This is a genomic window from Flavobacterium cheniae, assembly GCF_004363695.1.
Classification (GTDB): Bacteria; Bacteroidota; Bacteroidia; order Flavobacteriales; family Flavobacteriaceae; genus Flavobacterium; species Flavobacterium cheniae.
Map to the genome: position 1 here is coordinate 57672 of NZ_SNZC01000004.1, position 57671 is coordinate 115342.

The 57671-nt window shown below is 32.6% G+C and carries 47 protein-coding genes and 1 tRNA gene (2 of these 48 cut by a window edge); 26 read left to right on the forward strand and 22 right to left on the reverse strand.

Translation table 11 applies throughout. The features are described 5' to 3' along the window. The 4 genes from C8D80_RS10610 to C8D80_RS10625 form a co-directional block, all read left to right on the forward strand. Positions 1 to 13 carry the 3' end of a mevalonate kinase family protein gene (locus C8D80_RS10610; protein WP_133610185.1) on the forward strand. 926 nt of this gene lie to the left of the window's left edge, so only the last 13 of its 939 coding nucleotides appear in the window; its start codon lies off the left edge, out of view; it ends in the stop codon at positions 11 to 13. A 50-nt stretch (positions 14 to 63) separates the two neighbouring features. Further along, a complete protein-coding gene (locus tag C8D80_RS10615) occupies positions 64 to 999 on the forward strand; it encodes a geranylgeranylglycerol-phosphate geranylgeranyltransferase (RefSeq protein ID WP_133610187.1) in 936 nt (311 codons plus the stop codon). A gap of 87 nt (positions 1000 to 1086) precedes the next feature. Then, positions 1087 to 1983 carry a pseudouridine synthase gene (locus tag C8D80_RS10620; protein WP_133610190.1) on the forward strand — a complete coding sequence of 299 codons (897 nt, stop codon included), beginning with the start codon at positions 1087 to 1089 and terminating at the stop codon, positions 1981 to 1983. Positions 1984 to 2139: 156 nt separating this feature from the next. Further along, positions 2140 to 2499, forward strand: coding sequence for a nuclear transport factor 2 family protein (locus C8D80_RS10625; RefSeq protein WP_111567392.1), 360 nt, complete (start codon positions 2140 to 2142; stop codon positions 2497 to 2499). A gap of 4 nt (positions 2500 to 2503) precedes the next feature. Here the strand turns inward: C8D80_RS10625 and dusB are convergent, their stop codons facing one another. Continuing rightward, complete coding sequence (gene dusB / locus C8D80_RS10630) at positions 2504 to 3499, reverse strand: tRNA dihydrouridine synthase DusB (RefSeq protein WP_133610192.1); 996 nt, start codon at positions 3497 to 3499, stop codon at positions 2504 to 2506. A 160-nt stretch (positions 3500 to 3659) separates the two neighbouring features. Here dusB and lepA point away from each other — a divergent pair, with 160 nt between their 5' ends. From lepA to C8D80_RS10650, 4 genes are all read left to right on the forward strand, one after another. Further along, entirely contained in the window at positions 3660 to 5456 is a 1797-nt protein-coding gene (gene lepA / locus C8D80_RS10635) for a translation elongation factor 4 (protein WP_133610194.1), read from the forward strand. Positions 5457 to 5584: 128 nt separating this feature from the next. Beyond that, positions 5585 to 9847, forward strand: a complete 4263-nt coding sequence (locus C8D80_RS10640; RefSeq protein ID WP_133610196.1) for a T9SS type B sorting domain-containing protein — start codon at positions 5585 to 5587, stop codon at positions 9845 to 9847. A 60-nt stretch (positions 9848 to 9907) separates the two neighbouring features. After that, positions 9908 to 11173: a Y-family DNA polymerase gene (locus tag C8D80_RS10645; protein ID WP_133610198.1), complete on the forward strand. Its 1266-nt coding sequence runs from the start codon at positions 9908 to 9910 to the stop codon at positions 11171 to 11173. Further along, entirely contained in the window at positions 11164 to 11601 is a 438-nt protein-coding gene (locus C8D80_RS10650; RefSeq protein ID WP_133610200.1) for a LexA family protein, read from the forward strand. The genes C8D80_RS10645 and C8D80_RS10650 overlap by 10 nt, the downstream gene beginning before the upstream one ends. A 52-nt stretch (positions 11602 to 11653) precedes the next feature. Here the strand turns inward: C8D80_RS10650 and C8D80_RS10655 are convergent, their stop codons facing one another. The 7 genes from C8D80_RS10655 to C8D80_RS10685 all read right to left on the reverse strand — a co-directional run bounded on the left by C8D80_RS10655 (position 11654) and on the right by C8D80_RS10685 (position 19249). Beyond that, the gene (locus C8D80_RS10655) at positions 11654 to 13711 is read right to left on the reverse strand and encodes a peptidylprolyl isomerase (protein ID WP_133610202.1); all 2058 of its coding nucleotides are present in this window, start codon (positions 13709 to 13711) and stop codon (positions 11654 to 11656) included. Positions 13712 to 13810: 99 nt separating this feature from the next. Further along, entirely contained in the window at positions 13811 to 15076 is a 1266-nt protein-coding gene (locus C8D80_RS10660) for a hemolysin family protein (protein ID WP_133610204.1), read from the reverse strand. Positions 15077 to 15083: 7 nt separating this feature from the next. Further along, a complete protein-coding gene (locus tag C8D80_RS10665) occupies positions 15084 to 15272 on the reverse strand; it encodes a hypothetical protein (protein WP_133610206.1) in 189 nt (62 codons plus the stop codon). Between the two features lie 47 nt (positions 15273 to 15319). Beyond that, a complete protein-coding gene (lptC, locus tag C8D80_RS10670; protein WP_242004833.1) occupies positions 15320 to 15847 on the reverse strand; it encodes an LPS export ABC transporter periplasmic protein LptC in 528 nt (175 codons plus the stop codon). A 34-nt stretch (positions 15848 to 15881) separates the two neighbouring features. Next, a complete protein-coding gene (locus C8D80_RS10675; RefSeq protein ID WP_133610208.1) occupies positions 15882 to 17243 on the reverse strand; it encodes a tetratricopeptide repeat protein in 1362 nt (453 codons plus the stop codon). Between the two features lie 22 nt (positions 17244 to 17265). Beyond that, a complete protein-coding gene (locus tag C8D80_RS10680; RefSeq protein WP_133610211.1) occupies positions 17266 to 18522 on the reverse strand; it encodes a hypothetical protein in 1257 nt (418 codons plus the stop codon). Next, positions 18515 to 19249: a type III pantothenate kinase gene (locus C8D80_RS10685; RefSeq protein ID WP_133610213.1), complete on the reverse strand. Its 735-nt coding sequence runs from the start codon at positions 19247 to 19249 to the stop codon at positions 18515 to 18517. Before C8D80_RS10685 ends, C8D80_RS10680 begins: the two co-directional genes overlap by 8 nt. A gap of 122 nt (positions 19250 to 19371) precedes the next feature. On the opposite strand from C8D80_RS10685, the gene C8D80_RS10690 reads away from it, so the two are divergent. Next, positions 19372 to 19444, forward strand: a tRNA-Phe gene (locus C8D80_RS10690). Positions 19445 to 19562: 118 nt separating this feature from the next. Then, complete coding sequence (locus C8D80_RS10695; protein WP_133610215.1) at positions 19563 to 21923, forward strand: endonuclease; 2361 nt, start codon at positions 19563 to 19565, stop codon at positions 21921 to 21923. Positions 21924 to 21927: 4 nt separating this feature from the next. Here C8D80_RS10695 and C8D80_RS10700 read toward each other — a convergent pair whose 3' ends face one another. The 3 genes from C8D80_RS10700 to C8D80_RS10710 are packed head-to-tail and all read right to left on the reverse strand — an operon-like array spanning position 21928 to position 27934. Beyond that, positions 21928 to 22842 (reverse strand): GYDIA family GHMP kinase, encoded by a 915-nt coding sequence (locus tag C8D80_RS10700; RefSeq protein ID WP_133610217.1) that lies wholly within the window; start codon positions 22840 to 22842, stop codon positions 21928 to 21930. Next, positions 22842 to 24158, reverse strand: coding sequence for a hydroxymethylglutaryl-CoA reductase, degradative (locus tag C8D80_RS10705; protein ID WP_133610219.1), 1317 nt, complete (start codon positions 24156 to 24158; stop codon positions 22842 to 22844). The genes C8D80_RS10700 and C8D80_RS10705 overlap by 1 nt, the downstream gene beginning before the upstream one ends. 44 nt (positions 24159 to 24202) lie before the next feature. Next, positions 24203 to 27934, reverse strand: a complete 3732-nt coding sequence (locus C8D80_RS10710; RefSeq protein WP_158633800.1) for a PAS domain S-box protein — start codon at positions 27932 to 27934, stop codon at positions 24203 to 24205. 744 nt (positions 27935 to 28678) lie between these two features. Between C8D80_RS10710 and C8D80_RS10715 the strand changes: the two genes are divergently transcribed. The 5 genes from C8D80_RS10715 to C8D80_RS10735 all read left to right on the forward strand — a co-directional run bounded on the left by C8D80_RS10715 (position 28679) and on the right by C8D80_RS10735 (position 36126). After that, positions 28679 to 30850 (forward strand): S9 family peptidase, encoded by a 2172-nt coding sequence (locus tag C8D80_RS10715; RefSeq protein ID WP_133610224.1) that lies wholly within the window; start codon positions 28679 to 28681, stop codon positions 30848 to 30850. A 25-nt stretch (positions 30851 to 30875) separates the two neighbouring features. After that, the gene (locus C8D80_RS10720) at positions 30876 to 32384 is read left to right on the forward strand and encodes a peptide MFS transporter (RefSeq protein ID WP_133610226.1); all 1509 of its coding nucleotides are present in this window, start codon (positions 30876 to 30878) and stop codon (positions 32382 to 32384) included. A 79-nt stretch (positions 32385 to 32463) separates the two neighbouring features. Continuing rightward, positions 32464 to 34122 (forward strand): peptide MFS transporter, encoded by a 1659-nt coding sequence (locus C8D80_RS10725; RefSeq protein ID WP_133610228.1) that lies wholly within the window; start codon positions 32464 to 32466, stop codon positions 34120 to 34122. Position 34123: 1 nt separating this feature from the next. Continuing rightward, the gene (locus tag C8D80_RS10730) at positions 34124 to 35605 is read left to right on the forward strand and encodes a peptide MFS transporter (RefSeq protein ID WP_133610230.1); all 1482 of its coding nucleotides are present in this window, start codon (positions 34124 to 34126) and stop codon (positions 35603 to 35605) included. A gap of 53 nt (positions 35606 to 35658) precedes the next feature. Continuing rightward, positions 35659 to 36126 (forward strand): thioredoxin family protein, encoded by a 468-nt coding sequence (locus tag C8D80_RS10735; RefSeq protein ID WP_133610232.1) that lies wholly within the window; start codon positions 35659 to 35661, stop codon positions 36124 to 36126. A 3-nt stretch (positions 36127 to 36129) separates the two neighbouring features. On the opposite strand, the gene C8D80_RS10740 is transcribed toward C8D80_RS10735, so the two are convergent. The 3 genes from C8D80_RS10740 to surE all read right to left on the reverse strand — a co-directional run bounded on the left by C8D80_RS10740 (position 36130) and on the right by surE (position 40142). Then, complete coding sequence (locus tag C8D80_RS10740; RefSeq protein WP_133610234.1) at positions 36130 to 38142, reverse strand: ComEC/Rec2 family competence protein; 2013 nt, start codon at positions 38140 to 38142, stop codon at positions 36130 to 36132. 105 nt (positions 38143 to 38247) lie between these two features. Further along, on the reverse strand, positions 38248 to 39363 hold the full coding sequence (gene lpxB / locus C8D80_RS10745; RefSeq protein ID WP_133610236.1) for a lipid-A-disaccharide synthase: 1116 nt from the start codon (positions 39361 to 39363) through the stop codon (positions 38248 to 38250). 11 nt (positions 39364 to 39374) lie between these two features. Further along, positions 39375 to 40142 carry a 5'/3'-nucleotidase SurE gene (gene surE / locus C8D80_RS10750; RefSeq protein WP_133610238.1) on the reverse strand — a complete coding sequence of 256 codons (768 nt, stop codon included), beginning with the start codon at positions 40140 to 40142 and terminating at the stop codon, positions 39375 to 39377. Between the two features lie 143 nt (positions 40143 to 40285). Here surE and C8D80_RS10755 point away from each other — a divergent pair, with 143 nt between their 5' ends. Next, on the forward strand, positions 40286 to 42439 hold the full coding sequence (locus C8D80_RS10755) for a carboxy terminal-processing peptidase (protein WP_133610240.1): 2154 nt from the start codon (positions 40286 to 40288) through the stop codon (positions 42437 to 42439). Between the two features lie 65 nt (positions 42440 to 42504). Here the strand turns inward: C8D80_RS10755 and C8D80_RS10760 are convergent, their stop codons facing one another. Together C8D80_RS10760 and C8D80_RS10765 are read right to left on the reverse strand one after the other, a co-directional pair. Continuing rightward, entirely contained in the window at positions 42505 to 43647 is a 1143-nt protein-coding gene (locus tag C8D80_RS10760; protein ID WP_133610242.1) for a cystathionine gamma-synthase, read from the reverse strand. Between the two features lie 67 nt (positions 43648 to 43714). Continuing rightward, the gene (locus C8D80_RS10765) at positions 43715 to 44170 is read right to left on the reverse strand and encodes a DinB family protein (RefSeq protein ID WP_133610244.1); all 456 of its coding nucleotides are present in this window, start codon (positions 44168 to 44170) and stop codon (positions 43715 to 43717) included. 80 nt (positions 44171 to 44250) lie between these two features. Between C8D80_RS10765 and C8D80_RS10770 the strand changes: the two genes are divergently transcribed. The 9 genes from C8D80_RS10770 (at position 44251) to C8D80_RS10810 (ending at position 51468) form a co-directional block, all read left to right on the forward strand. Continuing rightward, complete coding sequence (locus C8D80_RS10770; protein WP_133610246.1) at positions 44251 to 44607, forward strand: arsenate reductase family protein; 357 nt, start codon at positions 44251 to 44253, stop codon at positions 44605 to 44607. Beyond that, positions 44600 to 45487 carry a DMT family transporter gene (locus C8D80_RS10775; RefSeq protein WP_133610248.1) on the forward strand — a complete coding sequence of 296 codons (888 nt, stop codon included), beginning with the start codon at positions 44600 to 44602 and terminating at the stop codon, positions 45485 to 45487. Before C8D80_RS10770 ends, C8D80_RS10775 begins: the two co-directional genes overlap by 8 nt. A gap of 77 nt (positions 45488 to 45564) precedes the next feature. After that, entirely contained in the window at positions 45565 to 46425 is an 861-nt protein-coding gene (locus C8D80_RS10780; RefSeq protein WP_133610250.1) for a YicC/YloC family endoribonuclease, read from the forward strand. Between the two features lie 84 nt (positions 46426 to 46509). Continuing rightward, positions 46510 to 46824 (forward strand): hypothetical protein, encoded by a 315-nt coding sequence (locus C8D80_RS10785; protein ID WP_133610252.1) that lies wholly within the window; start codon positions 46510 to 46512, stop codon positions 46822 to 46824. Between the two features lie 12 nt (positions 46825 to 46836). Next, complete coding sequence (gene gmk, locus C8D80_RS10790) at positions 46837 to 47409, forward strand: guanylate kinase (protein ID WP_133610254.1); 573 nt, start codon at positions 46837 to 46839, stop codon at positions 47407 to 47409. A 97-nt stretch (positions 47410 to 47506) separates the two neighbouring features. Continuing rightward, positions 47507 to 48088: a nicotinate (nicotinamide) nucleotide adenylyltransferase gene (gene nadD, locus C8D80_RS10795; RefSeq protein ID WP_133610256.1), complete on the forward strand. Its 582-nt coding sequence runs from the start codon at positions 47507 to 47509 to the stop codon at positions 48086 to 48088. Between the two features lie 83 nt (positions 48089 to 48171). Then, positions 48172 to 49338 (forward strand): iron-containing alcohol dehydrogenase, encoded by a 1167-nt coding sequence (locus C8D80_RS10800; RefSeq protein WP_133610473.1) that lies wholly within the window; start codon positions 48172 to 48174, stop codon positions 49336 to 49338. A 129-nt stretch (positions 49339 to 49467) separates the two neighbouring features. Further along, positions 49468 to 50463 (forward strand): NAD(P)H-dependent glycerol-3-phosphate dehydrogenase, encoded by a 996-nt coding sequence (locus C8D80_RS10805; RefSeq protein WP_133610258.1) that lies wholly within the window; start codon positions 49468 to 49470, stop codon positions 50461 to 50463. A gap of 27 nt (positions 50464 to 50490) precedes the next feature. Then, positions 50491 to 51468, forward strand: coding sequence for a TerC/Alx family metal homeostasis membrane protein (locus tag C8D80_RS10810; RefSeq protein WP_133610475.1), 978 nt, complete (start codon positions 50491 to 50493; stop codon positions 51466 to 51468). Positions 51469 to 51528: 60 nt separating this feature from the next. On the opposite strand, the gene C8D80_RS10815 is transcribed toward C8D80_RS10810, so the two are convergent. From C8D80_RS10815 to C8D80_RS10830, 4 genes are all read right to left on the reverse strand, one after another. Next, complete coding sequence (locus C8D80_RS10815) at positions 51529 to 54360, reverse strand: GH92 family glycosyl hydrolase (protein WP_133610260.1); 2832 nt, start codon at positions 54358 to 54360, stop codon at positions 51529 to 51531. 119 nt (positions 54361 to 54479) lie between these two features. Then, positions 54480 to 54887, reverse strand: a complete 408-nt coding sequence (locus tag C8D80_RS10820; RefSeq protein ID WP_133610262.1) for a hypothetical protein — start codon at positions 54885 to 54887, stop codon at positions 54480 to 54482. A 32-nt stretch (positions 54888 to 54919) separates the two neighbouring features. Continuing rightward, a complete protein-coding gene (gene pheS, locus C8D80_RS10825; RefSeq protein WP_133610264.1) occupies positions 54920 to 55939 on the reverse strand; it encodes a phenylalanine--tRNA ligase subunit alpha in 1020 nt (339 codons plus the stop codon). A 76-nt stretch (positions 55940 to 56015) separates the two neighbouring features. Then, positions 56016 to 56372: a hypothetical protein gene (locus C8D80_RS10830; protein WP_133610266.1), complete on the reverse strand. Its 357-nt coding sequence runs from the start codon at positions 56370 to 56372 to the stop codon at positions 56016 to 56018. 142 nt (positions 56373 to 56514) lie between these two features. Between C8D80_RS10830 and C8D80_RS10835 the strand changes: the two genes are divergently transcribed. Continuing rightward, the gene (locus C8D80_RS10835) at positions 56515 to 57030 is read left to right on the forward strand and encodes a CvpA family protein (RefSeq protein WP_133610268.1); all 516 of its coding nucleotides are present in this window, start codon (positions 56515 to 56517) and stop codon (positions 57028 to 57030) included. Here C8D80_RS10835 and C8D80_RS10840 read toward each other — a convergent pair. Continuing rightward, a complete protein-coding gene (locus C8D80_RS10840) occupies positions 57027 to 57359 on the reverse strand; it encodes a hypothetical protein (RefSeq protein ID WP_133610270.1) in 333 nt (110 codons plus the stop codon). The two genes, C8D80_RS10835 and C8D80_RS10840, sit on opposite strands and share 4 nt — an antisense overlap. 35 nt (positions 57360 to 57394) lie before the next feature. Beyond that, a protein-coding gene (locus tag C8D80_RS10845) for a tetratricopeptide repeat protein (protein ID WP_133610272.1) crosses the window boundary here: on the reverse strand, positions 57395 to 57671 show its 3' portion. Its footprint extends 485 nt past the window's final position; the window shows 277 of its 762 coding nt (coding positions 486-762); its start codon lies off the right edge, out of view; the stop codon is at positions 57395 to 57397.

The window sequence follows — 57671 nt, forward strand, 5'->3', positions numbered from 1 at the left end:
TTATAATTTTTAATGTTTTTAGTTTTAAGGTAACTTTAAACTTTAAACTTTGAACAAAAACTTATGCTCACCCGTAAAACCAAATTAGTCCTTTCTAAAATATTTAGTTTTTTCTCTGTAATTAGAGGATATAATATTTGGGTCGTTGCATTGGCGCAATATCTTTCTGCCATATTCATTTTAGCTCCCGAAAAGCGTGCTTTAGATATTATCCTCGATTGGCGTTTGTTTTTAATCGTGGTTGCTTCTACATTAACGATTGCTTCGGGTTATATCATCAATAATTTTTACGATGCGAAAAAGGATTTAATTAATCGCCCAAAAAAAGCCATGATTGACCGTTTGGTAAGTCAGGAAACTAAGTTGAAAGTCTATTTTGGAATTAATTTCATCGTCGCTTTGTTGATGTTTTTTATTTCATGGCGAGCGATGTTGTTTTTTTCGGCTTATATTTTCTTGATTTGGTTTTATTCGCACAAGTTGAAAAAAATGTTCTTAATTGGAAACGTTACGGCTGCTGTTTTAGCGGTTTTGCCTTTCTTCGGGATTTTGATGTATTATAAAAACTTTTACGAAGTCATTTTTGCACATGCTACGTTTTTGTTTTTATTGATTTTAATTCGAGAATTAATTAAAGATTTAGAAAACATCGAAGGCGATCTAATTTCGGATTATAAGACTATTCCTGTTGTTTTTGGTGAAAAAAGAGCAAAAAGTATCATTTCAATATTAACCATTTCGACTATCGTTCCCATATATTTCTTAATTGAAATTTACAATGTGGGCTACATGGATATTTACTTTTATTTGAGCTTAATTGCTTTGTTGTTTTTTTGCATGATGTTATGGAAAGCTACCACAAAAACAGAATATTTGAAACTTCATTTCTTGTTGAAGTTCATTATTGTTTCGGGTGTTTTTTGCATTGTTTTAATAGAACCTTCTGTTTTATTTCATGGAAAAAAACTAATTTTAACTCATTCTATATCTATTTATTAGATGTTTCAACTAACATTTTAGGATTTAAAAAACTAAAGTGTGTGTTTCAACATATTAGTTATATCTTTGCAGAAATTTGTTTATAATATGTCACGTCATCAAGATAATGATAAAAGTCGTCCAGGTTCTGGAAGACAAGGAGGTTACAAGAAAGATAGTAATTCAAGAGGAAATGCGCCAATTCGTAAAGCGCCTTCAAAGTTTGCAACGAAGCCAGATGCAGCTAAAGCGGATGCTCCAAAAGCTCCAAAATCACCAAAAAGACCATCTAATCCAGACGAAATCCGTCTAAATCGTTATATTTCTAATTCAGGAATGTGTAGCCGTAGAGATGCGGATATTTACATTCAAAGTGGTAATGTAAAAGTAAATGGTGTTGTTGTCACCGAAATGGGTCACCGCGTTAAATTAACCGATGTAGTTCAGTTTGATGGTGTAAACATTACGCCAGAAAAGAAAGAATATGTATTGTTGAACAAGCCTAAAAACTTTTCAACTGCTGGAGATGATTCTCCAGGCTCTGCAAATGTATTGGACTTAGTTCGTGGTGCTTCAAAATCGAATTTATTACCTGTTGGAAGAATGGACAAAACGACAACTGGTTTGTTATTGTTTACTAATGATACTGAAATGGTTCAGAAATTCACTGTTCCTAACCAACGTTCATCTAAAGTATACCAAGTTTCGTTAGATAAAAATTTGAAATTTGAAGATTTAGAAAAAATCCAAAAAGGGTTAATGATTGATGACCACAAAGTATTCGTGGAAGAAATTACCTATATTGAAGATCAACCAAAAAGTGAAATCGGTATTAAAATGAAAACATCTAACGTAAAAGTGGTTCGTAAAATTTTCGAGCACTTAAAATACGATGTTTTAAAAGTTGACCGTGTAACTTTTGCCGGTTTAACAAAGAAAAATTTACCAAGAGGTGATTGGAGATTCTTAACCGAACAAGAAATCATCAACCTGAAAAATGCTTAATACCATTTTATAAAACACATAGGCACATAGGATTTCATTCTTTGTGCCTTTTTTTATGAATTTTTCACTAAGCTATGTTTTCTGTGCAAAGTGAAACGACTTTTTAATAACTATGAAACCTATATGTCTATGTGTTTCAAATTAAAATAAAACTTTATGCCAAATCAACTACAACAAATCGCCATTAAATGGTTTGATGCTTTCAATACGAAAAACTTAGAGAAATTATTAGAATTATACGACGACGAAGCCCAACATTTCAGTCCGAAATTGAAAATTCGCCAACCTGAAACTAATGGTTTAATCATTGGAAAAGAAGCCATGCGCGTTTGGTGGCAAGATGCTTTTGATAGATTACCAACGTTACACTACAAAGTAACTTCACTAACCGCTAATACGGACAGAGTTTTCATGGAATACACACGTCAAGTTGAAGGTGAAGCAGATATGTTAGTAGCTGAAGTTTTAGAAATTAAAGAGGGGAAGATTGTGTTTTCTAGGGTTTATCATGGGTAGATAATTACCCCTCAAAAACATAATCTGCATACACTTGCTCAATTTCGGTAAATACATCCAATAACTGATTGATACCATCTGTGGTAACCAATTTTTGTTTGTATTCTTTAAAACCGTGAATACCTTTGAAATAATTGGTATAATGACGACGCATTTCGTTGATTCCTAAACGTTCGCCTTTCCATTCTATACTCCAAATTAAGTGATTTTTTGCAGCTTCAATTCGGTCATTCATGCTTGGTGGTGCTAATTTTTCTCCTGTGGCAAAATAATGTTTAATTTCATTAAAAATCCAAGGATAACCAATCGCGGCGCGACCAATCATCATGCCATCTAAACCATATTTATTTTTGTATTCCAATGCTTTTTCAGGAGAATCAATATCGCCATTTCCAAAAATTGGCATTGTAATTCTTGGATTATTTTTCACACGTTCAATATGACTCCAATCTGAATGTCCTTTGTACATTTGAGCACGTGTTCTGGCATGAACCGTTAAGGCTTGCACACCAATGTCTTGCAAACGTTCGGCAACTTCATCAATATTTATGGAACTTTCATCCCAGCCTAGACGTGTTTTAACTGTAACAGGAAGATTGGTTCCTTTGATTACTGCTTTGGTTAATCGCACCATCAAATCTACATCTTTTAAAACCCCAGCTCCAGCACCTTTACAAACTACTTTTTTTACTGGACAACCAAAATTGATGTCTACTAAATCAGGTTGTACCGCATCCACAATTCGTGATGACATTTCCATCGCTTCTTCATCACCACCAAATATTTGGATTCCAACAGGTCGTTCATAATCAAAAATATCTAGCTTTTGCTTGCTTTTCACCGCATCACGAATCAATCCTTCTGATGAAATAAATTCAGAATACATCAAATCAGCGCCATGTAATTTACATAAACGACGAAATGGTGGGTCGCTCACGTCTTCCATTGGGGCTAATAATAAAGGAAAATCGGGTAGTATGATGTTACCAATTTTAGGCATGGTGCTTCAATTTTTTGCAAAGATAGGAATTTTTTAAATCGAATGGGTTTCCAAAGTTTATCGGCTTTAAAATCCAAAACTTTAGCTTATATTTGCAGATTAAACGAACAAGAGTTTGGAAGATGAAAATGCCTCTTGTACATGAACTTTACATTGAAAGATGAAAAACATTAGAAATTTCTGCATTATTGCACACATTGACCACGGAAAAAGTACGTTGGCAGACCGTTTATTAGGTGCTACACAAACGGTTACAGCTCGTGAAGAAAAGGCTCAGTTACTAGATAACATGGACTTAGAACGCGAACGTGGGATTACTATAAAAAGTCACGCTATTCAAATGGAATATACCTACAAAGGGGAACAATATATTTTGAATTTGATTGACACGCCAGGTCACGTGGATTTCTCGTATGAGGTTTCTCGTTCGATTGCCGCTTGTGAAGGCGCTTTGTTAATTGTAGATGCAGCGCAAAGTATTCAGGCACAAACGATTTCGAATTTATATTTGGCTTTAGAAAATGACTTGGAAATTATTCCGGTTTTAAATAAAGTAGATTTGCCAAGTGCTAATCCAGAGGAAGTTAGTGATGATATTATTGATTTATTAGGATGTAAATTAGAAGATATTATTCATGCTTCTGGTAAAACCGGTTTTGGTGTTGAAAATATTTTGGCAGCCATTATTGATAAAATTCCGGCTCCAAAAGGAGATCCAGAAGAACCATTACAAGCTTTGATTTTCGACTCGCATTATAATCCTTTTAGAGGTATTGAAGTAATTTTCCGTGTTATTAATGGAGAAATTAAAAAAGGGCAGAAGATTAAATTCATGGCTACAGGCAATGAATATTTTGCCGATGAAGTTGGGACATTAAAATTAAATCAAGTACCCAAAAGTGTTATTTCAACAGGTGATGTAGGTTATTTAGTTTCTGGAATTAAAGAAGCTAAAGAGGTAAAAGTAGGAGATACTATTACCGATGCAAAAACGCCTACAACAAATATGATTAAAGGTTTTGAAGATGTAAAACCAATGGTTTTCGCTGGAATTTATCCTGTAGACACAGAAGATTATGAAGATTTGCGTGCTTCGATGGAGAAACTTCAGTTAAACGATGCTTCTTTAGTATTTGCTGCGGAAAGTTCAGCTGCATTAGGATTTGGTTTCCGATGTGGATTCTTAGGAATGCTACACATGGAAATTATCCAAGAGCGTTTAGAGCGTGAGTTTGATATGACGGTAATTACTACTGTTCCTAACGTTTCGTATCATGCGTATACTAAAAAAGAACCTGATACTATCTTAATTGTAAATAATCCATCTGATTTACCTGAGCCATCTAAATTAGATAGAGTAGAAGAACCATATATCAAAGCAACCATCATCACAAAATCGGATTTTGTTGGAAACGTAATGAGTTTGTGTATTGAAAAACGTGGTGTAATTACCAATCAAACGTATTTAACAACAGAACGTGTAGAATTGAATTTTGATATGCCGTTAGCGGAAATCGTATTCGATTTTTATGATAGATTAAAAACAGTCTCTAAAGGATATGCTTCTTTTGATTATCATCCAATTGGAATGCGTGAATCAAAATTAGTTCGTTTAGACGTCTTGTTAAATGCACAACCAGTTGATGCGCTTTCGGCTTTAATTCATGAAAGTAATGCGTATCATATTGGTAAAAAAATGTGTGAAAAACTGAAAGAGTTAATCCCAAGACAACAATTTGATATTCCAATTCAGGCTGCAATTGGAGCTAAAGTAATTGCTCGTGAAACGATTAAAGCTTTAAGAAAAGACGTAACTGCAAAATGTTATGGTGGAGATATCTCTCGTAAACGTAAACTTCTTGAAAAACAGAAAAAAGGTAAAAAACGTATGCGTCAAGTAGGAAATGTAGAAATTCCTCAAGAAGCATTTATGGCTGTTTTGAAGCTGAACGATTAACGAAAATATAAATAATTAACAAAAAGTTTGAATATTTAACAATGTTCAAACTTTTTTTTGATTTAAATAATCCTGTTTAGCCTTTTTTAGTTATATTTATATCAATGATTTTAATCCCCATATAAATCTTGAAAAACTTACTTTTTATATTCGCCTTTCTATATTCGAGTTGTTTGTTTTCACAAGCAATAACGGTAGATAACACTACAAATTCGCCAGCTCAGTTAGTTGATTTGTTATTAGGAAATTCATGTGTTGAAGTTTCTAATATTTCGGTTTCATCCACTCAAGCGGTTGCTTATTTTAATCAAAATGGTTCGTCTTTTCCAATTTCTGAAGGAATAATTATTAGAAATGGAGTAGCTACTTTTACTCAAGGACCTTATACGGGAGCTAATTTAAGCAGCGCGGTTAACGCACCTGGAGATGCTTTTTTGCAAAATTTAAGTAATGTTAACGGAGGAACCAGTCCTATTGTAAATGCAGAATATTTAGAGTTTGATTTTATTCCGCTTTCGAATAGTTTTAGTTTTAATTTCTTGTTTGCTTCTAATGAATATGGTTTTTATCAATGTGAGTTCAGTGATGTTTTTGCTTTTGTATTAACCGATTTATCTTCTGGAATTTCAAATAACTTAGCGGTAATTCCTGGGACTAGTACTCCGGTATCGGTAACTACAATTAGAAATAGTATTTACAACGATCCTTCAAGTCCAAATAACAATTGCGCATCGATTAATCCTGGTTTTTTCGGAACATATAATGTTGGAAACCCTACTTCGGCATTAAATATGAGAGGACAAACTGTGGTTATGAATGCTTCCTCGGCGGTAATTCCAAATACACCTTATAGAATACGATTGGTAATTGGTGATTATGCTAATTCTGGTTTTGATTCGGCAGTTTTTATTGCTGCTGGTAGTTTTACTACGACTTTAGATTTAGGTCCAGATCAAATTATTTGTACAGGCGATACGGTCCAATTGAATACTAATTTAGATAATACATTTACCTATACTTGGTACGAGAATGGTAATCCAATTCCTGGAGAAACTAATTCATCTTACATTGTTACTCATGCAGGTACTTATTCTGTTGAAGCAGTAAGAGGAACATGTACGATTACTGATACAATTGTATTTACAGATTTAGCAGTTGCAAACCCATCTGATTTATTAACCTGTAATACAGGTGCAGCTTCTTATAATTTTAATTTGACTACCAATAATGAAGTAGCTTTAGGAATTGACTCTACTATTTACGATGTTTTTTATTATGAAACGCCTGCTGATATTGCAGCGAATAATCCAATTCCAATTGGAAATTTAACTTCTTATCCAAGTGCTGGTGGTCAGACAATTTATATTAAAATTTTCAACACCGTAACAGGTAATTTTTGCGATGCTGAGTATCCTTTTGATTTGATTGTTACGAATGCAGTTGTTGCAACGCTACCTAATCCAGTTTCAGTTTGTGAAGGTCAAGGAAATACGACTTATGCTTTTACTAATAGTACAACTAATGAAGTTTTAAATGGTCAATCGCCAGCAAATTATACGGTTACTTATTATAATTCGGTTGGGGAGGCTTCTTCGGGAACAAATCCAGTAGCTTCTGTTACAATTCCAAACGGAACAACTACAGTTACTGTTGGAATCCGAATTCAAGATAATTCAAATCCAATTTGTTTTGATGTTACTTCTCTAACGATTACGGTTAATCCGTTACCAATTGTTGATGATATTCCAGACCCAATCGAGTGTAGTCAATTTACATTGCCAGTTATTGTAAATGGAACGTATTATCTGTTATCAGGCGGTCCAACAACACCAGGGCAAGTTCAATTTAATATTGGAGATATTTTAGTAGATGGTGGAACGTATTTTATTTTTGCGGGTCCAGATGCTAATGGTTGTACAAATGAGTCTAGTTTTAATTTAACTTTAATTGACGAATATGTCCCGCAATTAGACCATTGTGGAAGATTTCTTGTACCAACACCACCGGCAAATATTGGAAATTTTTACACTCAACCAGGAGGCCCTTTAGGAACTGGAGTTATTGTTCCAGCAGGAACCGAATATTTAAATGCAACAGCCGCAACTTTTACAGAGACTTTATATTATTATGCAGAAGTAAATGGTGTATTGTGTAGAGATGACCAATTTGTTTTCTACGTGCATCCTTTGCCATTAGCAGATGATCCTGCAGATGTTGTAAGTTGTGATAACTATATTTTACCAGCATTAGTAAATGGAAATTATTTTTCTGGACCAAATGGCTCAGGAACTCCTTTGTTTGCGGGTGATGTAATAAGTGTAGCTGGGCCTAATTTTCCAGGCACGTATTACGTTTACAATCAGTTAGCTCATACAACGAGTTCAGGTGCACCAGGAAGCTGTTCTTTAGATAATCCATTTTTGATTGACTTGGTAGATACTTCTGTTTTTACTGCTGTTTCAGGTTGTGGTGCTTACACGTTGCCAGCGGTTCCATTCGGAGGATATTTTACAGCGCCTAATGGTGGAGGAGCTCCAATTACAGATTTGAACATCACGTCTTCACAAGTCGTATATTATTTTACGAATACAACAACGTTACCTAATTGTACCTCTAATTTGAATTATAACATCACAATTCATCCGTTACCGCCTGTAGATACAATTGTAAGTGATGTTTATTGTGGTGAATTTGTTTTACCTGTTTTAACGAATGGTACGTACTATACTTTATCTGGAGGTCCAACAGTAATGGGTCAACAACAATTAAATGCTGGCGAAATAATTGATTTAACAGGATTAAACTTATCGCCTGGGACCTATTATATTTACAACGGATTAGATGCTAATAACTGTCAAAATGAATCAAGTTTTACTATTTCTTTGAATCCGTTTCCGCCTGCTGATAATGTTATTGGTAGAACAGAATGTAATCCTTACACTATTTCAGTACCAGTTAACGGAACAATTTATACTGCGCCTGGTGGACCAAGTGGAGGAGGAACTATTGTTTCTTCTACACAAGTTTTTGATACTACCCAAACTTTCTATTTGTATAATATTGAGACTACTACAGGTTGCGAAATTAATCGTCCTTTTACAATTACTTATAATGGAATTAATTTACCGGATTATCCAAACGTAAATGTGTGTGAATTTGAAAATTATCAATTACCAGCCTTAACACATGTAGCACCAACACCTTTTAATTATACCATTGGATATTTTTATGATCCTAATGGAGTAAATCCTGTACCTCCTGGAACCATTTTCAATACGCCAAATACAACAACAACTATCTATGTTTATGCGGTGAATGCCGATGTTAGAACTACTTGTACAGAAGAAGATAGTTTTGATATCATCGTTTCCGAAACGCCAAATTTAGCCACTTTAGGATTGGTTTTTGATAACGAAGAATGCGGAACTTACGTATTGCCAACATTACCAACAACAACGTATAATATTGGTTATTATTCGCAATCGGGAGGTAATTCAGCAGATCTAATTACGAATTTGAATGTTTCAACTCCAGGAACGTATACGTATTATGTGTATGCTTCGGCTATTGGTAATCCAAATTGTAATGACGAAATTTCGTTTGCATTTACAGTGCATCCTCTTTTGGATATAACCATTCAAGGTGGAATTATTTGTGTAGACTCTCAAACGGGTGATGTTTTAAGAACGTTTACCATGAATTCAGGTTTGAATCCTGCGTTTTTTACCGTGAATTGGTTTTTGAATGGAACTTTGATGGGAACGGGCCCAAGTTATACTGCTTCGCAAGCAGGTGTTTATACGGTTGAATTTATCAAGCTTACACCAGATGTTGGAGCCAATTGTAACTATAACACAACTACCGTAACTATTGTACAATCGGGTCCAGCTGTTGCTGATTTTACGGTGAGTACTCCATTTGAAAACAACACGTTTATTACTATAAATTTAACAGGAGGATTTGGAGATTATCTCTATCAATTGGTTTATCCGGATGGAAGCGTAACTGAATATCAGTCAAGTAATGTGTTTGCCAATTTGCCAACAGGGGAATACTACGTAAATATTTATGATATTTTAGGAGGATGTAATCCAACAATTGTAGGTCCAATTTACATCATCAATTATCCAAATTATTTCACGCCAAATGGAGATGGAGTTAACGACAATTGGAATATTTGGGATTTGAGTCATCAGCCAGATGCAGTGATTAATATTTTTGATCGTTACGGAAAATTCTTAAAACAAATGTCACCTGCGAGTTCAGGTTGGGACGGAACTTACAATGGTGAAGCATTGCCTTCTACTGATTATTGGTTCACAGTTGAGTATTTACCTCAGAATGGGACGACAAAGCAAATTTTCAAAGCACACTTTTCTTTGAAGCGATAATTTATTAACATTAACAATTGACTGATTTTCTTTTTGTAAAAGTTGAAGTAACTTTACAAGATGTATGCTTTAGTTGATTGTAATAATTTTTACGTTTCGTGTGAACGTGTTTTTCAGCCTCAATTAAATGGCAAACCAGTCGTGGTTTTGTCTAATAATGATGGTTGTATTATTTCGCGTAGTAATGAGGCTAAAGCAATTGGAATTCCTATGGGTGCGCCCGAATTTAAAGTTCGAGATTTGATTAAGCAGCATAACGTTCAAGTTTTTTCTTCTAATTACGCATTGTATGGTGATTTGAGTCATCGTGTTATGAAAACGTTAGAACCTTTTACTCCAAATGTTGAGGTCTATAGTATAGATGAAGCTTTTTTAAACTTTTCAGGTCAAGATATACCTGATTATCACGAGTATGGTTTGCAAATTCGTCAGCGTATTATAAAATGGTTGAGTATTCCAACAGGAATTGGTTTTGCACCTACTAAAGCATTGTCTAAAATTGCGAATAAAATTGCGAAGAAATTTCACGAACGAACACAAGGTGTTTATGTAATCGATACCGATGAGAAACGTATCAAAGCTTTAAAATGGACTAAAATTGAAGATGTTTGGGGAATTGGTTATCGTTTGACTAAGAAAATGCAAACGAAAGGAATTTTAACCGCCTACGACTTTACTTTGCCACACAACGAGTGGTTTATTCGAAAAGAAATGGGAGTGGTAGGAATGCGTTTAAAATACGAATTAGAAGGTAAATCTGTATTGGAGATGGAAGAACCAAAAGCTAAGAAAAATATTGCTGTGACTCGTAGTTTTGAAAAAGATATATCCGACTTCAATGAGCTTAAAGAACGTGTAGTAACTTTTGCCAGTGTTTGTTCCGAGAAGTTGCGAAAACAAAATTCATGCTGTTATGGTGTGATTTTATATTTGAGTAAAGATAGATTTAAAGCAGACGGAGCAAAATATAGCTTTTATCGTTTACAAACTTTGTCTTTTCCAAGTAATACCGCTTTTTCAATTAGTGGTTTGGCTGTAAAAATGTTGAAAGAATTATATGAAGAAGGCGCTATTTATAAAAAAGCAGGAGTGATTGTTACCGAAATTATTCCAGCCAACCAAAAACAGTTTCACTTGTTTGATGATGAAAATCCAAAGTTTCAAAAACTAATGGAAGTCATGGATGCTTATCATGAGAAAGTAGGGGAGTGTAAAATTCGATTGGCGACTCAAGATTTGAAACGCACTTGGAAAATGAAACAAAATCACTTGTCGAAACGATATACTACCAATTTTAATGAATTAATAGAAGTGCAATGCAAGTAAATCCTAAAATAACATTCTTTATTCCCGATTTAGATAATCCTATTCCAACTTCTTTTATTTCAGGTGGAATAAAAGCTGGTTTTCCATCGCCTGCAGCTGATTTTGAAGAATTGAAATTGAGTTTGGATCATTTGTTAGTCAAAAATAGAGAAGCCACATTTTATGCCAAAGCCAGTGGAAATTCCATGATAGGAGCAGGGATTGATGATGGTGATATTTTAGTAATCGACAGAAGTTTAGAACCTCGAAATAATGCCATAGCTGTTTGTCTTATTGATGGTGAGTTTACGGTAAAAAGAATCAAGAAAGATAATGATGAAGTTTATTTAATGCCTGAAAATTCTCAATACCAACCCATAAAAATTGAAGAAGAAAACGAGTTGATAATTTGGGGAATTGTAACCTACGCTATCAAACAAATGAAATAAAAAAGAGGCTGATGAAAATCAGCCTCTTTTTTGTTTATAATCAAAATCGATATTAGAAGTTAGCTCTATTATCTTTAATATCTGCTTTGTCTTTTAAAGCTGTATATGCTTTAGAAACGCCATATGATTGATTTTGTGTTCTGTCTTGTGTAATGTAAGTGGTGTAACTTGGAACTTCAGGAGCTTTAGTTACTGCTTTAGCTCTTACCATAAACATACCTGAATTTCCTTCAATAATTTCAGAAGTTTTACCTGCAGCTAATCCAAATGCTTTACCTACAACTTTAGGTTCGTTACCAATATTTGGAAGAACTGGCATTTTTAAAGAAACACCAGTAGCAGGTTGAACTGTAGCGCCAGATGCCTTAGCAACCGCTTCTAAAGAACTACCACTCATTTTTTTCTTGATAATTTCAGCTTTTTTCTGGTTCTTGATGATTGGTTCAACAGATTGTTTTGCAATATCAAGAGGTAATAAGCCGCTTTCGTTTCTATCTTTTAATTTTGCAATAACAAAACCTTGAGGAACTTCAAAACGTCTAACATCACCTATTTCAGTATCTTTGTTGAATGACCATCTGATGATTTCTCTTTGAGAACCTACTCCTTGAACGTATTCGTCAAATCCTTTTAAGTTAGTAGCTGGAATTACTTCTAATCCTGCTTTTTTAGCTAAAGCTGCAAAATCTGAATTTTCATTAGCATCTGCTTCTAATTGACTTGCTTTTGTGTAAATAGCATCAATTGTAGCTTCAGAAGGTTGAACTTTTTGAGCAACTGTTCCCATTAAAACAGCATCGTATTTGTCTGTAACTTTAATTACGTGGAAACCAAAATCTGTTTCAACAACACCAATTGAACCAATAGCGTTATTAAATACATAATCATTAAATTGAGGAACCATTTGTCCTGGAGTAATGTTGTCGTACTCACCACCATTATTTTTAGATCCTGGGTCGTCAGAATTTGTCATAGCTAACATAGCGAAATTTCCTGGATTAGCTTTTGCTTGTGCTAATAAGTCATTTGCTAAAGCTTGCGCTTCTTCTTTAGTTCTAGTTGCAGTTGATTGAGGAGCGCCTTTATAAGCTAATAAAATGTGACTAGCTTTTGCACTTGCATTTCCTTTTTTAGCAATCATTCTAGAAATACATTGGTGTCCGTTGAAAACGTATGGTCCGTAAATTCCACCAACTGGTAAGTTGAATAATGCTTCTTGATAATCAAGAGGTAAATCTTTTTTAGCTAAATAAGTTGAATCAAATTTAATGTCAGAGTTTGCATTAACAAATTCTCCAACATTTGCAACTGAATCAAATTTAGCTCTAACTTCACCAATTGAAGATAACATAGCTTGCTCATCTTCTTTTGATGGTTTGTTTTCTACTAATACAAAGTCAATACTTGTTGTATTATCTGATTTGTATTTTTTAGGTGATTTTTTCATAAAATCGATAATCTCAGCATCAGTAACCTTAACTTGATCATCGTTTACAGTTGAGAAAGCAACCGTTACATAATCGAAATCTGCTTTATCGTTTTCTAATTTGTATTGGAATTTACCTTCAGCTTTAGTTGTATAAACACCTGATTTAATCATAGTGTTATACATTTGCTCAACAGCATATCTTTCAATATTTTTTTCAAATTCTTTCCATTGTAACCATTGAGTTTGGTCTGGAGCGTTTTTGATTCCTTTTAAAGATTCTTTGAATTTGTTTTCGTCAAACTGACCAGCAGCATTCAAAAATTGAGGATTTTGAGCTAAGTTAGGATTTTGTTTGATAACGTTGATTAATTGTTCGCTACCGATTTTTAAACCTAATTTGTCAAATTCTTCTGTAAGGATAATTCTTCTAACTTCTTGTTCCCAAGCACTATTCATAGCTTGAGTTGTGCTAGTACCTTGTCCTTGTTTTTCAATCATAGCAACATTTTGCATAAATTGTTGTGCTTCAATGTCTGTGCCATTAACCGAACCTACATCGTTAGCTCCTGAGCTAAATGTGCCGCTTTGAATAACATCTGCTAATACAAATGAAAACAATGCTAAAGCAATGATAATAATTAGGAAGAATGAACGTTGTCTAATTTTAGATAAAACTGCCATTTTTATTTGTGTTTAATTTTTTTCAGAGGGCGAAAATACAATTATCTATTTAATAATAAAATAGTAAAGTCATATTTTACTTCAATTTTTTAAAGATTTTTATCTTTTTTCTTCTTTTATGGAAAAACGAACCAATTCGATTTTTTTATTACTTGCCGAATGGATGATAATTTCGAAATTTTCTATGATAATTTTTTCTTCATTTATTGGAATTTCCTTAGTGTGATTTACGATATAACCACCTAAAGTAGTGTACGAATCAGATTCTGGAATTTGTAAGTTGTATTTTTCATTTAAGAATTCAACTTCTAGTCGGGCAGAGAATAAATACGTGTTTTCTTCTATGATTTCGTCTATCAATTCTTCATCTAAATCGTGTTCGTCTTCAATTTCTCCAAAAAGTTGTTCAATAATGTCTTCCACAGTTATAATGCCAGATGTTCCTCCATATTCATCTAAGACCACAGCGATACTTTTTCTTTTTTTGGTTAGTAAATCTAAAGCATCTTTAATGTAAATGGTTTCTGGAATATATTCCACAGGAATCATGACACTTTTAATGGTTTTTGGTTTTTTGAATAATTCGAAAGAATGTACATAACCTAAAATATCATCAATAGAATTTTGATAAATAAGCAGTTTGGAATAACCCGTTTTTATAAATAAATCTTTCAGTTCTGAAATCGAATCTAAAATGTCAACACCACTAATTTCGGTTCTTGGCGTCATGATATCTCTTGCTTTCAAATCAGAAAATTCTAATGCGTTTTGAAAGATTTGAATTTCGGAATCAATTTCATTATCATGCGAAACATTGTTCATTTGTTCTGTAATGTAGTTACCTAATTCTACTTTGCTGAAATATTCTTGGACTTGATCACCCGGAGTTTTAAAGAACTTTCTTAAAATAATATCTGAAATCCAAATGATAAACTTTGTAGGCCAAAAGAACAATTGGTAAAAGAAATAACTAGGAACTGCAAAAAATTTGATAAAGGAATTCGCGTAAATTTGAAAGAAAACTTTTGGAAGAAATTCTGCGGTTAATAAGATGATTGCTGTTGAAATTAGCGTTTGTAACAATAATCCAAAAAAAGCTGTAAGTTCGAAATAATCTTTCAGCCAATTTATGATTAAATCACCTGAATATATACCATAAACGACTAATACTACATTGTTTCCAACGAGCATTGAAGTGATAAACTGAGAAGGTTTTTCAGTAAGTTTATTAAGGATTGAAGCATTAAAGTTTTGTTGTCTTTTCTCAATAGATAAATACACTTTGTTAGAAGAAACATAAGCGATTTCCATTCCAGAAAAGAAAGCCGAAAGCAGTAAACAAATTACGATAATGGCTATCTCCATTTAAGATTTACTTTTTTTGGTATTTGTTGTGAAAATGTCTTCTAAAGAAAAACATTCCTATCGAAACACCAGCAATAATTAGACTTAAGCCTATGTCACTTAATTCTTTTCCTTCTTGATATTTTCTAAAAGCATCGTATAAGAAGAAAATTGCAAAAATTAAATAGATATATTGGATGAATTTTAAATAAGCCATAGTGAAATAATTTTATCAAATGTAATAAAAAGGAAAATGCAAAACAATTATTTGTCAGAAGTGTTTACTTCACCACTACTTTGTTGCATGTTAAAAATTTTGAAGTCTTTACTGAAATCTACTCCTGGACCTTCTAAATATCCACCAGCTTCGTCAGTGTATTTAAAATGTTTTTCTGTAAAGAACCACTCGTTTTTTTGGTCAAAATACAATTGTGAGGTTTCTAGTTTTTTACTGTTTTGCGAACTTATGACAACATTGCCTTGCAGATCAATAATGTCTGTTTTCTTGTAAGAAATAGCATAATCTGCAACAACCGTAGTAGTATTTCCTTTGTTGTCAAATAAGGTTACATGAATCCCTTTAGGAAATTCGGTAAAAGGATTGTTAATATTGCTGTAGTCCAACATTTTTGGACTTTTTAAAATCGACTTGATTTTGCCAGAATCGGTGTATTTTAAATTTAAAGTGTCGGCTTCTCCAGTAGGTATAAAACTTGTTTCGCTAAGTTGTTGTACCTTTTTGATGTCACTTTCACATGAAAAAAACATAGTCACGATAAATATCGTGACCATGTTTAAAATATTATTTTTAATGAATAGCTTCATCTTATAAGCTTGGAACTACAATGCTCTCTCCAACCCAACAGTTAAAAGCAACTCTTTGCCCTGCTTTTCCAGATTGGAAAATTTCTGTTTTAGATGGAGCAGCGGCTCTATAACTTGCAGCGGTTTTACTTGCTGTTGCTTTGATTGATGAATCAACTGCGCCAGCTTTGTCGCAATATTGTGCTGCTAACCAGTACATTGCTCTTTTTTCAAATTGGTCATTTCCACAATCATTTATGCTACTTCCGTATAATTGCGCTATTAATAAATAGGCTTTACCGAAAGATGGTTTTACAGATAAAGCTTTTCTTGCATAAGTACGAGCTTGAACCTTATTTGATTTGCTATACATTGCAGCAATTCTGTAATACACATTAGCTTTCTTAGTGTTGTCAGTATATAAGTTAGCAGCTTGATTGAAATAATCTAAAGCTTTAGTCGTATTTTTTCTTTGAATTTCTACTACACCTAATTGATATGCTGCATCAGCACTTGGGTTTAATTTGTAAAGAGCTTCAGATATTTTTGAGAATATTGGATCAGAATCACATCCTTTAGCATCTAAACGGCTTGCAGCTCTTTTTAACCATTCCTCATTAGTTTTATTTAACTCAAATCCTTTTTGGTAGAATGGAATAAGTTTTTCGCAAGTAGATAATTCTAATACGATGTTATCCATGTCATTTCTAACGTTTCCAAAAATTTCTAAACTATTTTCAATTCTAGCTTTTCTTGTTTTTTCTTTGTCAGATAAAACTTGTCCAGCTTCTTCTCTTGTTAAGAAACCATCATTCTCTTCTGATAATTCTTTTTCTTCTTCATCAAGTTTTTTAGAAATATCGTCATATTTATCAAATACTTGTTGTAATTCAACCCCTTTGTTGGCTTTGTGTTTGTTTACTAAGATTTCAAAGTAAACATACATTGCTTTTGCATATTTGAAATTTGCATAATCAGTTTTAAATGCATCATCAAGTAATTGATATACTTCGTCTGAAGTTCCAATTTTATTTTCAAACAATGCTAAACCTTTTTTCATTTTATTCCCAGCACCATTGTTTGGGAAATGTTGATCATGCTCATCATATAATTTTAATAAATCACGAACGTATTTTTCTTTATCTTGAGGTGTTGTTGCTTTTTCAATTTTCAACTTAATAGCTAATTCTCCAAAAGAGTAAATACTTTTGTGGAAAGAAGGACAATCTTTTCTTAAAGTTGTTAAATAATCGTAAGATGTTGCATCTTTAGCTTTAACTGAAGTTGTCATTAAGCTCAAGGTTTCTGTACAAGCTTCAGTGTTTTGAGCTTGAACAAAAAAACCAGCTATAGCAATAAATAGTAAAGTTAATTTTGTTTTCATTTTTTCTTCCTGTAAATATTTATTAATCAATTTTTCTTTTTTCAAACCACTTAGCTCCAAGATTTATCCCAACACTTACATTAAAATAATTTTCTTCAATTAAGCCGTTTGATGAAGTTCCTCTTTTTCCAAATTCGAAACCTAAATCGATTTTTGAAACTCCTAGTGGTAATCCTAATCCAAAATTCATGCCATAATCTTTTATACTCTCATTTTTCAATACTAAACCTGTGTTTTCATATTTGAATCCAGCTCTGTAAACAATTCTATCAAAGTAGTTTGAAAACGAGTCGTATTTTGGAATATAATAGCCACCAAGTGCAAAACGAGTTGAGTTTTCGTAAGCGACCGAAGTGCTTTCGGCAAATCTATTAACTAAGTTTTTATTTTGGGTGAATGTTAGTTCAGTTCCTAACAACCATTTTTTATTTTCGCCTAATCCAAAACCTAAGCTTAATTTGCTTGGAATAATTACTTGTTTGTTTGGTATAACAATGTCTTCAGTGTCGTTTGATAGTTCAGTTCCTGATGAAGAATAAATAATTGTTGCTATGCTTCTAGAGTTATTTGTGCTTAATTTGCTTTCTGGGCTATAGGTTAAGCTCGATTGAAATGTAAGTTTTGAGTTTATTTTAGTATTGTAAAGCATTCCAAAATTAAAAGAAACTCCATTTAATTCACTAATATTTCTCTCAAGTGTTGTGTATTGAGTAAAATCTGGAGCTAAAATTCGTTCGTTAAAATCATTTGTAATGTCTCCAAAATGATATGCAAAATCAAAACCAATACTTAAGTTTTTATTAAAAGTATATGAGCTACCCAAAAAAACTTTGTTGATATATCCATTTCCTTGAGATCTGTAGTAGCGAGTGTCTTCAGTTGAAACAATGATGTTTTCGTTTTTGTATCCAACAGCAGAGTATGGCATTAATCCAAAAGCTACACCGAATTTTCCTAATGGTAAGCCAACAGCTAGATAATCAAAACTTGTTCTCTGTGCTTTTTCTTTTTCTGTGTCAGTACTAAAATTTGTAAAAGAAGATGTTCCTCCAACAGCGAAAGTGGTTAATTTTAGTTTTGAATAAGAGGCTGGATTCATTAATCCTAATTGAATACTATCTCCTGTAATTGCCAATCCTCCCATTGCTCTAGCGTCTTGAGTTCCTCGGAATTTCACTTCTCCTAATCCATAGTAAGAGTAAGGTGATGCGGTATTGTCTTGTCCCCAAGAGGCTATTGAAACAAAAATACTAGCAAATACTATAAGTTTTTTAATCATTTTTTTGTGTGTATAGTGATAATAAGTTCAAACTTTCTAATAAGAAATTTGAATTGGCAAATATGGTGCTTTTTAATCTTTTAGCCAAAAATTCTGCGTCTCCTCCTGTTAAAATTATTGTTAAATCTTGATTTTTAAGGGAATATTGTGAAATAAACCCTTCAATTTCAAAGATTACGCCATTGATTACACCACTATGAATGGCACTTTTTGTGCTATTTCCTATAATTTCGAAATCCTCGCTTAAAGTTAATAACGGCAATTTTGAAGTGTAATTGTTTAAACTCTTGTATCTAATTTTTATGCCAGGTGAAATAGCGCCTCCTAAATATTGATTTTCAGCATTCACGAAATCATAGGTAATGCAAGTTCCAGCATCAATAATTAATTTGTTTTGATTTGGGTAAATTAAAGTAGCACCTGCAGCTAAAACCATTCGATCTATTCCTAAGGTTTCTGGTGTGGCATATAAATTAGTGAAAGGAAATTTCGATTTATGGTCAATAATTTCTGTTTGGAACTTACATTTGATGAAATTCACCACTTCTTCATCTAATTTTCCAACCGAAGAAAGGATGATTTTTTGAAGATTGGGATATTTTTGAAAAATATTTTCAAAGTTTTTAAGCGCTTCATTTGTTTCGAAAATAAAAAAGTCAACTTGCTTATTGTGTTCAAAGACAGCAACTTTAATTCTTGAATTTCCAACATCGATTGTTAAAAGCATGGTTTTGTTTTATGAAGTGCAAATATACAAATTGATTTTTTTTATTATTTGTTTTGGAAAATATAAAAATCGTTCTATATTTGCACCCGCAATCAACAAGCAGTAATGCTCAAAATTGTAACGGTACCTTAGCTCAGATGGTAGAGCAATGGACTGAAAATCCATGTGTCCCTGGTTCGATCCCTGGAGGTACCACTTAAAACCTTAGTTTCTTTTTGAAATTAAGGTTTTTTTGTTTTTATGAAATCTTAAGAATTGTTTATATCTGTTTTGGTGTTTTTTTTCTATTTTGGTACTCCCAAATTTGAAACAAATGAAGTCAAAGTTATTTTTTTTACTTTTATCACTAATAAGTTATTCTCAAATACCTACTTACTATAGCTCTATTGATTTTACCCAATCCGGTAATACATTAAAAGCACAATTATCAACTTTAATTACTACTACACATACAAATCAATTACCATATACTTCTACTGCTACAGATGTTTGGGATGCCTTACAGTCGGGTGATAAAAACCCATTAAATTCTTCTCAAGTGCTACTTATTTACGGTTATAATGACGTAGATGCCATTTTTAAAAATGATAGAATTGATGCTGTTACTAATATTTGTAGTACAACTTGTCCTGCAGGCTCATGGAATAGAGAGCATTGCTATGCACTTTCATTAGGGACACCTGCTTTAGTTACTTCTTCACCTGGGCCAGGGACCGATGCGCATCATATACGTGCCTCTGATGTAACATTTAATGCCGATAGAGGAAATAGACTTTATGCAGACGGTGAAGGTGATGCTGGGCCTGTTGGGATATATTGGTATCCTGGTGATGAATGGAAAGGAGATATTGCTCGAATGATGATGTATATGTATGTTCGCTACAATACACGATGTTTAGCTATTAATGTTGGTTCTGGTGCAACAACATACAATGCAGATATGCCAGATATTTTTTTAGAATGGAATGAAGAAGATCCAGTTAGTGATTTTGAAAGAACTAGAAATAATGTTTTAGAGTCTATTCAGGGGAATAGAAATCCATTTATCGATAATCCTTATTTGGCTACTTTGATATGGGGTGGACCTCAAGCTCCAGATACTTGGAATACACTATCTTGTCCTAATACAACAATTTGGGATGGTTTTTCATGGAGTAATGGTGTTCCTGACAAAGGAGTTAAAGCTATTATCTCTGGAAATTTTACTTCCTCAGGCGACTTGTATGCGTGTTCGCTTTCTATAATAGGAACATCGCAGGTAAATTTACAATCTAATCACACTTTTACTATTGTTAGAAATATAAATGTTGATCCTACTGCTAGTTTTACAATTCAAAATAGTGCGAACTTAGTACAAATTAATCATGTTTCGAATTCAGGAAATATAACTTTAATGAGGGAAAGCGCTCCTGTTTTGCGCTTAGATTATACCGCGTGGTCGGCTCCAGTAAGCAATCAAAATCTTTTAGCATTTTCGCCAAATACCCTTTCAAATCGTTTTTATGAATATATTTCTTCTGGAACAACTCCATCAACTGCATATATTTCGATAAATCCATCACTTAATAATTTTCTAGCAACTAAAGGCTATGTCATTAGAAGTCCTAATAATTGGTCTTCATCAATTTCAAGCCCTTATTTTGGAACTTTTGTAGGGATTCCTAATAATGGAGAATATTTTAGTCCAATAAATTTAGGATATAATTTGTTAGGAAATCCATATCCTGCCACCATACAAGCGAGTCATTTCATTGGTTTAAACAGAACTATTGAAACTTTGTATTTTTGGACTCATACAAGTCAAGCCATTGGAGGCTTGTATCCAATGAATAATTTTGCTTCATATACGAATTTAGGAGGTGTGGCAGCTGCCGCGGGTGGTCAAATTCCTGATGGCACTATTAAGCCTGGTCAGGGTTTTTACCTTTATTCATCTGAAAATACCACCGCTTGGTTTCATAATGCCTTGCGATATGATGTTAAAAATTCTCAGTTTTTTAGAAATGAACTTGCTGAAAACAGGGATGTATTTAGGATAAATCTAAATGGCGATAACAAAGCTTATAATCAAATTTTAATTGGTTATACAGATAAAGCAAGTAATAATTTTGATTTAGGTATTGATGGGAAAGCCTTTGAGATTGGAATTCCAATGATTTATACGTTAATAGATGATGTAAAATATGTAATTCAAGGAAGGCCAGCTTTTAATGAAGATGATAGCGTATTACTAGGCTTTAAATCTGAAACGTCTGGATTTTTTTCAATTTCATTAGAAAATTTTGAAGGCGTTTTTAGCTCCAAGTCTATATACTTAAAAGACAAATTAACAAATAGTTTGATTGACCTGAAAGACAACTCCTATAGTTTCTTATCTGAACCTGGAATTTTTAATGATCGTTTTGAAATAGTCTACAAAAGACCAACTTTAATTGAAAATTCTTTAGAAGATGTAATTGTCTATACTACAGAAAATGAAATTACTATTTTTTCTAATGGTAATTCAATTGACAAAATTGAAGTTTACGATGTTTTAGGAAGAGAATTATCAGTTAGAAAATCTGTTTTAAGTGAAAGGGTTTCTATTAGTAATGTTAAAAAAAGTAATCAGGCTTTAATTTTAATTATTACATTAAATAATGGAAACAGAATAAACAAGAAAGTAGTTTTTTAATTTCCTATAAAATCATTTCTTCATAGGAAAGTACCACTGGATAACCTTTTTCTTTGAAATATGCTGTAGGATTTTCTTTAGAAATCGCCATTACAAAATCGCCGCCCCAAGCTCCTAAGCTTTTTATAATGCCTTTAAAATCTGGGAAAATTTTTTCTTGAATGGTTTCAATTTCTAGAACATCACTCATTATAATTTCATGTTTCTCCATTTGTTTGGCAAATTCTTTTCCTTCTTTACAATCTATGGCATCATAAGTAATGGTGTTGATTTTTGAAATCACAGCATTTACATGATGGTGTTTTGACATGTAATTTGCAATAGCCATTTTGCTGCTTTGTTTCTGATTCAAATAAACAAAATGAATGTTTTCTTTGAATGATGGGTTAAAATGAATAGCCTTGAAATGTGGTTTTTCATTTTCTAAATGATAAACTATAGGTGAATTGGATTTCGCACAAGCTATATCATAACCGCTACCTCCAAAACTTTCTTGTAATAATTCAAATGCATCAATGTTTAGCCAATCACCAATGCTGTTTATTAATGTTGATGATGTTCCTAATCCCCAAAGGCGAGGAAAAGTTAAATGGGTTTCAATTTCGTATCCTTCTTTTTCTAAAAACGTTGGATTTTGAACAAATGCTTGATGTAAAATTTCAATTAAAGTATTTTTTACAGCGGAATTATTTTCGTTTGTGATTTTAGTTTTTACTTCTTCAAATAAAATTAGGTCTTCAAACCAAATACTTTTATCCGAATCAAAACTCGTCCATTTAATTTGGTTATTTGTTCCTTGTTTTACTATTAAACTTTGTCCGAACTTTGTAGGCAATGCTAATGCTTTTGCGCCATCTAAAACAACATATTCGCCAGTTATGAGTAATTTTCCGTTACTGTAAAAAGTTTGGGTTTCCATTAACTTCTGATTTTTTCCAAATAATCAACCACCAAACTATGAGAAACTGTAGTGTTTTTGAAATAATCTAACACTTGTTGTTTTTCTTCTTTGGTAGCTTTGTGTTGGTTTAAAATATTCATTAAGTGCATTTTCATGTGGCCTTGCTGAATTCCGGTTGTAGTAAGCGAACGTAAAGCAGCAAAGTTTTGTGCTAAACCAGCAGCGGCAACAATTTGCATTAATTCTTCGGCAGAAGGTTTTCCTAATAATTCCATTGAGAATTTTACTAATGGATGTAATGAAGTTAAACCTCCTACAGTTCCTAGTGCTAACGGAATTTCCATCCAGAAAGTAAAAATATCATTTTCAATTTTCACATGTGATAAACTAGCATATTGTCCTGATTTACTTGCATAAGCGTGAATTCCAGCTTCAACGGCTCTGAAGTCGTTTCCTGTTGCTAAAACTACGGCGTCGATTCCATTCATGATGCCTTTGTTGTGAGTAACTGCTCTGTAAGGTTCTACTTCGGCAATGCGAACAGCAGTTGCAAATTTTTGAGCAAATTCTACTGAATCGATGTTTTTATCCTCTGAAAGTTGATCTATCGGACAAGAAACTTCAACACGAACGGTACAATTTGGAACAAAATTGCTCAGAATACTCATTACGATCTGAATGTTTTTTTCTTCTGATGTAAAATCAGCATATTCATGAGCTTGATTTTCTAATGTTTTAGCAAATTGCTCTAAACAAGTATTGATGAAATTCGCACCCATGCTGTCTTTTGTATTGAAAGTAACATGCAATTGATAATAATTTGGAATTTCGTTGGTTTTATCTCTAAGTTCGATGTCTAAAATTCCGCCACCACGCTTTTGCATGTTTTTGGTGATTTCTTGAGTATCGTCAAAAAATGTTGGTTTTATTTTATTGAAAAAAGTAGTTAGTTTTTCAGTATTTCCATTGAAAAGAAAGTGTACTTGACCAATTTTTTCGGTATTGATAATAGTAGCTTTAAAACCACCACGTTCTCCCCAAAATTTCGCTGCTTTTGAAGCAGCCGCTACCACCGAACTTTCTTCGATAGCCATAGGAATAGTGTAGCTTTTTCCATTAATTATGAAATTTGGAGCTACTCCATAAGGAAGATAAAAATTGGTTAAGGTGTTTTCGATGAATTCATCATGTAATTTTTGTAAACTTTCATCGGAATTCCAATATTTTACAATGCTTTGTTTTGCTTCTTCTGGGTTAACGAAGTAGGTATTGGTAATCCAATTTATTTTTTCTTCTTTAGATAATTTTGAAAAGCCTTTAACATTTTGATTCATAGCAGTGAATTTGTTTCAAATAGAAGGCAAAGATACTAATTGGATTAATTAGGAAGACTATTTATCCATTTAAATAAAGTGGTTTCAAATAAAATTTTATCAATTGGTTTAATAATAAAATCATTCATCCCAACTTCTAAACATTTTTCTTTTTCACCCGTTATAATTCCTGCGGTAATGGCGATAATAATAGTGTTTGGATTTGTTTTTCTTATTTCAGTTGATGCTTCGTAGCCATTCATTATTGGCATTTGAATGTCCATAAAAATAATATCAGGTTTGTTTTCTAATGCTAAATCAACAGCTTCTTGACCATTTCTTGCTTCATAAATGATGCAATTTGGCACTCTGTTTAATATTAGAGTTTTGGTCAACAACATGTTTATTTTGTTGTCATCTACAATTAAAATTTTAGCAGTGTTATATAAAACCTCTTGTTTGTTAGAAAGAATTTGTTGTTTTTTTCCTGAATTATTTCGGTTTAAATAATTCTGTAAAGCATCATGTTTTATTGGTTTTATAATGCTTTGTACGTTTTTATTGGTTCCAATTTCATTAAATTTCGAATTAGAATTTTGCATTACAATTATGGATATGGAAGGCAAATCATTTAACTCCTTTAGGATGTTAATTGTTATTTTTATAGACAAATATTCTAAATCTAAAAGCAATAAATCGTAATTATTTTTGGAAATAAAAGCAGCAATGTTTTCTAAGTCATTTTGATAAACATCAGCATCGATAGTAAAGCTTTGCAACATATTTTGGATTAATGACGCTACCAATTGATTGTCCTCAATAATTAAAGCTTTTTTAAAGTTGTGCTTATTTGTATTTAAATGGTTGTTACAAAATTCAGATTTTAAGTCTAATTCAAAACTAAAAGTAGAACCAACATTAGGTTCGCTATCAATTTCTAATTTACTGTTCATTAATTTAAGAAGGCTGTTTGTAATGGTTAACCCAAGTCCAGTTCCTCCATAATTTCGTGTTGTAGAATTGTCTTCTTGTGTAAAAGCTTCTAGAATTTTTTTCTTGTTTCCTTTTTTGATTCCGATACCAGTATCTTTAACGCTAAATTTGATTTTTGATGAGCTGTCGTTAATATTGGTAGACGAAACTTCTAATTCGATTTGCCCATTTTGAGTAAATTTAATAGCGTTATTAAGTAAGTTTTGTAAAATTTGTTTTAGTCTAATTTCATCTACCCAAATGGCGCAATGTACTTCTTTATGAATGTTTACAATGAGTTCTAGGTTTTTTTGATGCGCCATGAATTTCATCATATCTACACATTGATTGATGATGGTATGTAAACTTGTTTTTTCGTTAATAATGATTAATTTTCCAGCTTCAATTTTAGAGATATCTAAAATATCATTTACTACATCTAATAAGGTAGAAGCGGATTGATTAACCGTTTCTAAATGTTGCTTTTGAATTTCGGTTAAATCAGAACCTAATAGTAAATTGCTAAATCCTATAATTCCGTTTAATGGGGTTCGGATTTCATGACTCATATTGGCTAAAAATTCTGATTTTGCTTTGTTTGAAGATTCGGCTAATTCTTTTGCAATTACTGCTTCTTCAGCTACTTTTCTTTCGGTAATATCAATTAATACACCTTCAATATAGGCTACTTCGTTGTTTATGATGATTCCTTCTCCGTATTCTTCAACCCATACATATATTCCGTCTTTTTTTCTAATTCGACAGGTTACTTTGTAAGGTTTTCTCTTTTGTAAAGCTTCGTCAATAATGAGTCTTAATTTTTCTTCTTCTTCAGGGTGATAAAGATCAAGTAATGAAATTTTATTACTCATAAAATCATCACGATGATATCCAGTAAGTTTTTCTATTTCGTCATTTAAATAGACTTTTGTTCTTGCTTCATCGTATTTAACTAAAAAAACAGAAGCAGGAATATTATTGGCTAATAGTCTAAATTTTTCTTCACTTTCAGCAATTGCTTTTTCATTGTTGATTCTTATAATGGTTGAAGAAATATTGTTTGATAGCGTAAGAAGAATACTAATTTCTTCATCTGTCCAAATGCGTTCATTTTTACAATCATCAAAGCCAATGAAACCAATGAAAGTTTCCTTATCAAAAAGAGGAATTATTAAAATAGAAACAATGTTTTGGTCTATTAATAAATCTTTAAAATCACCATCAGGTATGTTTTTTATTAGGTTTATGTAAGGTTTTTTACTTAAAAGAATTTGCATAAAATCTGAAAATGCCTCTTGCGGTATATTTTGAAGTTCTGGATTATCTATTTCTGCTAAATCGGTTTCAGACACCCATTCAAAACGTTGGCTCATTAAATTTGTTTTGATGTCATTTTCAAAATAATATAGGCGATCTACTTTTAATACTTTACCTATTTGTTCAATTGAAGCATCAAAAATCTGGTCTTTATCTTTGTGAATTAAAAGGTTGCTAGTAACGTTTGCAATTGCAGTTAAAATTTCATTTTTATAAATGATCTGATTTTCAGCATTTTTTCTTTTTGTGGTTTCAATTGCAAGCGCTATGATTTCAGCTACAGTTTTTGAGAAATTAATGTCTTCATTTGTCCAATATCTATTCTCGTGAGTTGCTTCTAAACATAAAATATTATTTAAATCTCCGCCTATATATATTGGAATATCTAACAACGATTTGATATCGTATTTAGGAAAATATTCTGTTGTAAATTCCTTTAAAGAGTCGTCTTTATAAACATTTGAAGCAATGATTATAGGTTCAGATTCAATGTTTGAAATGTAGGTACTGATATTTGTTTTAGGGATTTTTAAGTCGGCATAATGTTTTTCTTCACTATGAACATAAATATTTTTCAAATCAATATGATCTTCATTGAAATCCCAGAGCGCCACACGATCGATTCGTAATCCGATAGCGGTTTCTTTACAGATATGTTTTATTAAATCATCTAAGCTTGGAAATGTTAAAAAATTTAATGTTGAAAGTTTGTTGGATATAGAATTTAATCTACTAATTTCTTCAACTCGTTTGTGTTCTTCAAGTTCTATAAGTTTGGTGCTGGTAATATCTCTAATGATGCAGGAAAAACCAGAAACTGTATCATTTTCATCTCTTTTGATAGTTACTTTTTGTGACACCCAAATTTCATCGCCATTTTTTTTAATTATGGGGAATTCTAAAATATCAAATTCATCTGTTTCTGAGATAGAATCGACATAAAATTTTGATACGGTGCTTTTGAAATCATCTCTAATAAAATCACTAAAGTGTCTTCCTAAAAGCTCTTCTAATCTATAGCCTAATGTTTGAATTGAAAATTTGTTAGCATAGATTATATTGCCATATCGATCACTTTCATAAATGATGTCTTTGGCATTTTGAATCAAATTAGCATATTTTGTTTCCAGACTAATTTTAGAAGTTACATCTTGACCAGTAGCAACGTAAGTATTGTTAGTTTGTTTAAAGTCGGTCCACTGTATGAACTTATAATCGCCGTTTTTACACTTTAATTTTCGGAAATAAACAGCATTTGGTTTGAATTTATTAGTATAATCAACCGATTCAAATTCAGCATCTTCTGTTAAATGCCAAAAAGCCTTTCCTAAAACTTCGTCTGGACTATATCCTAGGATTTTAGTTATTGAATCATTACAATAAAGTACATTCCCCATGCTGTCAGTAGCAATAATAATCGAGTTTGTGTTGTTTATAATATCTTGTGTGAAAATTAGTCTTTCGTTTGCTTTAATGTTTCGTATTATTTGGCCTAAATGAATGATCATAATAATAAACAAAGCATTTATTAGGGTTACAATGTTTATTGTTTCTTCATTTTTTAAAAGGGTAAGAAAGAATAACAGAATGAAGTTAATGCCAATAAAAATTAGATATGTAGTAAATCGTTTAAAAATTGCAAAAGCAAAAAACAGCAGTAATAGATATTTTGAAAACAAAAGAAAGTTCATGTTTTCTTTAAAAAAACCATAAATTACAGATAAAAGCAGTAAATAAAAACAAATTCTAAAAATGGTGTAACTGTATTTGGCTATTTCTTTTTTTGATGTTATTATGAAAATAAAAACACAAAAAGCACCAATGAGAAATTCAAAATAGGAATTAACACTTTTAGATTCATTAAAAATCAAATAGAATAATTCTGCAACCGGAAAAATTAATCCGAGATACAAAAAATAATAGCGATATTGCGAATTAGAATGGTGATTTACGGTGTTTCTTAAAGTTCGAAAATCAATATTAGACGATTTTAATTGAAAATTAAAAAACAACCCAAAAACGGTAAGCAGTAAAATTAAATAAAGTAAAACATACAAATTAGCAACCACTAAAGCGTTGGAAAAAAAAAAGAATCCATTTTGAAGTGTTACTTCCATTTATTTATCTTGCCATTTCAAACATAAATGTAGTTAAATATTTTTTAAAAATCAAAAACTTTATTAAATGAAGTTAAAATTATGGTTAATTCATATATTTTCACTAAAATTGGGGTCTTTAAGAACATATTTATTATGAAAAAATACAGTTTAGCAGTATTGCTTTTTGTAGTGAGCTCATTATCAGTTGTAGCTCAGCAAAAAATTACTTTAGAAGAAATTTGGGGCGGTGCCTTCAGAACTAAAGGGATGGATGCTTTGAGTGCCATGAAAAACACCAACCAATATACGGTGTTAAATTATGACAGAAATTCTAAAAGTTATCAAATCGATTTGTATGATTTTGCAACTTTAGAAAAAGTAAGTACACTTTTTGATACTAAAAATCACTCAGAAGTATTATCAATCGATAGTTATTCATTTGATAAAAATGAGAAAAAGATTTTAATTGCTACTAAATCAAATCCTATTTTCCGTCATTCTTTTACTGCCGAATATTTTATTTACGATATTCCTTCAAAAACGGTAAGTAGTTTTACTACTAACGCTATTCAAGAGCCTGCTTTTAGCGCTGATGGAACTAAAATTTCATATGCTTTTGAAAACAATTTATATGTTCATGATTTAGTATCGAGAGCAAGTATTCAAATTACTAATGATGGTAAAAAGAACAAAATCATCAATGGTATTACGGATTGGGTGTATGAAGAAGAATTCGCATTCGTAAAAGCTTATGATTGGAACGTTACAGGAACAAAAATTGCTTACATTAAGTTTGATGAAACCGAAGTGCCAGAGTTTTCAATGGATATGTACAACGAAGGATTATATCCAACACAAACCGTTTTCAAATATCCAAAAGCGGGTGAGAAAAATGCAATCGTTTCTTTACATATTTTCGATTTAAAATCAGGAACTACTAAGAAAATCAACTTGGGAGATTATAAAGATTTTTATATTCCAAGAATCAAATGGACGAATGACGCGGCTACTTTAAGTGTTCAAGTAATGAATCGTCACCAAAATAATTTAGACTTACATTTTGTAGATGCTAACGCAGGGACTACAAAAATTGTTTTAAACGAAAAAGATGCGGCTTATGTTGATGTTACTGATAACTTAACTTTCTTAAAAGACAATAGTTTCATTTGGACATCAGAAAAAGATGGTTTCAATCATATTTACCACTACGACAGAGCTGGTAAATTGAAAAAACAAATTACTTCTGGAAAGTGGGAAGTAACTAATTATTACGGATTTGATGAAAAATCTGGAATGGTTTATTATCAATCGGTAGAAAATGGTTCTATCAACAGAGACGTTTATGCTATTAAAGTAGACGGAAAATCAAAAGTGAGATTGTCTTCTAAAAAAGGAACTAATTCAGCAACATTCAGCCCGAATTTTCAATTCTTTATCAATACGTATTCAAGTGCTACTTCAGCACCAACTTACACTTTAAACGATTCAAAAACTGGAGCAGTTGTTAAAACAATAGTTTCTAATGAAGCAGTTGAAACTAAATTGGCAAAATATGATGTAACTCCAAAAGAGTTCTTTGTATTAACTACAGAAAAAGGTCACCAATTAAACGCTTGGATGATTAAACCGAAAAACTTTGATGCTACTAAGAAATATCCAGTTTTCATGTTTCAATATTCAGGTCCAGGTTCACAACAAGTTGCAAACACTTGGAACGGAACTAATGATTATTGGTTTATGATGTTAGCACAACAAGGTTACATTGTAGCATGTGTTGACGGAAGAGGAACAGGTTTCAAAGGAGCTGCTTTCAAAAAATGTACACAAAAAGAATTAGGAAAATACGAAGTTGAAGACCAAATCGATGCAGCTAAAGTAATTGGAAAATATAACTACGTTGACGATTCAAGAATCGGAATTTTTGGTTGGAGTTATGGCGGATTCATGTCGTCAAACTGTTTGTTCCAAGGTGCTGATGTATTCAAAATGGCAATCGCTGTTGCTCCAGTAACTTCTTGGAGATATTACGATAGTATTTACACAGAGCGTTACATGCAAACTCCGCAAGAAAATGCAAGTGGTTACGATAATAATTCACCAATTAATCACGTAAGTAAATTAAAAGGAAACTTTTTATTAATTCATGGAACTGCTGACGATAACGTACATGTTCAAAACACCATGAAAATGGTAGAAGCATTAGTTCAAGCTAACAAGCAATTTGATTGGGCAATTTATCCAGACAAAAACCATGGAATTTACGGTGGTAAAACACGATTACAATTGTACACAAAAATGACGAATTTTATTAAAGAAAAATTATAATAAACCAATAACTAAAACTAATTATATGGAAAACAATGCTGTAAAAACTGGACATCCTAAAGGGTTGTACTTTTTATTCTTCACAGAAATGTGGGAGCGATTCAGTTACTATGGAATGAGAGCCATCTTTATTCTATTCATGACAAAAGTATTATTGATGAAAGATGCCGATGCTTCTGAAATCTACGGAAGTTATACCGGTTTAGTATATCTAACACCTCTTTTAGGAGGTTACTTGTGTGATAAATATTTAGGAAACAGAAGAAGTATTATTATCGGAGGTCTGTTAATGGCAATTGGTCAATTCTTTATGTTTTTTAGTGCTTCAGTTGGAGTTAATGGTGGAGTTTCGTTGATGTGGATGGGTTTAACTGCAATTATTATTGGAAATGGTTTCTTTAAGCCGAATATTTCAACAATGGTAGGACAATTATATCCTGCAAATGATAGAAGAATTGATAGTGCATTTACTATATTTTACATGGGAATCAATTTAGGAGCTTTCTTTTCTCCTTTAGTTTGTGGTTCTATGGATTTTAAATGGGGATTCTTAGCAGCAGGTATTGGAATGTTAATTGGTCTTGTAGCTTTTATATTAGGTCAGAAAAAATATTTAATTTCTGAGGAAGGAAAAGAAATTGGATTGGTAGTTAAGAAATTAGATGCAAAAAGTATTGCAATGATTATTGGTTCAATAGCAATTATCTTCTTTATGTTGAACTTCAAACAAATGTTTAAAAGCGATGTGGATATCATTAGCTATTTCATTTATGGAGCAATGGTTGCTATGCCAATTTTAATCTTTAGTGATAAAAGTTTAACCAAAATTGAAACACAGAGAATTACAGTGATTTTCCTTTTAGCGTTTTTCGTGATTTTCTTTTGGGGAGCTTTTGAACAAGCAGGAGCTTCATTAACTTTATTTGCTGATAGACAAACAGAAAGAACTGTTTTTGGATGGGAAATGCCTGCGTCTTATTTTCAATCTGTAAATCCATTAGCTGTTATTTCTTTAGCTCCAATTATGACGATTGTTTGGGGATTCTTATATGCTAGAAAATTAGAGCCGTCTTCTCCAAAGAAAATGGCAATTGGACTTGGTTTAGTAGCTTTAGGATACGTAGTAATTGCAATCGCAGTTAAAGGTTTAGGGTTGGGTGATAAAGTTTCAATGTGGTGGTTAATTGGTCTTTATGTAATTCATACTATTGGAGAATTATGTTTATCACCAATTGGATTATCAATGGTTTCTAAATTAGCACCATTACGTTTATCATCTTTAATGATGGGAACTTGGTTCTTAGCAAATGCTGCGGCTAACAAATTTGCAGGAACATTAAGTGCTTTGATTCCTGGTGGTGAAGATGGTACTGGAGGAGCAACTTCATTTATAGGTTTTCAAATTACTAATTTATATGAATTCTTCATTTTGTTCATCATCATGTCGGGAGCTGCTGCAGCCATTCTTTTCGTACTGAGTTCTTGGTTAGAAAAAAGAATGCACAACGACCATATTGAAGGTCAAACAGAATAAGTGATAAAATAAAATATTTTTTATATCTTTCAAACCTACAAGAAACCCTTGTAGGTTTGTTTTTTTAATACAATAAATTATGTGGAAAAGTCATCCTAAAGCATTGCCTTACTTGTTTTTATCTGAAATGTGGGAGCGTTTCGGTTACTATTTAATGATTGGTATTTTTACCCTATATCTTAAAGATGTTGAAGCCGGATTCGCTATGACCGAGAAAGAAGCATCCGATTTATACGGAACTTTTATCGCTTTGGTATTTTTAACGCCTTTCATCGGAGGTTTAGTTGCCGATAGATATTGGGGCTACAAAAAATCTATCGTAATTGGTGGTATTATGATGGGAGCGGGTTATTTCATGATGGGAATTCATGATATTACAATGCTTTACATTGCCATGACTTTAGTTATTGTAGGGAACGGTTTTTTCAAACCAAATATCTCAACACTTTTAGGTAACTTCTATACTGAGGATAAATTCAAAGACAAAAAAGATGAGGGTTACAATATTTTCTACATGGGAATTAATGTTGGAGCGTTCATTTGTAACTTCTTTGGAGCTGCTTTGCAAATTTTATTAGGTTGGCAATATGCCTTCATGGCGGCTGGAGTTGGAATGTTCATTGGTGTAATTGTTTTCTTATTAGGAACAAAACACTACGGAAATCAAACTGATAAAAAAGGAGTACAACCTGGCGACATGCCTTTTTATAAAATTGTACTTTTCATTTTATTACCATCAGCAGTTTTTGGAGTAATTGGATGGTTATTAAAAGGAGTAACTTCTGAAGCAAATCCTGGGGGATATATTTTTGGTTCGGATAGTACTGATGCTTTTATATTTGCCTGTATTCCAGTTATTTTCTTCTACGGAAGTTTGTACTTCAAAGCTAAAGTGGAAGACAAAAGACCAATCGGAGCTTTATTAACCATTTTCGCAGTGGTAATTTTATTCTGGGGAGTTTTCAAATTGAATGGTTCAGCACTAAATACTTGGGCAGACCGTTATACAGATAGAGAAATTACAGGAACCACTCAAACGGTTTTTAATGGTTTAAAATTGGCCAAAGAAGTAGAATACAAAAAAGACACGGTTGAATTATACGATGCCAGTTTCCGTATTCAAAAAGTGGATGGAGAAGTTCAAAAAACGGTAGATTATCCTGTTTATTTCAGAAACGTAGCAAAAGATAAATTACCTGAAGAAGGAGCAACAGTTTCGCTTTGGGCAACCAATTTAAGTCAGTCGATTAATCCTGGTTGGGTAATTATTTTAACGCCATTAGTCGTAGCTTTTTTCACATTCTTAAGAAGCAGAAAGAAAGAACCTTCAACACCAACCAAAATTGCATTTGGATTATTAATTTCAGCTTTGTCAGTTTTAGTAATGATTGCTGCTGTAAATATGGGAGCAAACGGTTCTGAAAAAGTAAGTGTTTGGTGGTTAGTGGCTAATTACGGAGTAATCACCATTGGAGAATTATTCTTAAGTCCGATGGGATTATCGGTAGTTTCTAAATTGAGCCCAACGAATATTACTTCATTAATGATGGGCGGTTGGTTTTTATCAACTTCAATCGGAAATAAATTAAGTGGTGTATTAGCAAGTCTTTGGGATACTTATGACAACAAACAAGATTTCTTTTGGATTAACTTCGGATTATTAATGTTTGCTACAATGTTGATGTTCATTTTATTGAAACAACTAAACAAAGTAATGCAAGAAAAAGGAATTCACTAAGATGCAAGCAACTCAAACTATAGAAGAAATTCAAAATTTTGAAGGAAAATATCCAAAACAACTTTGGTATTTATTCTTTAGCGAAATGTGGGAGCGTTTCTGTTTCTACGGAATGCGCGGTATGTTAACTTTTTTCATGGTTCACGAATTGTTCATGAAAGAAGATGTGGCTAATTTACAATATGGAGCAACACAAGCCTTCGTTTATGCTTTTACATTTGTTGGGGGATTATTTGCTGATAAAATTCTAGGATATAGAAAATCGCTTTTTTGGGGAGGAATTATGATGATTATAGGGAGTGCAATTTTAGCATTCGATCCCAAGCAATTCTTTTTCCTTGGAATAGCTTTTACTGTAATTGGAACTGGTTTTTTTAAACCTAATATTTCTACTATGGTAGGAACATTATACAAAGCGAATGATGCAAGAAGAGATGCTGGTTTCTCATTGTTTTATTCTGGGATTAATATTGGTGCTCTTTTAGGAGGTTACGCTTGTATTTATTTAGGTAAAAATTATTCTTGGAACTTAGCTTTTGGTTTAGCAGGAATTGTAATGACAATTAGTTTAGTTACTTTTCTATTTACGCAAAAAAGTATGGCAAATATTGGACTTTCTCCTTTATTGCATCTGCAAGATTCGAAAAGAAAATTATATGAATATGCAACGTATATTGGAACAATAGTAGCTATTCCACTAATTATGACAATGGTTTCCAATCCAGAATATACTGATTATTTCATGTACACAATCGGACCAATTACATTGTTGTATTTGGTTTACGAAATGCGAAATTTTTCAATTCAAGAAAATAAAAAATTAATTGCCGCAATGGTGTTTATTGTTTTTTCAATTTTCTTTTGGGCATTTTTTGAGCAAAGTGGTGGTTCATTGAGTTTGTTTGCTGCTAATAATTTAGATAGTGATTTTTTAGGTGTTAATTTAGATCCAAATGGAGTAAATAATGCAGCTAATTCTTTATTCGTAATCATTTTTGCACCACTTTTAGGATTGGTTTGGGTTTGGTTGAATTCAAGAAAAGCCGAACCTAATACGGTTGTTAAATTTGGTTTAGGATTTTTGTTTTTAGCTTTGGCTTTTTACACGTTTTATTTCACTCGATTTTTTGCTAATATTGATGGAATGACTTCGTTGGAAATTTTTACATTGGCATATTTCATTATTACATTTGGAGAACTTTGTTTATCACCAATCGGGTTGTCGATCATGACCAAACTATCACCATTAAAATTACAAGGAGTAATGATGGGAATGTGGTTTTTAGCAAGTGCTTACGGGCAATATGTCGCTGGTATTTTAGGTGCTGGAATGTCAAGCGCTAATGAAAATGCCTCAAAGGCAGAAAAGCTAATTACTTATACAGATGGCTATCAACAATTAGCTATTTATGCCTTAATCGCAGGGGTTGTTTTAATTGCGATATCACCTTTAGTTAAAAAATTAATGCAAGAAGTTAAGTAGTTAACATTTTCTGGCATCTAATTTGCTTAATTTTGTTTTATAAAATTTAAAATATGAAGAAGATTTTAGTAATAGCGTTTTTAACTTTGACTAGTATGTCAATTCAGGCGCAAGAAGAATTAACTTGGCATACAGATATGTCAAAAGCAACGGATATTTCTATAAAAGAAAATAAACCTATGTTCTTGTTTTTTACAGGTTCTGATTGGTGCGGATGGTGTATTCGTTTGCAAAAAGAAGTTTTCAAAACCCCAGAATTTATCAAATGGGCAAAAGATAATGTGGTTTTAGTGGAATTAGATTTTCCAAGAAAAAACAATCAAACTGACGCGGTAAAACTTCAGAATGCACAATTACAGCAACAATTACAAGTAAATGGTTATCCAACTGTTTGGTTTGTAAGTGCTACAAAAACGGCAGAAGCTAAAATAAATTTAAATGCTTTAGGAAGTTCTGGTTATGTAGCTGGTGGTCCAAAAGTTTGGATTGACGGCGCTAATCAGATTATTCAGAAAAAATAAGAATTATTTTAATCTATAGAATCCCTTTTCGGCAATAGCATGAAAAGGGATTTTTTCTTTTCTACAAGTCGCTTCCCAAGCTTTAATGGTGTTTTTGTAGTTGCTTTTGTCTGCTACAATTAGCTTTGGTTTAGTTTCTTGAATTAATCGGGTAAGATTGATCTTTGGATTCTGAGTTAGTACTATAATTTCAGGACGAATTGAGGTTTTATATATTCCTAAACTATCAATAACTAAAATTCTTTTATTCTGAAATGAAATCGTGTTTTGTAATGGGAAAATGCGCAACGAATCAGAAAATGTCCCTCGGGTGTAGTGATGTAAAGTAGCGTTGTGATTTTCAGGAATGTCGCTAAAAGCAATTACATTATTTTTATTTTTGATGCCAATCAGGGTTGTTTTTTCGTTAAAAATCACCAATTCACTGCTGTTGTTTTCGCTCAATTTTATACTGATGTAACTAAGTTGAAAGAGTAAAAGTGTTCCCAAAATATATTTTATGTTTTTATCTTTTATATGATAAAGCCAATACACAAAAGTAATTATAACTAAATATAACGAAAAAGTCAACCAACCTGAAAACGAAATATTGGTAATGATACCACTTTTAAATTGGGCAATCCAATGAATGTAATTGTTCATGAATTGAATGCTGAATTCTAAAATTTTTCCAAGAAAAACCGCAACAGAAGGAAGAATATAATTAAGTGGTAAAATCACAATTCCAGCAATTAAAACCAAACTCGAAAGTGGAATAATTACCAAATTCGCTAATAAAAACAACAATGGCAATTGATTGAAATAATACAAGCTCAAAGGCAAAACCCCAATTTGTGCTGCTAATGAGACTAGAATAGTATCGATAAAGTAAACCACAATTTTATTGTCTGTAAAATAAAATTTTTTGTAAAAAGGTTGAAACAATACAATCGATAAAACAGCAGCATAACTTAATTGAAAGCCAATATCGAAAATGGCATTTGGTTTTACTAATAAAATAAGAAAAGCAGAAATTGCTAAAGCATTATAAATCGCCTTCGGTTGGTTAAAGTAATTTCCAATACTAATAAAAATGAATAATGTTACGGCTCTTGTTACCGATGCAGGCAAACCGGTAAGCAAAGCAAACAACCATAAAATCCCCAAGACAATCAATAATTGAATTTCTGCTCCAAATTTTACTCTTTTTAAAGGTTTCAATAAGAACACAATAAAGAAGTAAATGATGGAAATATGCAAACCCGAAATAGCTAAAATGTGAATCACACCAGCATTGGAATAATCGGCAATGGTTTCTTTGTCTAATTCCAATCGTTGTCCTAAAATTAAAGCGTCAATAATGGCTTTGGTTTTGGGTTTAAAATGATGAATGTCGAAACTTTTGCTGAGATTATTTCTTAATGTTTCAATATAAAAATCAATCGTTTTATGTGTTTGAATGATTTTAATTTGATTTTCATTCGTGTAAATTTGATGAAATACGTTTTGCTTTTCTAAATATTTTGAATAGTCAAATTGGTACGGATTGAAAGCTTTAGGAACAGGATAAACGGCATTATTTAACCAAATTTCATCTCCACAATGTAAGGTTTCATTGTTTGTTTTCGGAACATAAAGTAATAGTTGCCCAGAAGCTATTGAATCATTAAAATGCGAAAGTGTAATAAAATATTTGTTGTATTTTTCATTTGGTTTTAATGTAGTTGAAACGATTGCGCGAATTGAATTCGTTTCCTCAAATGACTTTTTAGAGTAATGATTTTTCGAATTTAAATCGGAATGAATATAAAAACTCATCATTCCTAAAGTAAAGGCGAGTAGGTAAGTGGCAATTCCAAAAAGAGTATTTTGAAGCAAAGCTTTTTTACTTTTCCAAAATAGAAAACAAAAAATCCCTAAACACAAAAACAATGAAACAATAAGAGTTGATAAACTCCATTGCAAGTTATATTCTGCAATAATACCTATCGCAAAACTAATGGTAATGGTAAGTAAAGGAAACTTAAATACTTTCAATCACTGTTGTTTTTGAAGTAGTATTTAGTTTTAAGGAGTTGGGACTTCTCATCCCAAAAATATAAAAAATCAGTTAAGTTTCTAATAAAATGATAAGAATCTTCTTTATTTTTTAAAAGAATTTACAATCAATTCGGCTGTTTTTTTGCTAGCGCCTTCTCCTCCTAATTTTTGTTTCAATTCGGTATAATTGTTCAATAACACAGCGCGACTTTCGGAATTTAGAATTTTATTCAATTCTAATTTTAAGTTTTTTGTATTCAATTCTTCTTGAATTAACTCTTTAACCACTTCTTTGTCCATGATTAAATTCACCAATGAAATGTATTTTAGAGTGATGATACGTTTTGCAATTTGATACGAAATGTAGCTTCCTTTATAACAAACCACTTCAGGAACATTAAATAAAGCGGTTTCTAAAGTTGCCGTTCCCGAAGTTACCAAAGCAGCATGAGAATGACTCAATAAATCATAAGTTTTATTCGAAATAAATTTCACGTTTTCATTCGTTAAAAATGTTTTGTAAAATTCATATTCCTGACTAGGAGCTCCAGCAATTACAAACTGATAATCTGGAAAATCTTTCACTACCGAAAGCATAATCGAAAGCATTTTGGAAATTTCTTGCTTGCGACTTCCTGGTAATAAAGCTATAATTGGTTTTTCAGATAACTGATTTTCTTTTCTGAATATTTCATCCGAAACTTCAGTTCTACTTGCAATAGCGTCAATTAGTGGATGTCCAACAAAATGAACAGGGAAGTTGTGCTTTTTCTCATAAAAATCTTTTTCAAACGGAAGAATAACGTACATAAAATCCACATCACGTTTGATGGCTTTGATACGATTTTCTTTCCAAGCCCAAATTTGAGGCGAAATATAATAATGAGTCGGAATGTTTCGTTCTTTTGCCCAGGTCGCGATGCGCATATTAAATCCGGGATAATCGATAAAAATAATCGCATCAGGTTGAAACGCTTCAATGTCTTTTTTGCAGATTTTGATGTTGTTCAAAATGGTTTTTAGATTCATGATAACTTCAATAAATCCCATGAAAGCCAATTCACGATAGTGTTTGACTAAAGTTCCACCAACATTTTGCATCAAATCGCCACCCCAAAAACGAATTTCGGCTGATGGATCTTTTTCATACAAAGCTTTCATCAAATTTGAACCATGTAAATCGCCCGAAGCTTCTCCTGCTATGATATAATATTTCATTATTTTTTCCTTTATAATTCCCAAGAATTTAATTGTTGCATCGCATGATGTGCAGTTAAATCAAACTGAACAGGAACAATTGAAATGTATCCATTTTCTAGAGCCCATTCATCAGTATCGGTTCCTTTGTCTAAATTGACAAATTTACCAGTTAGCCAATAATATTCTTTTCCTTGTGGATTTGTTCTTTTATCAAATTCTTCTTGCCACATAGCTTTCGCTTGACGACAAATTTTTACTCCTTTTATTTCTTCTTTGCTTAATTTCGGGAAATTAACATTCAAAATTACACCTTCAGGTAAACCATTTTTCAAAACTTCAGATGCAATTTGTTTAACATGAGTTTTAATTGGCTCAAAATCGGCATCCCAACTATAATCTAACAATGAAAATCCGATTGCAGGAATGCCTTCGATTCCAGCTTCAACAGCAGCACTCATCGTTCCAGAATAAATTACATTGATAGAAGAATTAGAGCCATGATTGATTCCAGAAACACATAAATCGGGTTTTCTTTTTAGTATTTCGTTTACTGCAATTTTTACGCAATCTACTGGAGTTCCACTGCAACTGTATTCTTGTTCAAGTTCTTTATCTAAATGTACTTTTTCTAGTTTTAAAGTGTTGTTAATGGTAATCGCGTGTCCCATTGCGCTTTGTGGACTATCAGGAGCTACAACTACAACATCACCAAGTTCTTTCATTACTTCAATTAAAGCGCGAATTCCCGGTGCAACAATACTATCGTCGTTAGTTATTAGTATAAGTGGTTTTGACATTCTTCGTACATTTTTTGCTAAATTAAATAATTTAAACCAAAACCTTTTTTTTGTATGCCTATTTTTGTTGGTTTAACAAAAAATTATAGTATTTTGCACACTTGTGGCACGATTTTTTGTTTAATTTAGTTGAAAATTTTTCAATGAAACGAATAGTGGAATTTATGAAAAGAAATTATAAGGTTATATTGTTGGTAACTGCTTTATCAGCAATATTATGGAGTTTTGTTCCTAGTGAAAAAAAGGAAGACCCAGAAAAAGACAAACTTTTGTTAGAACTGCTAACTTTTGTTTTAGAAAAAGGACATTATAGTCCGGTTGAGTTAAATGATGACTTTTCTAAAAAAGTGTACAGTAAATATTTGAACAATATTGACCCAACAAAACGATTCTTTTTACAAAGTGATATAGATGAGTTCAGTAAATATGAAACTCAAATTGATGATATGATTAAAAATAAAGATTTAACATTCTTTAATTTAACTAATTCTCGTTTGTTGAAAAGAATGAAAGAATCTAGAGCTATTTATGAAGAAATTTTAGATAAGCCTTTTGATTTCAAGATTAATGAAAGCATAAATGTAGATTATGAAAAACTGCCATTTAGTAAAAATAAATCTGAATTAGTTGACAGATGGAGAAAGCAATTAAAGTTGTCTGCGCTTTCTTCTATTACAGATAAAGAGCAAATTGAGGAAGATAAAAAGAAAAATGATCCCAAATATGAAGTAAAATCATTTGAGACGCTTGAAAAAGAAGTTAGAGAAAATTCTTTAAAATCTTTAAATGAATATTTTGATTTTATTGAAAAAGAGTTAGAAAGAGACGATTGGTTTGCAATATTTTTAAATTCAATTGTAGAACGTTTTGATCCACATACATTCTATTTTTCTCCAGATGATAAAGAGAAATTTGATGTAAGTATGAGTGGAACTTTCCAAGGAATTGGTGCGCGTTTACAAAAGAAAGAATCTGGAGTTGAAGTTTCAGAATTAATTTCTGGTGGTCCGGCTTGGAGAGGAAAAGAATTAGAAGCTGGAGATTTAATCCTTAAAGTAGCTCAAGGAAAAGAGGAGCCACTTGATATTGCAGGAATGCGTTTGGATGATGTAGTGAAAAAAATCAAAGGACCTAAAGGAACAGAAGTTCGATTAACAGTTAAAAAAGTTGACGGTACAATAAAAGTTATTTCAATTATTAGAGATGAAGTTGAAACTGAAGAAACGTTTGCTAAATCTAGTGTAGTTGAGAAAGATGGTAAAAAATATGGAATTATTTATTTGCCAAAATTTTATATCAGTTTTGAAAACAAAGAAAATCGTGATGCCTTCAAAGACGTCGCAGCTGAAATCGAAAAATTAAAAGCACAAAACATCGATGGTCTTGTTATGGACTTGCGCGATAATGGAGGAGGTTCTTTGGAAACAGTTGTTAAAATGGTAGGATTGTTTATTCCAGAAGGGCCAATTGTTCAAGTAAAAGCTCCAGGAAGAAACCCTGAAATTTTACCAGACCCAGATAAAAGAGTACAATATGATGGTCCGCTTGTAGTAATGATTAATAATTTTTCGGCATCAGCTTCTGAAATTTTTGCTGCAGCAATTCAAGATTATAAACGCGGAATTGTTGTTGGTAGTAAGCATTCTTATGGTAAAGGAACTGTTCAAAATATGATTGATTTAAATCAATTTATTAGAGGTAATTCTTATGGTGATTTAGGAGCCTTAAAAACAACAATTCAGAAATTTTATAGAATTAATGGAGGCTCAACACAACGTGAAGGAGTAAAAAGTGATATTGTTTTTCCAGATCGTTTCGCCTATTTAGATATGGGAGAACGTGATGAAGAAAGTGCATTACCTTGGGATAAAATAGAACCTGCAAAATACCAACCGTTAAATATTAACTATGATAATGTAATTGCAAATAGTAAGAAAAGAATTGCTGCTAATCCAACTTTTAATCTTATTGATGAAAATGCAAAATGGATTTTTGAACGTAAAGATGAAAATGATTTCAGTTTAAATTTAAACGAATTTAATAAAGAAATTGCAGTTGCAGATGAGAAGATTAAGAAGTTTAAAGCTATCTCAGACTATAAAAATAAGTATCAGTTTACTTCTTTACCCGATGAAGTTGCGCTGTTTGAAAAAGACACGTTATTGAAACAAAAAAGAGAGCGTTGGCATGAAGACATGCAAAAGGATATTTATATGGAAGAGACTTTAAATGTCATATCTGATATTAAATTGTTAACTAAAGCAAAAGGATTTACTCAGAAATTGAGTATGAATTAATAAAGTAAAAGGAACAAAAAAACCCGATTCGTGAGAATCGGGTTTTTTGTTTTTAGTTGTTTCTACTAGTTAAAAGCTTGTTCTAAATCAGCTAATAAATCTTCGATATCTTCAATTCCAACACTCAAACGAACTAAATCATCTGAAATACCTACTTCTTTTCTCTTGTCTTCTGGAATAGAAGCATGTGTCATCAAAGCTGGGTGATTCGCTAACGATTCAACTCCTCCTAATGATTCTGCCAAAGTAAATACTTTTAAATTTTCTAAGAATTTAATCGCATCTTCTTTTTTACCTGACTTGAAAGTAAATGTTACCATTCCTCCAAAACCACTCATTTGCTTTTTAGCAATTTCATGAAATGGATGAGAAGCTAATCCCGGATAATACACTCTTTCTACTAAAGGATGATTGTCTAAATATGCTGCAACTTTTTCGCCATTTTCACAATGACGTTGTACGCGTAAGTGCAATGTTTTGATTCCTCTTAATACTAAGAAAGAATCCATAGGTCCTAATGTTGCACCTGTTGCGAATTGTTTGAAATGTAATTCTTCGCCTAATGCTTTGTCTTTGATGATTAATGCTCCTGCAATAACATCTGAATGTCCTCCTAAATATTTAGTTGCCGAATGCATCACGATATCTGCACCTAAATCTAATGGTTTTTGTAAATATGGCGTTGCAAAAGTATTGTCTACAGCAAATAAGATATTGTGCTTTTTAGTAATCTGAGCAATCGCAGCTATATCCGCTAATTTCATTAATGGATTAGTCGGTGTTTCAACCCAAACTAATTTTGTGTTTTCATTGATTAACGATTGGAATTTCTCCAAATCATTCATATCTACAAAATGGAATTTGATACCGCTATCTTTATATAATCTTGTAAACAATCTATATGTTCCACCGTATAAATCGTCCATAGCGATGATTTCGTCACCTGCTTTGAACATGCGTAACAAACAATCGGTTGCTGCTAATCCTGAAGAAAAAGCTAAACCTCTTGCTCCATTTTCGATACTTGCTAAAGCCTCTTCTAAAGCGGTTCTTGTTGGATTTGCTGCTCTACTGTACTCGTAATCACCAATTGGTTTTCCAGGACTTGATTGTACATAGGTCGATGTTTGAAACACCGGAGGCATTACCGCTCCCGTTACTTTTTCATGATGTTGTCCACCATGTATCGTTTTTGTATTGAATTTCATTTTAAAAAATTTTTACAAAGGTAAATAAAAGTTGTTTGATGCTGCTTTTTGAATCGTTAACAATTCGCTAAATATATTTTTTAATCGACATCATAATTCCCAAATGAATGCCTTCATGATAATTGTTAAATTCCATGGCTTCTTTCAATGTTCCCAAATGAAATCCGGTTTTGGTTTGATACGGATGAAATTCTTTGAAAACGCCTGCTTCAAAATCGGATTTGGTTTTTCCAACCATTTCGGATAGTAATTTCTTGATTTCATCAACTTCTGCTTGCGTAGTTTTTCCATCTGGTCGTGAACCATTTTGATATTTCTCAAAAAGCGATTCTGGAATATACATTGGTAAACCTGATAAAGCATAAACCAATTTCTGTTGGGAAACTACAACGTGACCCAAATTCCAAATCAGATTATTACTCATTCCTGCTGGAATTGTATTGAGTTGCTCTAATGAATAATTATCAAAAAACTTCAAATAAATATTTCTGCTGGTTTCCCAAATTCTGAAAGTTGCATTCATCTCTAATTTTTTTATAAAATTACTGATTTTTAGAATTCAAAAGGCTGTATTTTTGTGCCAGAAAATGAAAAACCAATAAAATGAACAAGATATACTATTTGGCTTCGTGTGATACGTGCCGAAAAATCATTAAGTCATTACCAAATTCAAATAAATTAACGTTTATTGATATTCGTCAAAATCCAATTTCGGAAAGCGATTTGGAAGAAATGTACCAACTTTCAGGAAGTTACGAAGCGCTTTTTAGCAAAAAAGCGCAATTATATAAATCGTTAGGTTTAAAAGATAAAAATCTAACCGAAGCCGATTACAAAAAATATCTTTTAGAACATTACACGTTTTTGAGTCGTCCTGTTGTTCTTTTTAATGATGAAATTTTTATCGGGAACACGCAACCCAATGTCCTTAAATTAACGAAAGCCCTTCAAAGTGTCTAAAAGAAATTGGGCATTATTTGCCGCTACCTTAGTTTCCATTATTTACGGCGTAACCTTTACGATTGCTAAAGATGTTATGCCTAAATATGTTGACGCTTTCGGATTTATCGTCATGCGTGTTGGTGGTTCGGTAGTTTTATTTTGGCTGATTTCCTTTTTTGGACCCAAAGAAAAAATTGCCAAAGAAGATTTTCCTCGAATTATTGCTGCTGCGTTCTTCGGAGTTGCTTTTAATATGCTAACTTTTTTCAAAGGATTGAGTTACACTTCACCCATTATGGGAGCTGTTTTGATGGTTACTACGCCGATGATTGTTTTGGTTTTATCTGCATTCATCATGAAAGAACGAATGGAAAATCGAAAAGTTTTAGGAATCATTCTAGGCTTAGCTGGTACCGTAACTTTAATTCTCTACGGAAAATCATTGGTAAACGCAACAAACGCAAGTTTAGGAAATTTATTGGTTTTTGTAAATGCGGTTTCATACGGATTTTACCTCATCATCGTGAAGAAATTAATGGATAAATACAATGCCTTCACCTTCGTGAAATGGATTTATACCTTTGGATTCTTGATGGTATTACCTTTTGGTTGGGGCGAATTTCAAGCTATAGATTTCGTTAATTTACCAACGGATATTTTCTGGAAAATTGGTTTCGTAGTGGTGTTTTCAACGTTCTTAACGTATTTGCTAAATTTAGTTTCCATGCGCGAATTAAAACCCACAACTGTAGCGGTTTTCATTTATTTACAACCACTTTTTGCCACTATTTTCGCTGTAAGTTTAGGAAAAGACGACTTGAGTTTAGTAAAATTGATTTCGGCGGTGTTGATATTTGTCGGTGTTTATTTGGTAACCCAAAAGAAATCTGCTTCATAATCAGAATTTCTTTACTGAACACTAAAAACTGAACACTGAACACTTTTTCTTATCTTTGAAGACATTTTTATAACAATATGATACAATCCATGACGGGTTTTGGGAAAGCTTCTTTGCAATTACCAACCAAAAAAATTACCGTAGAAATCAAATCACTAAACAGTAAAGGTTTAGACTTAAATACGCGAATGCCATCGGTTTTTCGTGAGATGGAATTGGGTTTACGCAATCAAATTTCGCAACGTTTAGAGCGTGGAAAAGTTGATTTTTCGCTTTATGTGGAAGTAACTGGCGAAGAAACGACTTCAAAAATCAATGTACCAATTATAAAAGGGTACATCAATCAAATGAAAGCCGTGATTCCAAATGCAGATGAAACGGAATTAATGAAAATGGCAGTTCGTATGCCCGATGCTTTAAAAACAGAGCGCGACGAAATTGATGAAAACGAATGGAAACAAATCCAAACCGTGATTGATGAAGCGTTGGAAAATATCGCGAATTTTAGAAAAGACGAAGGTGCTTCATTAGAAAAAGAATTCCAATTGCGTATCGGAAATATCAATAATTTAATGACCGAAGCGGTTTCTTATGATGCTGAACGCGTTGAAACGGTAAAAACTCGTTTAAGAACTGCTTTAGATGAATTAAAAGTCAATGTTGATGAAAATCGTTTCGAACAAGAATTGATTTTTTATTTAGAAAAATACGACATTACTGAAGAAAAAGTACGTTTGGGCAACCATTTGAGCTATTTCTTAGAAACTTTAAATGGAACGGAAGCTAACGGAAGAAAATTAGGTTTCATCACACAAGAAATGGGAAGAGAAATCAACACCATGGGTTCGAAATCCAACCACACCGAAATGCAAAAATTGGTGGTAATGATGAAAGATGAATTGGAGAAAATTAAGGAGCAAGTTTTGAATGTATTGTAATCGGATAAGATGGGAATTATTCTATTGTTTTATTTTATTATCATTTTTGTAATTATAGGATTATCCATTTTACAGATTTTTAAATTGAGAAAAGAAATCAATTTTAATAAAACAATATTTTACAGCATTTTAGTATCAATACTTTTTTTACTCATTACCGATTTAAAATATGCAAATTCAAAGGAAGTATATGCTTTCGAACCTTTTTTTCTGATTCCATTTATGACAATAGTTATTCCTTTTGTTTTGGGAGCTATTCTAAATGTTTTAAAAAAAGAAAAATTAAAAATTATTTCTAATTCATTAATAATTAGTATTTTAATTTCAATTATAGTAATGATAATTTTTAATGAATATTTAGATGTAATCGAAAGGTTTAACTTGAAAATTTATTATTAAACACACAACACAATGACCAACGGAAAATTATTAGTATTCTCTGCGCCATCGGGTTCAGGAAAAACCACTATAGTACGACATTTATTAGCCCAACCCGATTTGAATTTAGAATTTTCAATTTCATGTACAACACGCGAACCACGTGGCGAAGAAGTACACGGGAAGGATTATTATTTCATCTCTTGGGACGAATTCAAAAAGCATATTAAAGCGGAAGATTTTGTGGAATGGGAAGAAGTATATACCGATAATTTCTACGGCACTTTAAAAGCCGAAGTAGAACGCATTTGGGCTTTAGGAAAACACGTAATTTTTGATATTGACGTCGCAGGCGGATTGCGTATTAAAAGCAAATTTCCAAACGAAACCTTAGCCGTTTTTGTAAAACCACCAAGTGTTGACGAATTAAAACGTCGTTTAAAACAACGTTCTACTGAAAGCGAAGACAAAATCAACATGCGTATCGCAAAAGCATCGGTAGAATTAGCAACTGCACCACAATTTGACACCATCATCAAAAATTATGATTTAGATGTGGCAAAAGAAGATGCGTACAAATTGGTAAAGGATTTTATTAGTAAATAAAAAGTATAGCACAAAGTCTCACTAAGTTTTGCACCAAGTAGCACAAAAAACTTCGTGAAACTCTGTATAAAACTTCGTGAAACTCTGTGTAACAAAAATGAAAATAGGTCTGTATTTCGGAACGTTTAATCCCATTCACATTGGGCACTTAATTATTGCCAATCATATGGCAGAGCATTCTGATTTGGATCAAATTTGGATGGTGGTTACACCGCACAATCCGCATAAGCAAAAAAGTTCGTTATTAGATGATTACCATCGTTTGCATATGGTGCATTTAGCAACGGAAGATTTCCCAAAAATCCAACCTTCGGATATAGAATTCAAATTACCACAGCCGAATTATACCGTAAATACCTTAGCGCATTTACAAGAAAAATTTCCAAAACACGAATTTTCTTTAATCATGGGCGAAGACAATTTGAACTCGCTCCACAAATGGAAAAACTACGAAGTTATTCTTAAAAATCATGATATTTATGTTTATCCGCGACTAAATTCAGGTGAAATTGATGAGCAATTTATCAATCATGCAAAAATTCACAGAGTTGGTGCGCCAGTAATTGAATTATCCTCAACCTTCATTCGCGAAAGCATTAAAAAAGGTAAAAATGTAGTGCCGATGTTACCGAATAAAGTTTGGGAATATGTGGAGCATAATATGTTTTATAAGAAATAGATTAACATTCCTTTACCATTCGTTCCCAATCCCATTGCGTAACTTTGTCGAGATGCTGAACTAAATTCAGCATGATAATTATTATGCTAAACTTCGAATTATACAATCCTGTAAATTATGTCTTTGGAAAAGGGCAAATTGAAAAACTAACTGAATTAGTTCCTTCAAATACTAAAATCCTTATCGCTTATGGTGGCGGAAGTATCTTTAAAAATGGCGTTTACGATCAAGTAAAAGCGGCTTTACCTAGTCACGATATCTTAGAATTTGGCGGTATCGAACCAAATCCTCGTTTTGAAACCTTGATGAAAGCAGTTGAAATTATTCGTGCTGAAAAAATCGGATTTATTTTAGCTGTTGGTGGAGGAAGTGTGATTGATGGTGTGAAATTTATTTCGGCAGCTGTGAATTTTGAAGGTGACGAAGCCGATATTTTAAAAAAACGTATTTTATTTAAAGATGTTTCTAAAGTAATTCCTTTTGGAACAGTTTTAACCTTGCCAGCAACAGGTTCTGAGATGAATTCAGGTGCTGTGGTTACGATTGAAGCTACGCAAGAAAAATTAACGCTTGGCGGAAGCGCTTTGTTTCCAGTATTTTCAATTGTGGATCCAACCGTGATTACTTCATTACCAAAAAGACAATTGCAAAACGGTGTTGTGGATGCATTCACACACGTTATGGAGCAATATTTGACCTATACTCACGATGCTTTATTGCAAGACCGAATTTCAGAAAGTATTTTACAAACATTAATTGAAATTGGTCCCGATGTAGTGGAAAACCCGAGTGATTATAAATTGGCTTCCAACTTTGTTTGGAGTGCCACCATGGCGTTAAATGGCTTAATTCAAAAAGGTGTTCCTTCGGATTGGGCAACGCACATGATTGGTCATGAATTAACGGCTTTATACGAAATTGATCATGCGAGAACTTTGGCTATAATTGGACCCAATTTATACCGCGTCATGTTCGACACGAAAAAAGAGAAATTAGCACAATACGGGCAACGCGTTTGGAACATTCAAGGCAATTCAACTGAAGAAATTGCAGAAAAAGCGATTGAAAAAACCGTTGATTTCTTCCACAAAATGGGCATGAGAACCAAAATTTCAGAAAACGCAGAAAACATCGAAAAAACAGCCGATTTTATCGTAAAACGTTTCGAAGAAAGAGGTTGGAAAGCTATGGGTGAAAAGCAAAACATCACTTTAGAAAAAGTGAGAGCTATTGTAGAAATGAGTTATTAAAAAATACCTATTCATCATAATAAAGGCGCGGAGTTTTTCTTCGTGCCTTTGTATTAAAAGAGTTTCGCAAACGTTTTTTGTAAATCCTTTTTAAATGACTATTTTTGATGTTCTAAATTAAATCGTAAAATGGAAAAAAAGCCAAAATTTGCAGTCATTGGAGGGGGAAGTTGGGCTACTGCAATTGCTAAAATGCTTTGTGAGAATCAAGACGAAATTGCTTGGTACATGCGAAGTACTTATGCTATTGAGCATTTGAAACATCAAAAACACAACCCGAATTATTTAAGCTCGGTTGCGTTTGATACCAATAAATTAAAACTTACAAATGACATCAACGAAGCTGTTGCTTATGCTGATTATGTGATTTTTGTAGTTCCTTCTGCTTTTTTGAGCAAAGAATTAGAAAGTTTAACCGAAAGTTTGGAAGGAAAAGTTATTTTCTCTGCGATTAAAGGAATTGTTCCAGAATCGAGTTTGATTGTTGGTGAACATTTTCATACCAAATACGATATTCCATTTGATAATATTGGGGTAATTACGGGTCCATGTCATGCGGAAGAAGTAGCTATGGAACGTTTATCGTACTTAACCATTGCTTGTAGCGATAGAAAAAAAGCCAAATATGTGGCTAAAAATCTGAGCTCACACTACATAAAAGCAAAAACTACGGATGATATTATTGGAACAGAATATGCTGCCGTTTTAAAGAACATTTATGCTATTGCAGCCGGAATTGCGCATGGTTTAGGCTATGGCGATAACTTTCAAGCGGTTTTAATGAGTAATGGTATTCGTGAAATGAAGAAATTCATTCGTAAAGTACACAAAATGAAGCGAAACATTAATAATTCGGCTTACTTAGGCGATTTATTAGTTACTGGATATTCCGTTTTTTCTCGAAATAGAATGTTTGGAAACATGATTGGAAAAGGCTACACCGTAAAATCAGCACAAATGGAAATGAGCATGGTAGCCGAAGGATATTACGCAGTAAAAAGTGCTTACAAATTAAACAAAGAATACGGAGCTGATACTCCGATTATCGACGCTGTTTACGAAATTTTATACGAAAACAAGGACGCTAAAGCCGTTTTTAAAGAACTAACAGATAAATTAAACTAATACATGCTATCATTAAAAACAGGTTCAATCGATCATTTAATTGATCATCCTGGTATTATTACGGCTTTTACAATTACCATCATTGCGATGTTGGTTTTAGATTTAGGAGTTTTAAACAAAAAAGGTCACGTAGTTTCCAATCGCGAAGCGGCTATTTGGTCTGTGATTTGGATATCTTTAGCCATGGGATTCAGTGGTATTATCTATCACTACATGGGAGCGGAGAAATTCATGCAATTCCAAGGCGCGTATTGGATTGAAAAAGCGCTTTCGGTTGATAATTTATTCGTGTTTATCTTGGTTTTTGGTTACTTCAATGTTGCAAAAGAAGCCCAACATAAAGTCTTATTTTGGGGTGTAATTGGTGCTTTGGTTTTTAGAGCTATCTTTATTTTTACCGGAGTTTGGTTACTAAATTACACCTATTTACCCGAAATGGAATTGTTCGGTCAAGTTGTGAAAATCAACTACCTTTTAACTATTTTCGGATTAATTTTAATTGTTGCTGGAATCAAATCTGGTTTTAGTAATGAAGAAGATGAAGGTAGTAAAGATTTTAGTAAAAGTGCCGGTTCTAAATTTGTACATAAGTTTTTTAAAGTAAGTCCAAATTTTGATGGTGATAAATTTTTCACTGTTCAAAACGGAATTAGAATGGCAACCCCTTTATTTGTGGTGGTTACTATTGTTGAATTTACCGATTTATTATTTGCTGTAGACAGTATTCCAGCTATTTTTGCAATTGCACCAGATGATCCATTTATTTTATATACGTCTAACATTTTTGCGATTTTAGGATTGCGTTCGTTGTATTTCCTTTTGGCGAACTTTATGTACATGTTCAGTAAATTGAAATACGGATTAGCATTTATCTTAGCCTTTATTGGTGTAAAAATGATTGTAGCGCCGTTTTATCACATCGAAACTTCTTATTCTTTAATGGTTGTTGGAAGTGTGTTAATTTTGTCTGTCGTGGCTTCTTTATTGTTTCCTGATAAGGATTAATTTCAAAACATATATCAAATAAAAAAGGTTGTCTTGATAGACAACCTTTTTTATTAAGCTTTACTTTATCGTAATCTCATCAACAAAAATAAACGCATCACCACCAGCGCCTTGATGCCATTCAGGTAATTTACCGAAGTTTTTTGCGATGACTTTTACGTAACGTGCTTTTTTACCTTTTGTTTCGTTAGAAGTGAAATTCAAAATCGTATTTTCTTCTAATTTTGGATCTAACGTATTGTTTACCGAGCCGAAATACGTAAAATTCACATTGTCTTCCGAAATATAATAATCAACTTTCGTTGGCATTAAAATCCACGAACGTTGGTCTTGTAAAAAGCGTGTTGAAATTTCATTAATATTTTTCACTTCTTTTAAATCCACCACCGCTTCAAAATCCTGACTTTGGTAGCCTTGCCAATCGCCTTTTCTCCAATTTTCTGTTCCTAAAATACCATCTAACAACCCTTCTGGACCACCTGCATGATATTGCGGATTGTAAACCGATTTGATATTGATGCTGTAATTGTTTGGTTTTTTGAAGAACGTTGCGGAAATGGTGTTGCTTTGTCCTTCATTTGTTTTTACATAAGCTTCAATAGTTGATGTTTGCGATATTTCAAAAGGTTTTGTATAAGGAATAAATAGTTTCTTTGCCAAATGATCGTCTTTATCATTAATCATAAAATAAATCACATCATTTAAGTATTGAGACTTCAATTCAATCTTCAATTTATCTTTAAATGATTTGCTTTCCGCTTGAATTACAGGAACTGGGATTACTTCTTTAATAATATAATCTAAATTCCAATCAATATCTTCAGAAGATTCAATTTCTTTCTCTTGTTGAATCGCTTTTTGTTTATTGATTTTTCTTTGCTCTTCAGTAATTACAGCCTTCTCACCACTTTCAAGGTTTACAACTATTTTATCAAAATATAAATCGTTTTCATAATGATGAATAATACTTCCAGGACAAACAGGATATTCACTCATAACACTCAACACATACCAAGCACTCATTTGACCGCAGTCTTCGTTTCCGATTAAGCCATCAGGTGTATTAGTATAAAAATTGTCTAAAATATACTTGACTTTTGCATTCGTTTTTTCTGGTTTTCCTACATAATTGTACAAATATGCCATGTGGTGACTTGGTTCGTTTCCGTGTGCATATTGCCCAATTAAACCGGTAACATCTACTTGTTCTCTACCGGTAGTTTTGCTTTCGCTGTTGAACATTTCGTCTAATTTGGCTTCAAATTTTTCGGGTCCGCCATAAGCTTGAATCATTCCCTCAATATCTTGTGGTACGAAAAAAGAATATTGCCACGAATTACCTTCGGTAAAATTATTATTGACTTCTCTTGGATCAAAAGGTTTGTCCCAACCGCCGTTTTTCTTTGGACGCATGAAACCCGTTTCCCAATCAAAAATGTTTTTCCAATTTTGAGAACGTTTCATGAAATACTCGTAATCCTTTGGTTTATTTAAAAGTTGCGCCATTTGAGCAATACACCAATCATCATAAGCATATTCTAAGGTTTTGGAAACGCTTTCGTGTTCGTCATCTATCGAAATGAAGCCGTTTTTCTTGTAGGCATCCAAACCTAAAACATCACGCATCGCAGAAGCTTTACTGGCTTCAAAGGCTTTTTCGTAATCAAAACCTTTTATTCCTTTTGCCATCGCATCTGCAATTACAGAAACGGAATGATAGCCAATCATACAATCGGTTTCATTTGACGCCAATTCCCAAACGGGTAATCTGCCACCTTGTTCGTATTGTTTGATGAAGGTATTGATGTAATCGGCAGTTCGTTTTTTATCAATCAAAGTATACAACGGATGCGCGCCTCTAAAAGTATCCCAAAGCGAGAATACCGTATAATAATCAAATCCTTCTGCAACATGAATTTGGTTGTCTCTACCGCGGTATTTTCCGTCTAAATCTTGTGCAATATTCGGTTGCATCATCGTGTGATACAAAGCCGTGTAGAAAATTGCTAACTTGTCTTTATCATTAGAAGTGACTTCAATTTTTGATAATTCTTTGTTCCAAAGAGCGATAGCTGCCTTGTGCGCTTTATTAAAATCCCAATGTTTGATTTCGGAACTGTTTAATTTGGCGCCTTCATAACTTGTTGGCGAAAGCGATACTTTTACGAGGATTTTTTCTCCTTTTTTTACTTGTTTAGAAAAACTCATAGCCACTTTTGATCCAGAATATTCTTTTCTATTACTTACTGAATCGGATATAAATTTATTGAAGTTCATCGGTTTATTAAACTCAATTCGGGCATACACATATTGATCTCTTGCCCAAGCTTCGCTTCTTCGTAAGACTTCAATTGTTTTATCATCAATTACTCGAATTCTTCCTTCCAACAATTTATCACGATGATTCAAATCTAAAATAATATTAGCTTGACCGTCTTTATTAAACGTATATTCATGAAAACCAACACGAGTTGAAGTGGTTAAACGTACATCGATATTGTGTTTGTCTAATTTCACAGAATAAAATCCAGCGGAAGCTTTTTCATTCGCATGCGAAAAAGTAGAAGAATACACTTTATTATCAAACGAAGGTTCACCCATAGTTGGCATCAACATGATATCACCATAATCCGAAACACCGGTTCCATTCAAATGCGTGTGCGAAAATCCGTAAATCAAATTATCAGAATAATGATAACCACCACAGCCATCCCAACTGCCATCGATTCTGGTATCAGGAGAAAGTTGCACCATTCCGTAAGGCACAGTAGCACCAGGGAAAGTGTGTCCGTGACCGCCTGTTCCAATAAATGGGTTGACGTGTTTGACGTAGTCTTGTGCTTGGGAAAAAGTAGTAGTTAAAAAGGCTAGAGCAATAAGAAATGGTTTCATGTTGTTGTGTTGAAAAAATTTCTTAAAGGTAAAAATATTTTCTTTTTTAAAAACAAAAAACCACGAATACAGAAATCAATTCGTGCATTCGTGGTTTCAATATTATAATTTACAAAAATCTAATTTGCGAAAACGCCTCTTTTGTTGATGATTGGTAAGTCGGTAGTAGCTTTTTCGTTGATGGAATTGGTTCTGAAAACAAAGGTTTTATCGAATAATTGTCCGTTTGCGAAATACGACAACATGAATTCGTTATTCAATTGTAAGACGTTATTTTCTAACAATTCTACTTTAACGGCTGTTCTTGGTTCTACTTTGGCAAATGCATGACGGAATGTTCCTGTTTTGCGTTCTTCGCCATTGATTAAACCGTACGCGCGTGAAACTACCATGGCCATTTCCAATAAATTATCGGTATCGTTTATTAAATAAGCGTACCAAGAATTTTCCATGAAATCGTCGTTCCATTCTTGAAAAGCTACAATGTGAACGCCTTCAACTTTTGGGATGATAATGTCTTTTTTCATAGTAAGTGAGATTGCTTCGTTCCTCGCAATGACTAAATTGATGATTTAAATTGCTCTAAGAAACGAACGTCGTTTTCATAAAACATACGGATATCGCCAATTTGGTACAACAACATGGCAATACGCTCTACTCCCATTCCGAAAGCGAAACCTGTGTGTTCGTCTGGATTGATGCCGCAATTTTTCAATACATTAGGGTCAACCATTCCGCAACCACCAATTTCTAACCAACCGGTTCCTTTGGTAATTCTATAATCGGTTTCAGTTTTTAATCCCCAATAAATATCAATTTCAGCACTTGGTTCTGTAAATGGAAAATACGACGGACGTAAACGAATTTTTGATTTTCCGAACATTTCTTTCGTGAAATACAACAACGTCTGTTTTAAATCGGCAAATGAAACGTCTTTATCAATATACAATCCTTCCACTTGATGGAAAATACAGTGCGAACGCGAAGAAACTGCCTCGTTACGGAAAACTCTTCCTGGAGAAATCGTACGAATTGGCGGTTTGTTGTTTTCCATATAACGCACTTGCACTGATGAAGTGTGTGTTCTCAACAAAACATCAGGATTGGTTTGAATGAAAAACGTATCCTGCATATCTCTTGCTGGATGATATTCTGGTAAATTTAATGCGGTAAAATTGTGCCAATCGTCTTCGATTTCCGGACCTTCAGACACGTTGAATCCAATGGTTGAAAAAATATCAATCATTTGGTTTTTCACAATAGAAATTGGGTGGCGAGAACCAATGTTCATCGCTTCTCCCGGACGCGTTGTATCGCCGTAAATTCCTTTTGCTTCTTCTTTATTTTCTAAAGCGTCTTGAATAGTTTTTACCTTTTCTTCTGCCGAAGTTTTCAATTCGTTGATTACTTGACCAAATTCTTTCTTTTGCTCGTTTGGAACATTTTTGAATTCAGCAAAAAAGTCTTTCAACAAGCCTTTACTTCCTAAATATTTAATTCGGAAGGCTTCTAATTGTTCTTTATTATCGGTTTGAAAAGATTTTACTTCTTCAATATGGGCTTTAATCGTTTCTGTCATCGCTCGTTTTGTAAAATGCAAATTTATGGATTTTTTTTGAGAGACAAGTCAATGACTTGTCTGTACTATAAATTAATTAGTCAATTAATTCTTTCTCTAAAAAGTAGCTTACAATTGCTTCTTTCATTAGTACGGCTTGTTCACCTGCTTTTAGTGGTGGCAATTCTTCTTTTACTTTGTAATGTGGCCATCCTTCGTTATCAAAATACTCAAATTCGTAGTAGCCATAAGGCTCTAACAAACGACAAATAGCGATGTGCATCAGGTTTACTTTTTCATCTTTTTTGAAAGCAGCATGGATTTTTCCTAATTCTTGTACGCCAATTAAGTAGATAATTCCTTCTAAATCAAGGTCTTCTCCGCTTGAAAATTTTTCTGATAATATGTTGACAACGCTTTCCCAACGCTGTTTTAATTGTTCGTCTCTTGACATTTTTTATAGATGAAAGAAAAAAGAGAAAAGAAAAAAGACTATTCCCAACTTTCTATATTAGTTTTGCAAAGATAATCGATGGTTTTGTTTTTTAAGCAATCTATCGTCTTTGTTCTTTATTCTTTCATCTATTTTCTTTCAAATGAGTTTTATTGATATTGTTTTTGCGGTTTTATTGGGTTTTGCGGTTTATAAAGGCTTGAAAAACGGGCTTTTTGTAGAAGTTGCTTCGTTTGTGGCTTTAATTTTAGGAATTTACTTAGCGATTAAATTTTCGAATTTAGTAGGCGCTATTTTTACTGGAATTGTCCCAAGTTGGAATCCGAAATATATTGAAATAACCGCTTTTATCATTACGTTTTTGTTGGTGGTGATAGGAATTCATTTAAGCGCAAAAATTTTAACCAAATTAGCTGATTTTGCTTTTTTAGGTTGGATTAACAAAATTGCTGGAGTGATTTTTAGCTTATTGAAAACTATTTTAGCGTTGAGTGTCGTGCTTTTTATTTTTGAAAAAATCAACATCAATAACATGTTGCTTTCTAAAGAAACACAAGACAGTTCAATGTTTTATAACCCAATTCAGAATATTTCAAAAGCGATTTATCCTACGATTGAAGGTTGGTATGATAGTTTGAAGTTGGGAGTTGAGAACTAATTTGAAATCCTGTTTCTTAATTCTTTCAGAATACTATTGAAATTAGAATTATATTCATTTTTTGCAGAATAATCCCAAAAACCGTCATTCTTTTTTGTAATTCTTAATAAAATTGGTTCTTGTTTTGCGAATATTCGAGCGTTGAAAAATAAGACTTGATACAATTGGAAATACCATTTTTTTCTTGAATCAATTATTTCAATTGATTTTATTTCTGAATAATTAAAAGTTCTGAATTCCCAATAATCAATTGCTTTTATTTCAAAGTAATCATTATATACTTTGATAACTGGATAGCCTTTTGCTTCAAAAACGATTAAATCTTCCATTTTTTTTCTGATCACTAATAACTGAATACTGAACACTATTCCTTCACTTCCTTAATCGCTTCTTTGTCAATCCACGCTTTGGTTTTGTCGGTTAGTTCTACTTGTTTCCAATTGCCTAATTCTTCTAAAACGAAAACTTTTGTGCCTTCGTGAAGCGTTACAACATCTTCAGAACTATTTTTTGGTTCGGATTTCAAAGTAGTTGATTCTGCAAAAACGATTGCTGGATTGTAATTCGCATCAAATTTCTTCTGTAAGAAAGCAGAGAAAACGGTTATGCCAATTCCGACTAAAAACAATAGAAACAGACTG

Bases quoted from the DNA above. Each gene is read 5' to 3' on its own strand.
- C8D80_RS10805 (WP_133610258.1), top strand. From the start codon at position 49,468: ATGGAAAAAAAGCCAAAATTTGCAGTCATTGGAGGGGGAAGTTGGGCT.
- C8D80_RS10695 (WP_133610215.1), top strand. From the start codon at position 19,563: ATGAAGTCAAAGTTATTTTTTTTACTTTTATCACTAATAAGTTATTCT.
- C8D80_RS10705 (WP_133610219.1), bottom strand. From the start codon at position 24,158: ATGAATCAAAATGTTAAAGGCTTTTCAAAATTATCTAAAGAAGAAAAA.
- C8D80_RS10735 (WP_133610232.1), top strand. From the start codon at position 35,659: ATGAAGAAGATTTTAGTAATAGCGTTTTTAACTTTGACTAGTATGTCA.
- C8D80_RS10765 (WP_133610244.1), bottom strand. From the start codon at position 44,170: ATGAATGCAACTTTCAGAATTTGGGAAACCAGCAGAAATATTTATTTG.
- pheS (WP_133610264.1), bottom strand. From the start codon at position 55,939: ATGACAGAAACGATTAAAGCCCATATTGAAGAAGTAAAATCTTTTCAA.
- nadD (WP_133610256.1), top strand. From the start codon at position 47,507: ATGAAAATAGGTCTGTATTTCGGAACGTTTAATCCCATTCACATTGGG.
- C8D80_RS10760 (WP_133610242.1), bottom strand. From the start codon at position 43,647: ATGAAATTCAATACAAAAACGATACATGGTGGACAACATCATGAAAAA.
- C8D80_RS10770 (WP_133610246.1), top strand. From the start codon at position 44,251: ATGAACAAGATATACTATTTGGCTTCGTGTGATACGTGCCGAAAAATC.
- C8D80_RS10675 (WP_133610208.1), bottom strand. From the start codon at position 17,243: ATGAAAACAAAATTAACTTTACTATTTATTGCTATAGCTGGTTTTTTT.
- C8D80_RS10645 (WP_133610198.1), top strand. From the start codon at position 9,908: ATGTATGCTTTAGTTGATTGTAATAATTTTTACGTTTCGTGTGAACGT.
- C8D80_RS10830 (WP_133610266.1), bottom strand. From the start codon at position 56,372: ATGTCAAGAGACGAACAATTAAAACAGCGTTGGGAAAGCGTTGTCAAC.
- C8D80_RS10680 (WP_133610211.1), bottom strand. From the start codon at position 18,522: ATGATTAAAAAACTTATAGTATTTGCTAGTATTTTTGTTTCAATAGCC.
- surE (WP_133610238.1), bottom strand. From the start codon at position 40,142: ATGTCAAAACCACTTATACTAATAACTAACGACGATAGTATTGTTGCA.
- C8D80_RS10820 (WP_133610262.1), bottom strand. From the start codon at position 54,887: ATGAAAAAAGACATTATCATCCCAAAAGTTGAAGGCGTTCACATTGTA.
- C8D80_RS10715 (WP_133610224.1), top strand. From the start codon at position 28,679: ATGAAAAAATACAGTTTAGCAGTATTGCTTTTTGTAGTGAGCTCATTA.
- C8D80_RS10800 (WP_133610473.1), top strand. From the start codon at position 48,172: ATGCTAAACTTCGAATTATACAATCCTGTAAATTATGTCTTTGGAAAA.
- C8D80_RS10835 (WP_133610268.1), top strand. From the start codon at position 56,515: ATGAGTTTTATTGATATTGTTTTTGCGGTTTTATTGGGTTTTGCGGTT.
- C8D80_RS10710 (WP_158633800.1), bottom strand. From the start codon at position 27,934: ATGATCATTCATTTAGGCCAAATAATACGAAACATTAAAGCAAACGAA.
- C8D80_RS10725 (WP_133610228.1), top strand. From the start codon at position 32,464: ATGTGGAAAAGTCATCCTAAAGCATTGCCTTACTTGTTTTTATCTGAA.
- C8D80_RS10685 (WP_133610213.1), bottom strand. From the start codon at position 19,249: ATGCTTTTAACAATCGATGTTGGAAATTCAAGAATTAAAGTTGCTGTC.
- lepA (WP_133610194.1), top strand. From the start codon at position 3,660: ATGAAAAACATTAGAAATTTCTGCATTATTGCACACATTGACCACGGA.
- C8D80_RS10720 (WP_133610226.1), top strand. From the start codon at position 30,876: ATGGAAAACAATGCTGTAAAAACTGGACATCCTAAAGGGTTGTACTTT.
- lptC (WP_242004833.1), bottom strand. From the start codon at position 15,847: ATGGTCACGATATTTATCGTGACTATGTTTTTTTCATGTGAAAGTGAC.
- C8D80_RS10700 (WP_133610217.1), bottom strand. From the start codon at position 22,842: ATGGAAACCCAAACTTTTTACAGTAACGGAAAATTACTCATAACTGGC.
- lpxB (WP_133610236.1), bottom strand. From the start codon at position 39,363: ATGAAATATTATATCATAGCAGGAGAAGCTTCGGGCGATTTACATGGT.
- C8D80_RS10660 (WP_133610204.1), bottom strand. From the start codon at position 15,076: ATGGAGATAGCCATTATCGTAATTTGTTTACTGCTTTCGGCTTTCTTT.
- C8D80_RS10730 (WP_133610230.1), top strand. From the start codon at position 34,124: ATGCAAGCAACTCAAACTATAGAAGAAATTCAAAATTTTGAAGGAAAA.
- C8D80_RS10650 (WP_133610200.1), top strand. From the start codon at position 11,164: ATGCAAGTAAATCCTAAAATAACATTCTTTATTCCCGATTTAGATAAT.
- C8D80_RS10625 (WP_111567392.1), top strand. From the start codon at position 2,140: ATGCCAAATCAACTACAACAAATCGCCATTAAATGGTTTGATGCTTTC.
- C8D80_RS10665 (WP_133610206.1), bottom strand. From the start codon at position 15,272: ATGGCTTATTTAAAATTCATCCAATATATCTATTTAATTTTTGCAATT.
- C8D80_RS10780 (WP_133610250.1), top strand. From the start codon at position 45,565: ATGATACAATCCATGACGGGTTTTGGGAAAGCTTCTTTGCAATTACCA.
- C8D80_RS10620 (WP_133610190.1), top strand. From the start codon at position 1,087: ATGTCACGTCATCAAGATAATGATAAAAGTCGTCCAGGTTCTGGAAGA.
- C8D80_RS10815 (WP_133610260.1), bottom strand. From the start codon at position 54,360: ATGAAACCATTTCTTATTGCTCTAGCCTTTTTAACTACTACTTTTTCC.
- C8D80_RS10840 (WP_133610270.1), bottom strand. From the start codon at position 57,359: ATGGAAGATTTAATCGTTTTTGAAGCAAAAGGCTATCCAGTTATCAAA.
- C8D80_RS10655 (WP_133610202.1), bottom strand. From the start codon at position 13,711: ATGGCAGTTTTATCTAAAATTAGACAACGTTCATTCTTCCTAATTATT.
- C8D80_RS10755 (WP_133610240.1), top strand. From the start codon at position 40,286: ATGAAACGAATAGTGGAATTTATGAAAAGAAATTATAAGGTTATATTG.
- gmk (WP_133610254.1), top strand. From the start codon at position 46,837: ATGACCAACGGAAAATTATTAGTATTCTCTGCGCCATCGGGTTCAGGA.
- C8D80_RS10615 (WP_133610187.1), top strand. From the start codon at position 64: ATGCTCACCCGTAAAACCAAATTAGTCCTTTCTAAAATATTTAGTTTT.
- dusB (WP_133610192.1), bottom strand. From the start codon at position 3,499: ATGCCTAAAATTGGTAACATCATACTACCCGATTTTCCTTTATTATTA.